46 protein-coding genes and 1 other RNA gene (1 of these 47 running past the window's edge) are annotated in these 57,671 nt (G+C 58.7%); 12 read left to right on the top strand and 35 right to left on the bottom strand.

The features are described from left to right. The 3 genes from AC2CF9_RS16675 to lysA all read right to left on the bottom strand — a co-directional run. On the bottom strand, positions 1–211 hold a 211-nt coding region (locus tag AC2CF9_RS16675), incomplete at its 3' end, for a hypothetical protein (protein WP_484557507.1). Positions 212–275: 64 nt separating this feature from the next. Beyond that, positions 276–728 carry a GNAT family N-acetyltransferase gene (locus tag AC2CF9_RS16680; protein ID WP_190315047.1) on the bottom strand — a complete coding sequence of 151 codons (453 nt, stop codon included), beginning with the start codon at positions 726–728 and terminating at the stop codon, positions 276–278. Next, positions 728–1,981 (bottom strand): diaminopimelate decarboxylase, encoded by a 1,254-nt coding sequence (lysA, locus tag AC2CF9_RS16685; RefSeq protein ID WP_484557508.1) that lies wholly within the window; start codon positions 1,979–1,981, stop codon positions 728–730. The genes AC2CF9_RS16680 and lysA overlap by 1 nt, the downstream gene beginning before the upstream one ends. A 109-nt stretch (positions 1,982–2,090) precedes the next feature. On the opposite strand from lysA, the gene AC2CF9_RS16690 reads away from it, so the two are divergent. Then, a complete protein-coding gene (locus AC2CF9_RS16690) occupies positions 2,091–3,032 on the top strand; it encodes a LysR family transcriptional regulator (protein ID WP_484557509.1) in 942 nt (313 codons plus the stop codon). On the opposite strand, the gene AC2CF9_RS16695 is transcribed toward AC2CF9_RS16690, so the two are convergent. Continuing rightward, positions 3,008–4,171 carry an MFS transporter gene (locus AC2CF9_RS16695; protein WP_150018543.1) on the bottom strand — a complete coding sequence of 388 codons (1,164 nt, stop codon included), beginning with the start codon at positions 4,169–4,171 and terminating at the stop codon, positions 3,008–3,010. The two genes, AC2CF9_RS16690 and AC2CF9_RS16695, sit on opposite strands and share 25 nt — an antisense overlap. Positions 4,172–4,462: 291 nt before the next feature. Between AC2CF9_RS16695 and AC2CF9_RS16700 the strand changes: the two genes are divergently transcribed. Further along, positions 4,463–5,089, top strand: a complete 627-nt coding sequence (locus AC2CF9_RS16700; protein WP_484557510.1) for a serine protease — start codon at positions 4,463–4,465, stop codon at positions 5,087–5,089. Between the two features lie 51 nt (positions 5,090–5,140). On the opposite strand, the gene lysS is transcribed toward AC2CF9_RS16700, so the two are convergent. The 5 genes from lysS to xerD all read right to left on the bottom strand — a co-directional run bounded on the left by lysS (position 5,141) and on the right by xerD (position 11,260). After that, complete coding sequence (lysS, locus tag AC2CF9_RS16705; RefSeq protein ID WP_484557511.1) at positions 5,141–6,661, bottom strand: lysine--tRNA ligase; 1,521 nt, start codon at positions 6,659–6,661, stop codon at positions 5,141–5,143. A 9-nt stretch (positions 6,662–6,670) separates the two neighbouring features. Further along, positions 6,671–7,769 (bottom strand): peptide chain release factor 2 gene (gene prfB, locus AC2CF9_RS16710; protein WP_104085475.1). Its coding sequence is split into 2 segments (ribosomal slippage): positions 6,671–7,693 and positions 7,695–7,769, totalling 1,098 coding nucleotides; the frame shifts between segments, so codons are not numbered across the junction. Between the two features lie 94 nt (positions 7,770–7,863). After that, positions 7,864–9,588, bottom strand: a complete 1,725-nt coding sequence (recJ, locus tag AC2CF9_RS16715; protein ID WP_145339637.1) for a single-stranded-DNA-specific exonuclease RecJ — start codon at positions 9,586–9,588, stop codon at positions 7,864–7,866. A gap of 9 nt (positions 9,589–9,597) precedes the next feature. After that, a complete protein-coding gene (gene dsbC / locus AC2CF9_RS16720; RefSeq protein WP_150018550.1) occupies positions 9,598–10,311 on the bottom strand; it encodes a bifunctional protein-disulfide isomerase/oxidoreductase DsbC in 714 nt (237 codons plus the stop codon). A 22-nt stretch (positions 10,312–10,333) separates the two neighbouring features. After that, complete coding sequence (gene xerD / locus AC2CF9_RS16725) at positions 10,334–11,260, bottom strand: site-specific tyrosine recombinase XerD (RefSeq protein WP_104085473.1); 927 nt, start codon at positions 11,258–11,260, stop codon at positions 10,334–10,336. Positions 11,261–11,328: 68 nt separating this feature from the next. Between xerD and fldB the strand changes: the two genes are divergently transcribed. Next, complete coding sequence (fldB, locus tag AC2CF9_RS16730; protein WP_150018542.1) at positions 11,329–11,847, top strand: flavodoxin FldB; 519 nt, start codon at positions 11,329–11,331, stop codon at positions 11,845–11,847. Here the strand turns inward: fldB and AC2CF9_RS16735 are convergent. Both AC2CF9_RS16735 and sdhE read right to left on the bottom strand, forming a co-directional pair. Beyond that, entirely contained in the window at positions 11,844–12,263 is a 420-nt protein-coding gene (locus AC2CF9_RS16735; RefSeq protein WP_484557512.1) for a protein YgfX, read from the bottom strand. The two genes, fldB and AC2CF9_RS16735, sit on opposite strands and share 4 nt — an antisense overlap. Further along, positions 12,238–12,504: an FAD assembly factor SdhE gene (sdhE, locus tag AC2CF9_RS16740; protein WP_039380010.1), complete on the bottom strand. Its 267-nt coding sequence runs from the start codon at positions 12,502–12,504 to the stop codon at positions 12,238–12,240. The genes AC2CF9_RS16735 and sdhE overlap by 26 nt, the downstream gene beginning before the upstream one ends. Before the next feature lie 226 nt (positions 12,505–12,730). Between sdhE and ygfZ the strand changes: the two genes are divergently transcribed. Beyond that, positions 12,731–13,714, top strand: a complete 984-nt coding sequence (gene ygfZ, locus AC2CF9_RS16745) for a tRNA-modifying protein YgfZ (protein WP_150018540.1) — start codon at positions 12,731–12,733, stop codon at positions 13,712–13,714. Positions 13,715–13,768: 54 nt separating this feature from the next. Here the strand turns inward: ygfZ and trhA are convergent, their stop codons facing one another. After that, positions 13,769–14,422 carry a PAQR family membrane homeostasis protein TrhA gene (trhA, locus tag AC2CF9_RS16750; RefSeq protein WP_484557513.1) on the bottom strand — a complete coding sequence of 218 codons (654 nt, stop codon included), beginning with the start codon at positions 14,420–14,422 and terminating at the stop codon, positions 13,769–13,771. A gap of 174 nt (positions 14,423–14,596) precedes the next feature. On the opposite strand from trhA, the gene AC2CF9_RS16755 reads away from it, so the two are divergent. Together AC2CF9_RS16755 and AC2CF9_RS16760 are read left to right on the top strand one after the other, a co-directional pair. Continuing rightward, positions 14,597–15,328 (top strand): MurR/RpiR family transcriptional regulator, encoded by a 732-nt coding sequence (locus tag AC2CF9_RS16755; protein ID WP_484557514.1) that lies wholly within the window; start codon positions 14,597–14,599, stop codon positions 15,326–15,328. A 125-nt stretch (positions 15,329–15,453) separates the two neighbouring features. Continuing rightward, a complete protein-coding gene (locus AC2CF9_RS16760) occupies positions 15,454–16,893 on the top strand; it encodes a 6-phospho-beta-glucosidase (protein WP_484557515.1) in 1,440 nt (479 codons plus the stop codon). 19 nt (positions 16,894–16,912) lie between these two features. Here the strand turns inward: AC2CF9_RS16760 and AC2CF9_RS16765 are convergent, their stop codons facing one another. From AC2CF9_RS16765 to AC2CF9_RS16800, 8 genes are all read right to left on the bottom strand, one after another. Next, positions 16,913–17,656, bottom strand: a complete 744-nt coding sequence (locus AC2CF9_RS16765) for an SDR family oxidoreductase (RefSeq protein ID WP_150018536.1) — start codon at positions 17,654–17,656, stop codon at positions 16,913–16,915. 59 nt (positions 17,657–17,715) lie between these two features. Next, entirely contained in the window at positions 17,716–20,589 is a 2,874-nt protein-coding gene (gcvP, locus tag AC2CF9_RS16770; protein ID WP_484557516.1) for an aminomethyl-transferring glycine dehydrogenase, read from the bottom strand. A gap of 96 nt (positions 20,590–20,685) precedes the next feature. Then, positions 20,686–21,072 carry a glycine cleavage system protein GcvH gene (gene gcvH / locus AC2CF9_RS16775; protein ID WP_150018534.1) on the bottom strand — a complete coding sequence of 129 codons (387 nt, stop codon included), beginning with the start codon at positions 21,070–21,072 and terminating at the stop codon, positions 20,686–20,688. 20 nt (positions 21,073–21,092) lie between these two features. Beyond that, positions 21,093–22,190 carry a glycine cleavage system aminomethyltransferase GcvT gene (gcvT, locus tag AC2CF9_RS16780; RefSeq protein WP_484557517.1) on the bottom strand — a complete coding sequence of 366 codons (1,098 nt, stop codon included), beginning with the start codon at positions 22,188–22,190 and terminating at the stop codon, positions 21,093–21,095. Between the two features lie 977 nt (positions 22,191–23,167). Next, positions 23,168–24,370 (bottom strand): FAD-dependent 2-octaprenylphenol hydroxylase, encoded by a 1,203-nt coding sequence (gene ubiI / locus AC2CF9_RS16785; protein WP_150018532.1) that lies wholly within the window; start codon positions 24,368–24,370, stop codon positions 23,168–23,170. 13 nt (positions 24,371–24,383) lie between these two features. Next, positions 24,384–25,562, bottom strand: a complete 1,179-nt coding sequence (gene ubiH, locus AC2CF9_RS16790; RefSeq protein WP_484557518.1) for a 2-octaprenyl-6-methoxyphenyl hydroxylase — start codon at positions 25,560–25,562, stop codon at positions 24,384–24,386. Then, positions 25,559–26,881 carry a Xaa-Pro aminopeptidase gene (gene pepP, locus AC2CF9_RS16795; protein WP_082032641.1) on the bottom strand — a complete coding sequence of 441 codons (1,323 nt, stop codon included), beginning with the start codon at positions 26,879–26,881 and terminating at the stop codon, positions 25,559–25,561. The genes ubiH and pepP overlap by 4 nt, the downstream gene beginning before the upstream one ends. Before the next feature lie 51 nt (positions 26,882–26,932). Further along, a complete protein-coding gene (locus tag AC2CF9_RS16800; protein ID WP_150018530.1) occupies positions 26,933–27,514 on the bottom strand; it encodes a YecA/YgfB family protein in 582 nt (193 codons plus the stop codon). Between the two features lie 169 nt (positions 27,515–27,683). Between AC2CF9_RS16800 and zapA the strand changes: the two genes are divergently transcribed. The 3 genes from zapA to AC2CF9_RS16815 all read left to right on the top strand — a co-directional run bounded on the left by zapA (position 27,684) and on the right by AC2CF9_RS16815 (position 28,973). Further along, a complete protein-coding gene (gene zapA, locus AC2CF9_RS16805) occupies positions 27,684–28,013 on the top strand; it encodes a cell division protein ZapA (RefSeq protein WP_034823204.1) in 330 nt (109 codons plus the stop codon). A gap of 39 nt (positions 28,014–28,052) precedes the next feature. Next, positions 28,053–28,236, top strand: a non-coding RNA gene (gene ssrS / locus AC2CF9_RS16810) — 6S RNA. Between the two features lie 134 nt (positions 28,237–28,370). Next, entirely contained in the window at positions 28,371–28,973 is a 603-nt protein-coding gene (locus AC2CF9_RS16815) for a 5-formyltetrahydrofolate cyclo-ligase (protein WP_150018529.1), read from the top strand. Between the two features lie 21 nt (positions 28,974–28,994). On the opposite strand, the gene serA is transcribed toward AC2CF9_RS16815, so the two are convergent. Together serA and rpiA are read right to left on the bottom strand one after the other, a co-directional pair. Continuing rightward, positions 28,995–30,233, bottom strand: coding sequence for a phosphoglycerate dehydrogenase (gene serA / locus AC2CF9_RS16820; RefSeq protein ID WP_150018528.1), 1,239 nt, complete (start codon positions 30,231–30,233; stop codon positions 28,995–28,997). 278 nt (positions 30,234–30,511) lie between these two features. Then, positions 30,512–31,171 carry a ribose-5-phosphate isomerase RpiA gene (gene rpiA, locus AC2CF9_RS16825; protein ID WP_039380041.1) on the bottom strand — a complete coding sequence of 220 codons (660 nt, stop codon included), beginning with the start codon at positions 31,169–31,171 and terminating at the stop codon, positions 30,512–30,514. A 182-nt stretch (positions 31,172–31,353) separates the two neighbouring features. Here rpiA and AC2CF9_RS16830 point away from each other — a divergent pair, with 182 nt between their 5' ends. Next, positions 31,354–32,259, top strand: a complete 906-nt coding sequence (locus AC2CF9_RS16830; protein WP_108570046.1) for a LysR family transcriptional regulator ArgP — start codon at positions 31,354–31,356, stop codon at positions 32,257–32,259. A gap of 39 nt (positions 32,260–32,298) precedes the next feature. Here the strand turns inward: AC2CF9_RS16830 and AC2CF9_RS16835 are convergent, their stop codons facing one another. Continuing rightward, the gene (locus AC2CF9_RS16835; RefSeq protein WP_484557519.1) at positions 32,299–33,033 is read right to left on the bottom strand and encodes an oxidative stress defense protein; all 735 of its coding nucleotides are present in this window, start codon (positions 33,031–33,033) and stop codon (positions 32,299–32,301) included. A gap of 214 nt (positions 33,034–33,247) precedes the next feature. Between AC2CF9_RS16835 and AC2CF9_RS16840 the strand changes: the two genes are divergently transcribed. After that, positions 33,248–34,561: an MFS transporter gene (locus AC2CF9_RS16840; RefSeq protein WP_484557520.1), complete on the top strand. Its 1,314-nt coding sequence runs from the start codon at positions 33,248–33,250 to the stop codon at positions 34,559–34,561. On the opposite strand, the gene AC2CF9_RS16845 is transcribed toward AC2CF9_RS16840, so the two are convergent. The 7 genes from AC2CF9_RS16845 to tkt form a co-directional block, all read right to left on the bottom strand. Further along, on the bottom strand, positions 34,545–35,243 hold the full coding sequence (locus AC2CF9_RS16845) for an IclR family transcriptional regulator (protein WP_484557521.1): 699 nt from the start codon (positions 35,241–35,243) through the stop codon (positions 34,545–34,547). The genes AC2CF9_RS16840 and AC2CF9_RS16845 overlap by 17 nt on opposite strands. A 76-nt stretch (positions 35,244–35,319) precedes the next feature. Then, positions 35,320–35,940: an arginine exporter ArgO gene (gene argO, locus AC2CF9_RS16850; RefSeq protein ID WP_484557522.1), complete on the bottom strand. Its 621-nt coding sequence runs from the start codon at positions 35,938–35,940 to the stop codon at positions 35,320–35,322. A 131-nt stretch (positions 35,941–36,071) separates the two neighbouring features. Continuing rightward, the gene (gene mscS, locus AC2CF9_RS16855; protein ID WP_150018524.1) at positions 36,072–36,953 is read right to left on the bottom strand and encodes a small-conductance mechanosensitive channel MscS; all 882 of its coding nucleotides are present in this window, start codon (positions 36,951–36,953) and stop codon (positions 36,072–36,074) included. A gap of 308 nt (positions 36,954–37,261) precedes the next feature. Beyond that, a complete protein-coding gene (gene fbaA / locus AC2CF9_RS16860; RefSeq protein WP_039380055.1) occupies positions 37,262–38,341 on the bottom strand; it encodes a class II fructose-bisphosphate aldolase in 1,080 nt (359 codons plus the stop codon). Positions 38,342–38,443: 102 nt separating this feature from the next. Continuing rightward, positions 38,444–39,607 (bottom strand): phosphoglycerate kinase, encoded by a 1,164-nt coding sequence (gene pgk, locus AC2CF9_RS16865; RefSeq protein ID WP_094111522.1) that lies wholly within the window; start codon positions 39,605–39,607, stop codon positions 38,444–38,446. A 51-nt stretch (positions 39,608–39,658) separates the two neighbouring features. Beyond that, complete coding sequence (gene epd / locus AC2CF9_RS16870; RefSeq protein ID WP_039380059.1) at positions 39,659–40,678, bottom strand: erythrose-4-phosphate dehydrogenase; 1,020 nt, start codon at positions 40,676–40,678, stop codon at positions 39,659–39,661. A 353-nt stretch (positions 40,679–41,031) separates the two neighbouring features. Continuing rightward, entirely contained in the window at positions 41,032–43,023 is a 1,992-nt protein-coding gene (tkt, locus tag AC2CF9_RS16875; protein ID WP_150018523.1) for a transketolase, read from the bottom strand. Between the two features lie 272 nt (positions 43,024–43,295). On the opposite strand from tkt, the gene loiP reads away from it, so the two are divergent. After that, the gene (gene loiP, locus AC2CF9_RS16880) at positions 43,296–44,051 is read left to right on the top strand and encodes a metalloprotease LoiP (protein WP_150018522.1); all 756 of its coding nucleotides are present in this window, start codon (positions 43,296–43,298) and stop codon (positions 44,049–44,051) included. Between the two features lie 45 nt (positions 44,052–44,096). On the opposite strand, the gene speB is transcribed toward loiP, so the two are convergent. From speB to AC2CF9_RS16905, 5 genes are all read right to left on the bottom strand, one after another. Beyond that, positions 44,097–45,017 (bottom strand): agmatinase, encoded by a 921-nt coding sequence (gene speB, locus AC2CF9_RS16885; RefSeq protein WP_039380065.1) that lies wholly within the window; start codon positions 45,015–45,017, stop codon positions 44,097–44,099. A 144-nt stretch (positions 45,018–45,161) separates the two neighbouring features. Further along, positions 45,162–46,358: an HlyD family type I secretion periplasmic adaptor subunit gene (locus AC2CF9_RS16890; RefSeq protein WP_370513348.1), complete on the bottom strand. Its 1,197-nt coding sequence runs from the start codon at positions 46,356–46,358 to the stop codon at positions 45,162–45,164. A 23-nt stretch (positions 46,359–46,381) separates the two neighbouring features. After that, on the bottom strand, positions 46,382–48,559 hold the full coding sequence (locus AC2CF9_RS16895) for a type I secretion system permease/ATPase (RefSeq protein WP_150018521.1): 2,178 nt from the start codon (positions 48,557–48,559) through the stop codon (positions 46,382–46,384). Then, positions 48,556–50,007 carry a TolC family outer membrane protein gene (locus AC2CF9_RS16900; RefSeq protein ID WP_150018520.1) on the bottom strand — a complete coding sequence of 484 codons (1,452 nt, stop codon included), beginning with the start codon at positions 50,005–50,007 and terminating at the stop codon, positions 48,556–48,558. Before AC2CF9_RS16900 ends, AC2CF9_RS16895 begins: the two co-directional genes overlap by 4 nt. Before the next feature lie 71 nt (positions 50,008–50,078). Beyond that, positions 50,079–57,671, bottom strand: partial view of an Ig-like domain-containing protein gene (locus AC2CF9_RS16905; protein ID WP_484557523.1) — the 3' portion only. 7,005 nt of this gene lie beyond the right edge of the window; only the last 7,593 of its 14,598 coding nucleotides appear in the window; its start codon lies beyond the right edge, outside the window; the stop codon is at positions 50,079–50,081.

Genomic DNA, 57,671 nt, shown 5'->3' on the forward strand with positions numbered 1-57,671 from the left:
CGCGCAGCGGCGGACGGGGCTGGCGCAGGGCCGGGGAGTGCAGAGGGCGCGGCCAGGCGTCCTCTGCCCGGTCGCCGTGCCGGGGCACAGGCTGCCGCCGCAGCTGACGGCGAACGGAACCGGCGCTTAACATTACCCGCAGCTGACGGCGAACGGAACCGGCGCTTAACATTACCCGCAGCTGACGGCGAACGGAACCGGCGCTTAACATGCGCCCCGCAGCGAACGGAACCGGCGCCCGCGCCCGCGCCCGTGGCGAACGAAACCAGCTCCCGTCACAGATCCTGCTTATACACCCTCACCTGCTCGGCGGGAAACTCCAGCGCTTCGCAGACATACTCCCAGCCGTGCCGCTCGTAGTAACCGGCAAACGTTGACCAGAGCCAGATACGTGCGTGGCCGCGCTCGCGGGCAAAATCGATCACGTGCTGCTGCAGCGCCTCACTCACGCCCTGCCCGCGTGAGGCGGGATCGACATAGAGCGCTGCCGCCCACGGCCAGAGATCCTGGCGGCTGATCAGATCGCAGCGCCAGAAACCGATAGTGCCCAGCGGAATATCGTGCGCGTCCAGTGCGACAAACGTCACCGGCAGATCGGCACCGTTCAGGCTGCTGCGCACGACACTGTGATAGAACTCACGCGTCGTGCCATCGCCAAACGCCTGCCATAGCCAGTCGGTTATCTGACTGGCGTGATGCGGCACGCTGCTGAGCGGCATAATACGCATCAGTTCAGCTCCAGCGCCAGCAGCTCCTGAATCGTCTGCGCGCGGCGGATCTCACGCACGCTGCCGTTTTCAAACAGCACTTCCGGGATCAGCGGGCGGCTATTGTAGTTAGAGGACATGGACGCGCCGTAAGCACCGGTGTCGTGAAAGACCAGATAGTCGCCCGGCTGCACGGCAGGCAGCGCGCGGGTCTCCACCTTGCCGCCCTCCTGCTGGGTAAACACATCGCCTGATTCGCACAGCGGCCCGGCCACCACGCTCTCCTGCGTGGCTGCCTCCGGCGTACGGCCATCGGCTGGCAGCACTGAAATATGGTGATAGCTGCCATACATAGCCGGACGCATCAGATCGCTAAAGCCTGCATCAACCAGCACAAAGTGGCGACTGCCCATCGCTTTAACCGCCCGTACCTGTGAAACCAGTACGCCCGATTCAGCCACCAGGAAACGTCCCGGCTCAATTTCCAGCTTTACCGGATGCCCGAGGTGGTCAGCAATGCGATCGCGCGCGCGGCTCCAGAGGCCAAAATAGTGGTCGGTATCGATCGCCTCTTCACCAAAATGATAGGGAACAGAGAGACCGCCGCCGGCTGAGATGGCGCTGAGATCCTGACCAAACGCAATCACCTGATCGACCATGGCGTCACACACCTGCTGCAGATGCGCATAATCCACGCCGGAGCCGATATGCATGTGCAGCCCTACCAGCTGCAGACCGTGCTGCTGAATCGCAGCCAGCGCCAGCGGCAGATCGCCATACCAGATGCCGTGCTTGCTGTTTTCGCCACCGGTGTTGGTTTTCTGGCTGTGACCGTGTCCAAAGCCAGGATTGATACGCAGCCACACTTTATGACCCGGCGAACGCGCGCCCAGCTGGTGCAGCATATCTACCGAACCGGCGTTTACCGGTACCTGCAGCTCAGCCACGCGCTCAAGCGTCGGCAGATCCAGCAGGTCCGCCGTAAACACAATGTCCTCACCGCCCGGCTCAAATCCCGCCGCCAGCGCGCGTTCAATTTCACCCAGCGAGACAGAGTCGACTTTTACCCCGGCCTGACGCATCAGGCGCAGAATATGGATGTTTGAGCAGGCTTTCTGCGCAAAGCGCACCACATCAAACTGGCTGAGCTGCGTAATACGCTGCTGAATAATGGCGGCGTCATAGGCCCAGAACGGACCGCTGTAGCGCTGCGCCAGCGGCAGCAGATGGGTAGCGTTAAGTGCAGATTCGGTGGTGTCTAACGGACGTGGCATAACAATTCTCCTGTACTGTTGCCCCCATTTAGCCACACCACATCGATTCACAGAAATATCTGTTTTAGCGGCAGCTATGCAAATATGATATGCCTTTGGCGGAGGAGCGATGGCGAACATCAACTGGCGACATATCGAAATTTTTCATGCGGTGATGACCAGCGGCAATCTGACGCAGGCCGCCGCGCTGCTGCACACTTCGCAGCCCACCGTCAGCCGTGAGCTGGCGCGTCTGGAGCAGCAGCTGGGGCTGACGCTGTTTGAGCGGGTGCGCGGTCGTCTGCAGCCCACGATGCAGGCGCTGAGCCTGTTTGAAGAAGTGCAGCGCTCCTGGTACGGACTGGACCGGATTCTGGATGCGGCAGAAGGATTACGGCAGTTCCGGCATGGCGAGCTGTCGGTGGCCTGCCTGCCGGTATTTTCCCAGTCGCTGCTGCCGCCTCTGCTGCAGCCCTTTATGCAGCGCTATCCGCAGGTGAATCTGAACATCATTCCGCAGGAGTCGCCGCTGCTGGAGGAGTGGCTGTCGGCGCAGCGCTACGATCTCGGCCTGACCGAGACACAGCACGCGCCATCCGGCACGGAACGCCTCACTCTGCTGACCTGCGATGAAGTGTGCGTTTTGCCGCCGCAGCATCCGCTCTGTCAGCGCGATGTGCTGACACCTGCCGATTTCCATCAGCAGAATTTTGTCAGCCTGTCGCGGCATGACAGCTATCGTCAGCTGCTGGATGCGCTGTTTCTTGAACAGAGGGTTGAGCGACGGCTGGTGCTGGAGACGCACAGCGCCGCATCGGTATGCGCGATGGTGCGCGCCGGGGTTGGTTTATCGATTGTGAATCCGCTCACCGCGCTGGATTACGCGGCGAGCGGCGTGGTAATGCGGCGTTTCAGTATCAGCGTGCCGTTTACCGTGAGCCTGATCCGCCCGCAGCACCGGCCCGCCTCTGCGCTGGTTGAGCGCTTCTGCCACCACCTGCAGCAGCAGGTGGCGGCATTTCCGGGGCTTATCGCCGCGCAGCTTGCTCAGACGCGAACCGTAGCGCCCTGACCGTTAGCGTTGCGAAAGGTGATGACACACACCACCAGACCGACAGCGGCGATGGCGGCGGCCGCAACCGGCACTGCCGTCAGGCCGTAGCCGCGCGCGATAACGGCGCCGCCCACCCATGCACCCAGCGCGTTGCCCACGTTAAAAGCAGCGATGTTCAGCGTGGAAACCAGATTCGGTGCCTCTTTGCCGTGGCGCACCACGTTGATCTGCAGGCCAGGTACGGTGGCAAACGTCGCCATGGCCCACAGGAACAGCGTAATTTCAGCCAGCCAGAGCGCATGGCTGGTCCAGCTGAAGAGCAGCGAAAACAGCGCAATCAGTGAGAAGCTGAGGATCAGGCTGAAAGAGACTTTCCAGTCCGCCAGCTTGCCGCCAATGATATTACCTGCCGTCAGACCGGCGCCAATCAGGAACAGCGTCCAGCTCACGCCGCGGTCGCTGATGCCGGTGACCTGAAGCAGCAGCGGCGCAATATAGCTGAACAGCGCAAACATCGCTGCGGCAAAGCAGACCGTCATCAGCAGCGACAGCCAGAGTCGTCCGTTGGCCAGCGCACCAATCTCACTGGCCAGATGAACCGGCTTCTCTTCTTTATTTGCCGGCAGGCTGACAATCAGGGCGATAAACGCCAGAATGCCGATAATCGCCACGCCCCAGAAGGTGGCACGCCAGCCAAACAGCTGACCAAACCAGGTGCCAAGCGGTACGCCAAGCACGTTTGCCAGCGTCAGTCCGGTAAACATCAGCGCCACCGCTGACGCCTGACGGCCGGGCGCCACCAGGCTTGCGGCCACTACCGATCCAATGCCAAAGAACGCGCCGTGGCAAAGTGCGGTGACCACCCGCGCCAGCATCAGCAGGTTATAGCTATAGGCCAGCGCGCAGAGCACGTTACCGATAATAAAGATCACCATCAGCAGGCTCAGCGTGCGCTTGCGTGGCAGGCTGGCGGTCAGCAGCGCCATAATCGGCGCGCCAATCGCCACGCCGAGCGCGTAACCGCTGATCAGCCAGCCGGCTGAAGGAATCGACACCTGCAGATCGCCTGCCACTTCCGGCAGTAACCCCATGATGACAAACTCCGTGGTGCCAATGGCGAACGCACTCAGCGCCAGCGCCAGTAATGCAACAGGCATAACACACTCTCCCAAGATAATTTTGCAGGCGGGCCGTACTGCGAACACAGCACGGTAAAACAGAACGCTTATTAATATTTGAACTGCGTCACGCTGCATTAAAGCACAGCCCTGGCAGCGCAACCACCCTGTGCGCCGCAAGGCTATGTTGCCGGCGCGGCAATAATCAGCGCCGGTCCGGCTTGTGGCGCGGTGGCGGATAGTGATAGCGTTGCCCGGTTTTCAGCCGGCGGAAGCGGGTAACGGTCAGGACGCAGCGCGCAGGTGAGCGCTCCACAGGAGAAAAAAGAGATGCGCTGGATAATTGCGCTGGCGGCGTGCTGCCTCAGCGGCTGCTCGGTCGGACACTATGAATACAGTAAAGAAGCTGCGCGCCGGGTGGATATGACCGTTACCGGTATTCCCACTATTTTTGGCGTCGGCACGCTGGGCACGACTATCCCGCTGACCGCCGACTACAGCCTGACGGCGGCACACGTGGCGAAATACTCACTCTACCGGGTAAAAGCCTGGCACCCCGACTGCGATCTCGCCGTGGTTTACCATAAAAACCGGGCGGGCAACCTGCCGCCGGCGTTCCGCAACGGCCACATTGGCGATCGCGTGAATCTTTATGGCTATAGCTTTATCTCTGCCCTGCCGGTCGCCTCCAGCGGAGAGAACCTGGTGAATACCACGCTGGTAAACAGCTGGAACAAAGCAAACTGTGTGGTGGTGGCGGCCAGTGCTGGCGTAGTGAAAGGCATGTCGGGCGGCGCAGTCTATAACGCCAGTGATGACACGCTGGCTGGGGTGATCACCGGATACAGCCGGCGGATCGATGATAACCAAAGCGGAAAAACGCTGTATAGCGATGTGGCACTCTACATACCCTATGCGCGCTTTCAGGCGTGGCTGGCAGAGGCGATCGCGCCGTGATAATTGCTGCCCGACTCTCGCCTGCGGGAGAGAGACGGGCAGCGCCTGCCGTTACTTCGCCGTCGGGCGCAGCGCCGGGAACAGGATCACATCGCGAATGGTGTGGCTGTTGGTAAACAGCATTACCATACGGTCGATACCGATACCGAGGCCAGCCGTTGGCGGCAGTCCGTGCTCCAGCGCGGTTACGTAATCTTCATCGTAGAACATCGCTTCATCATCGCCGGCATCTTTTGCATTGACCTGCTGCAGGAAACGCTCTGCCTGATCTTCAGCGTCGTTCAGCTCTGAGAAGCCGTTACCGATCTCGCGACCACCAATAAAGAACTCAAAGCGGTCAGTGATTTCCGGGTTCTCATCATTACGGCGCGCCAGCGGTGAAACCTCTGCCGGGTATTCGGTAATGAAGGTAGGCTGAATCAGATGGGCTTCCGCCGTCTCTTCAAAGATCTCCGTTACCACGCGGCCCAGACCCCAGCTTTTTTCCACTTTGATATGCAGCGCACTGGCGATCGCTACCGCTTTATCAAAGTCTTCCAGGTCAGCCAGGTCCGTTTCCGGGCGATATTTTTTGATCGCTTCACGCATTGTGAGCTTCTCAAAAGGCTTACCGAAGTCAAAGGTATGTTCGCCATAGGCCACTTCAGTGGTGCCCAGTACGTCCTGCGCCAGCGTGCGGAACAGGCTTTCGGTCAGCTCAATCAGATCTTTGTAATCTGCATACGCCATATAGAGTTCCATCATGGTGAACTCAGGATTATGGCGCGGCGAGATGCCTTCGTTACGGAAGTTACGGTTGATCTCAAACACGCGATCGAAGCCGCCCACCACCAGACGCTTCAGATAAAGCTCCGGCGCAATACGCAGATACATATCGATATCCAGCGCATTGTGATGGGTGATGAAAGGACGCGCAGAAGCGCCGCCCGGGATCACCTGCATCATTGGCGTTTCCACTTCCATAAAGTCGCGATTTACCATGAACTGGCGAATACCCGCCATGATTTTTGAACGCACCTGGAAGGTGTGGCGCGATTCATCATTGGAGATGAGATCAAGATAGCGCTGACGATAGCGCGTCTCCTGATCAGCCAGGCCGTGGAACTTGTCCGGCAGCGGACGCAGCGCTTTGGTCAGCAGGCGCAGTTCTGAGATATGGATTGAAAGCTCGCCGGTTTTGGTTTTGAACAGCTTACCGCGTGCACCCAGAATATCGCCCAGATCCCACTTCTTGAACTGCTCGTTGTAGACGCCTTCCGGCAGATCGTCACGGGAAACGTAGATCTGGATCTGACCGCCAACATCCTGCAGCGTGGCAAACGACGCTTTACCCATGATGCGGCGCGTCATCATACGACCGGCAACGCTCACTTCCACGCCCAGCGCTTCCAGCTCTTCGTTGCTCTTGTCGCCATAGCTGGCGTGCAGCCGATCGGAGGTGGTGTCACGACGGAAATCGTTGGGAAACGCCACGCCCTTTTCACGCAGCGCGCTGAGTTTTTCGCGACGCGCTTTCAGTTCATTATTTAACTCAAGTGCGGCGTCAGCGTTCTGCGGTTGTTGTTCAGACATGTCGGTTCCTTATAGCCCTGCTTTTAAACTTGCTTCAATAAAACGATCCAGATCGCCATCCAGCACCGCCTGAGTATTGCGGGTCTCTACGCTGGTACGCAGATCTTTGATGCGGGAATCATCCAGCACGTAAGAACGAATCTGGCTGCCCCAGCCGATATCTGATTTGTTCTCTTCTGCGGCCTGCTTGTCAGCATTTTTCTTCTGCATCTCATACTCATAGAGCTTGGCGCGCAGCTGTTTGAAGGCCTGGTCTTTGTTCTTGTGCTGTGAACGGTCGTTCTGGCACTGCACCACAATGTTGGTCGGCAGGTGGGTAATACGCACCGCAGACTCCGTTTTGTTAACGTGCTGACCGCCCGCACCCGATGCGCGATAGACGTCAATGCGCAGATCGGCCGGGTTGATATCGATATCGATATTGTCATCCACTTCCGGATAGATAAACACCGAACTGAATGAGGTGTGACGACGGCCGCCGGAGTCAAACGGACTCTTGCGCACCAGGCGATGGACGCCGGTTTCCGTACGCAGCCAGCCGTAGGCGTAGTCACCAATCACCTTGATGGTGGCGGATTTAGTGCCCGCAACTTCGCCTTCCGACTCTTCAATGATCTCGGTTTTAAACCCTTTGGCTTCTGCCCAGCGCAGATACATACGCAGCAGCATGCTGGCCCAGTCCTGCGCTTCCGTACCGCCAGAACCTGCCTGAATATCCATATAGCAGTCGGCGCTGTCATACTCGCCTGAGAACATGCGGCGGAATTCCAGCTCACCCAGCTTGACTTCCAGCGCGTCGAGCTCAACCACAGCTTCGTTGAAGGTTTCTTCATCGTCCGCTTCAACCGCCAGCTCCAGCAGGCCCTGCACATCTTCCAGACCCTGGTGCATCTGATCGAGGGTTTCAACAACGGCTTCGAGCGACGCGCGCTCTTTGCCGAGCGCCTGCGCGCGTTCAGGTTCATTCCAGACGTCCGGCTGCTCCAGCTCGGCGTTTACTTCTTCGAGACGTTCTTTCTTGGCATCGTAGTCAAAGATACCCCCTAAGAACGCCGCTGCGCTCGCTGAGGTCCTGGATACGATTTTTGACCGGATTAATTTCAAACATGGCTTTTCAGTCTTTTTTGGCGATACGGTGAGAAAAGATAAAGTAACGCATGAGTTTACCCGAAAGTGCGCGCGGTTTGTAGCGGCGCGCGCGGTCAGAGCGGCCAGATATGATCGATTATCAGCTGCACAGAACGGTTACCGCGATACTCGTTGATATCCAGCTTATAGGCCAGCTCAACCTGCCGCACGCTGGTATCCGGCCAGAGCCGGGTATCAACATTAAACGCGATCCCGTCCAGCAGCGGTCCGCCGCCGAGCGGTTCCACCATCACCTTCAGGTGACGCTCGCCCACCAGCCGCTGCTGCAGCAGTTTAAATTTGCCGTCAAACACCGGTTCCGGAAACGCCTGTCCCCACGGCCCCGCCTCGCGCAGCATTTCAGCGGTATGCAGGCTGAACTCCTGCGCGTGCAGCTCCCCGTCTGACCAGACCACGCCCTGCAGCGCTTCCCCATCCAGCCACTCATCAATCAGCGCGGCAAAGCGCTCGCGAAACGCATCATATTTATCCGTTTCCAGCGAGAGGCCTGCCGCCATCGCATGGCCGCCGAACTTGATAATCAGCCCCGGATAGAGCGTATCCAGCCGCTCCAGCGCGTCACGCAGGTGCAGTCCGGCGATTGAGCGACCCGATCCTTTTAGCGTGCCATCGCCCGCGGGCGCAAACGCAATGACCGGCCGGTGAAAACGCTCTTTCAGACGCGATGCGAGGATCCCGACCACCCCCTGATGCCATTCGGGGTGATAAAATGCCAGGCCCAGCGGCAGGTCGCTATGCTGACGCTCCAGCGCATCGCACAGCGCCAGCGCTTCGCTTTTCATGCCCTGTTCAATTTCTTTGCGCGTCTGGTTCAGCGCATCCAGCTCGCTGGCCAGCATGCGCGCCTGCGCAATGTCCTCGGTCAGCAAGAGCGCCACGCCAACCGACATATCGTCAAGCCGCCCCGCCGCGTTAAGACGCGGGCCGACGGCAAAGCCGAGATCGCTGGCGGCCAGCTGACGCGCATCGCGGTTTGCGATCTCCAGCAGCGCCCGGATACCGGCGCGGCATTTACCGGCGCGAATGCGGCTCAGCCCCTGCCACACCAGAATGCGGTTGTTCGCATCCAGCGGCACCACGTCCGCTACGGTGCCGAGCGCGACCAGATCGAGCCACGCGGCCAGATTGGGTTCGCTGCGCTGGGGGGTAAACCAGCCCTGCTCGCGCAGATGCGCGCGCAGGGCCAGCATCAGGTAGAACGCCACGCCGACGCCTGCCAGCGCGCGCGACGGAAAAGCGCTGTCGCTGAGGTTGGGGTTAACAATAGCGTCGGCGGCCGGCAGCGTTTCGCCCGGCAGATGGTGATCGGTGATCAGGACCGGGATGCCGTGTGCTGACGCCGTTTCGACGCCCGCGTGCGAGGAGATGCCGTTATCCACGGTGAGGATCATCTCCGCGCCGCGCGCGCGCGCCTGCTCCACCACTTCCGGACTCAGGCCATAGCCATCGTCAAAGCGGTTAGGCACCAGATAATCCACGTTGCCGCCCATGCTGCGCAGCGCCAGCACGGTCAGTGCGGTGCTGGTCGCGCCGTCGGCGTCAAAATCGCCGACGACCATAATGCGCTGACCGCCCGTAAGCATCCGGTGCAGCAGCGCAACCGCAGCCTCTATACCGCCGAGGCTCTGCCACGGCAGCAGATATTTTGCCCCGCGCTCCAGCTCTGCTGCGGTTTTAACGCCGCGATGCAGATAGAGACGGCGCAGCAGAGGCGGCAGGTCGTCAGGCAGGCTGGCATCAGCCGGCAGCGTGCGCCGACGCAGTTCTGTAGTGTGCATCACTGTGAATCAACCGCCCCGCTTCTGACCATCAAGCACCTGTTTCAGCTCCTGCGGGCCCTGATAGCCCGGGATCATCATACCGCTGTCGGTAAGAATGGCAGGCGTACCCTGAATGCCGAACAGAATGCCGAGTTTGTAGTGCTTATCGAGATTGAGGCTGCAGGTCGCTGGCGCATCCATCTGCGGCGTATCGCCTTTCATCGCCTGATCGAACGCTTTGTTGCGATCGGCACTGCACCAGATCGCCCTCATCGCTTTCTCAACCTGACCGTTCAGCCCTTCGCGCGGGAAAGCGAGATAGCGCACCGTGATACCCAGCGCGTTGTAGTCCGCCATCTGCTCATGCAGCTTACGGCAGTAACCGCAGGTGATATCAGTAAACACCGTAATGACGTGCTGCTCTTTCGGCGCTTTATAGACAATCATTTCCGGCGCCAGCGCGGCGACTTTTTTGTCCAGCAGCTGGTTGGTGACATTAACCGGCTGTGCGCCGCTGACGTCATACAGCGGGCCCTGAATCATATGTTTGCCATCTTCAGTAATGTAAATCACGCCGCTTTCTGTCAGCACGGTTTTCATGCCCGGCAGCGGCGAAGGCTGGATCTCAGCCTGCTGCAGACCCACTTTTTTCAGCGTCTGCTGAATGGCGCTGTCATCAGCCTGTGCCAGAGCGGAAAAGGCGCTGACCAGCAGTGCCAGAACGGTAAACTGTTTTTTCATCATAAGTCCTTGTTGCCGCTGCTCAGGCGCGCGGATGGTGCTGTTGATGTAACTGACGCAGCCGCTCGGTGGCAACATGCGTATAAATCTGGGTAGTCGACAGGTCACTGTGTCCCAGTAGCATCTGTACGACGCGCAAATCAGCGCCGTGGTTCAGTAAATGTGTGGCAAATGCATGCCGCAGCACGTGCGGTGACAGTTTATCGCTGTCGATACCTGCCAGCGTCGCGTAGTGCTTGATGCGGTGCCAGAAGGTCTGACGCGTCATCTGCTGCGCGCGCTGGCTGGGAAACAGAACGTCCAGCGTCTGTCCGTTTAGCAGCCACGGCCGGCCATATTCCATATAGTGCTCTAACCAGTGGATCGCTTCTTCACCTAATGGCACCAGCCGCTCTTTGTTACCTTTACCGATAACGCGCACCACTCCCTGTCGCAGGCTGACATCGCTGATAGTCAGCCCGACCAGCTCTGAGACGCGCAGGCCGGTGGCATACAGCACCTCCAGCATCGCTTTATCGCGCAGCTCCAGCGGAATATCTGTGGCCGGCGCCTGCAGCAGCCGATCTACCTGACTCTCGCTGAGATCTTTCGGCAGCCGCTGCGGCAGCTTAGGGGCGGAGAGCAGCGCGCTGGGATCGTCACTGCGCAGCTTTTCACGATAGAGGTACTGAAACAGCCGGCGCATGGCGCTTAGCGTGCGGGCTGAACTGGTGGCTTTATAGCCACCTTCAATACGCTCGGCAAGAAACTGCTGCAGATCCAGCGCCTGCAGCGTCAGCAGCGTCAGATTGTGATGCTGCAGCCATGCGGTGAGGGTTTGCAGATCCTGGCGATAAGAGGCCAGCGTATTTTGCGCCAGATTACGCTCCAGCCAGAGCGCATCAAGAAACTGTTCAATCAGATCGCTATCCTGCACGTTATCCTCTCGCCAGTGTGAAATCGTGCTCATTATGCCTTAAAGCAGAGGGGTTCTGGTACAATTGCGCCAGAGTGAGTTTCATACAGAGCATTAACCGCATGAATATCGGACTTTTTTACGGTTCAAGTACCTGTTACACCGAGATGGCAGCGGAAAAAATCCGCGACTTTATTGGTGAAGAGCTGGTGACGCTGCACAACCTCAAAGATGATGATCCCTCGCTGATGGAGCAGTATGACCTGCTGATCCTCGGTATTCCGACCTGGGATTTTGGCGAGCTGCAGGAGGACTGGGAAGCGGTATGGCCGCAGCTGCCGGGACTTAACCTGCAGGGGAAAATTGTGGCGCTGTACGGTATGGGCGACCAGATTGAGTACAGCGAGTGGTTTCTTGATGCGCTTGGCATGCTGCACGAACTGCTGCAGCCGATGGGCGTGCAGTTTGTCGGCTACTGGCCGCTGGAGGGGTACACCTTTACCAGCCGCAAGCCGCTGACTGCTGACGGCACACAATTTGTGGGCCTGGCGCTGGATGATGTTAACCAGTTTGAGCAGAGCGACGAGCGTATTGAGCAGTGGTGCGAACAGGTGCTCACGGAAACAGCTGACCGGCTTTAACGCCGGTCTGCAGCGCTACTGACCGCGTCCTGCGCGCGCAGCTGCCGCCAGCTGCGCGTCGTCATGGCGTCCTGCATCAGCCAGAAACGCCAGCGCTCTCCCTGCGCATTCTGCAGGGTCAGCAGCACGCCCCACGGCAGCCACTGCGCCGTCCGGGCGGTATGCCAGCGGGTTCCCCGCCAGCCCCAGCTTCCCTGCGCATCCCGCGTCAGCTCGCCGCAGCGTTGTCGTAAGCGCCGCTCCGTGCGCCAGCTTTCCGCCAGCACCGCCACGGAAAGCAGCGCCTGCAGCGCATACCACTTCGCAGGCCAGACGAGCCACAGCAGCAGCGTCACGCAGCTAAAACCCGCTGCCAGATTCGCCAGCCGGGCGCTGCGTGAAGGGCGCAGGCTACATTGCCACCGGACCGCGTTCACGGTTGCGCTGCTGGATCAGTTTTACCATGCGCTTAAACTCGGGATCCGCAGGCTCGCCGTGGTCCATCATCCAGTTAAACAGATCCGGATCGTCACTCTTCAGTAAAGCAACAAACACCCGCTTATCTTCATCACTCAGCGAATCATACTCATAGTGAAAAAAAGGCATAATGGAGACATCAAGCTCAAGCATGCCCCGACGGCAGGCCCACTTAACGCGTGATTTATCATGAATATCCATGTGTCGTGTTCCACGGCTGTAAACAGTAGGGTCAGTGTACCTGCTTTTTTTGCCTGCTGCAGGCTGAGTGCTGTTTCCTGCGCAGGATTACGCAAAGTGGCAGGCTGCGTTGCCGCCTCATCACGCGATTTGTGCGCCCGGTTCCGTAAACAGGTTGCATTGCCCGGCCGCTCTTTTAACATTGAACAAACAACTCCGGACAAATTTGATTAATCAGGATGGACACATGCCGATTTTTACCCTCCCTCCCCGCCAGCCTGTCGCTGCGGCACGCCTGCCCCTGACGCTGATGTCGCTTGATGAGTGGGCGCTGGTGTCGGTACAGGGCAAAGACAGCACCAGCTACCTGCAGGGACAGCTGACGCTGGATGTCGCGACGCTGACCAGTGAGCAGCATCGTCAGGCTGCCCACTGCGACGCCAAAGGCAAAATGTGGAGCAATCTGCGTCTGTTTCATCGCGGCGAGGGATACGCTTATCTGGTGCGCCGCAGCCTGCGTGACCAGCAGATTGCTGAACTGAAAAAATATGCGGTGTTTGCCAAAGTGACCATCGAAGCTGACGATGACGCCGTCGTACTGGGCGTTGCCGGCTTTCAGGCGCGTGCGGCACTGACGAATCTGTTTGCCACGCTGCCGGATGCCGCGCATGCGGTAGTGCAGCAGGATGAGAGCACGCTGCTGTGGCTGGATCAGCCCGCTGAGCGTTTTGTCGTGGTCACCACCCCTGCCAAAGCGGAAGCGATTAAAGCAGCTCTCGAGGGCGAGGCGCAGTTCAACGACAGCAGGCAGTGGCTGGCGCTGGATATCGAAGCGGGTATTCCGGTTATCGATAGCGCTACCAGCGCCCAGCTGATCCCGCAGGCAACCAACCTGCAGGCGCTGGATGCAATCAGCTTTAAGAAAGGTTGCTATACCGGTCAGGAGATGGTCGCGCGGGCGAAGTTCCGCGGTGCCAACAAGCGCGCCCTGTTCTGGCTGGCGGGCAGCGCCGGTAAAGTACCGGAAGCGGGGAGTTCGATGGAGCTGCAGATGGGCGATCGCTGGCGGCGCACCGGCACGGTACTGTGTGCGGTACAGCTTGAGGATGGCAGCGTCTGGGTGCAGATGGTGATGAATAACGATCCGGAACCAGACGCTATCCTGCGTGCTGAAGGCGATGAAGGCGGTGAACTTACCATTCAGCCACTGCCTTACGCGCTGGACGCGTAAGAGGCGCAGAGCGGGAGGCCGTCCGGCGTCCCGCTGCAATACGCATAAAGCCGTTTACTTCACATAAAAGTAGATGGCACAGAAGTGCAGTACGCTGCCGCCGAGTACGAAGCCGTGCCAGATCGCATGGCTGAAGGGTATCCGGCGCGACACGTAAAAAATCACGCCCAGGGAGTAGACCACGCCCCCCGCCGCCAGTAGCCAGACGCCACCGGCGGAAAGCCGCATCGCCAGCTGATAAATCACCACCAGCGACAGCCACCCCATGCTGAGATAGGTCACCAGCGACAGCACTTTAAAACGGTGCGCTATCGTCAGCTTAAAAATAATGCCCGCCAGCGCCAGACTCCAGATCACCACCATCAGTCCGTGTGCCAGCGGTGATTTCAGCCCGACCAGCAAAAACGGCGTATAGGTGCCGGCGATCAGCAGATAGATAGCGCAGTGATCAAATTTTTTCAGCCACGGCCGGGCGCGCTGATGCGGAATAGCGTGATAGAGCGTAGAGGCGAGGTAGAGCAGAATCATGCTGCCGCCATAGAGGCTGTAGCTGGTGATAGCAGTGATGCTCGCCTGCGTTTCCACTGCCTGCGTCAGCAGCAGCACCAGACCGATAATACCAAACAGGCAGCCAACGCCATGGCTGATGCTATTGGCTATCTCTTCGGCCAGCGAATAACCGGGCGTAATGAGTACGGATTTTACCATGGTGCGGGATCCCTGAAGATAAAGGAGCGTCTTTTTTAACCCCTTCAGCCTAACCAGGAATATTTTCAGTGTACACATGTACGCTCAATTATTTCTGTGTCGGGGTGTGTCACCCGGCACGCGGTGCAATCTGGTACACTGCAGGCTCCTTTTGCTGCCTGAGCGATGCTCCGCATGTTTGCACACCGCGATCTCTCCAGCCTGAACGATCTTGAGATGCAGGTTTACCATTTCATCATCAAACATCCGCAAAGCGTCAGCTATATGACCATTCGCGATCTGGCGGCGCAGGCGGGCGTCTCTACCACCACCGTACTGCGCTTTTGCCGCAAGCTGCACTGTGACGGCTGGTCAGAGTTTCGCATCCGCTTTCGCCTGGCCCAGGAGCAGACCCCGCCTGCGATCCCCTCATCGGGCGCTGGCGAAATGCTGAGCTTTTTTAAAAGTATTCACAATGCCGAATTTGAGCAGCAGATTGCGCAGGCCGCGCAGATGATCCTGCAGGCCGGGCATATTTTCTTTATTGGTGCCGGCACGTCGGGCAGCCTCGGTAAATATGGCGCGCGCTTCTTTTCCAACGTCGGCAAATTCAGCCACCATATTGATGATCCTTACTATCCGGTTATGCCTGGAGTCAGTGAAAGCGCGCTGGCGATTATTCTCTCCGTTTCCGGCGAGACCGAAGAGATTCTGCGCTTCGCCAGTCAGTTCAGCCTTAACCGCTGCAAAATCATCGCCATCACCAATCACGACACCAGCTCGCTGGCAAAAATGGCGGATTTTACCCTCTCCTATCACGTGCCGCAGATCACGCTGGCCGGGCAGCACGACATCACCACGCAGGTGCCGGTCATGTACATTATCGAAACGCTGGGGCGCACGCTGGCGCATATGCTATCCCCCTGAAAACACCCTGTTTTTTAGCTGTGACAGGTTACATTCTGCACGCGGTGTTATAGCGTGACATTCACCGGCTGCTTGTTACACTGCGGGAAATTCTGTTTTCACCCGACGTATGATGAGGCTGAACAATGCGTGATGATTTGCAGTTACCACAAGGGTTTCTCTGGGGCGGCGCAGTAGCCGCGCATCAGGTTGAAGGCGGCTGGGATCAGGGCGGCAAAGGCGTCAGTATCGCTGACGTGCTGACCGGTGGCGCACACGGCGTTGACCGCGTGATCACCGACGGCGTACAGCCGGGCAAACACTATCCCAATCACCAGGCGGTAGAGTTTTACTCACACTACAAACAGGATGTCGCGCTGTTTGCTGAGATGGGCTTTAAATGCTTCCGCACCTCTATCGCCTGGACGCGCATCTTCCCTAACGGCGATGAAGCGCAGCCCAACGAAGCGGGCCTGCAGTTTTATGATGACCTGTTCGATGAGCTGCTGAAATATGGTATCGAACCGGTGATCACCCTCTCTCACTTTGAGATGCCTTATCATCTGGTAAAAGAGTATGGCGGCTGGGCTGACCGCCGGGTAGTCGATTTCTTTGTGCGCTTCAGCGACGTAGTGATGACGCGCTATCAGCACAAAGTGAAGTACTGGATGACCTTTAACGAGATCAACAACCAGCGCAACTGGCAATATCCGCTGTTTGGCTACTGCTGTTCCGGCGTGGTGTTTACTGAGCATGAGAAGCCAGAGCAGACGATGTATCAGGTTATGCATCACCAGTTTGTCGCCAGTGCAAAGGTGGTGAAGCGCGGTCATGAGATCAATCCCGGTTTCCAGATCGGCTGCATGATCGCCATGGTGCCGGTCTATCCCTTCTCCTGCCATCCGAATGATGTTATGCGGGCGCAGGAGGCGATGCATCAGCGTTACGTTTTCAGCGACGTGCAGATGCGCGGCGCTTACCCCGCTTACACGCTGAAAGAGTGGGCGCGCAAAGGCTACCACATCGAGATGGCAGCAGATGATGCCGAAACCCTGCAGCAGGGCTGCTGCGACTACATCGGTTTCAGCTATTACATGAGCAACGCGGTCGATACCCGCGCCAGCGGCGTGGATGATCCGATCACCGGCTTTGACGGCGTGGTACCCAATCCGCACGTTAAAGCGTCAGACTGGGGCTGGCAGATCGATCCGGTGGGCCTGCGCTATGTGCTGAATTCACTCTATGAGCGCTATCAGAAGCCGCTGTTTATTGTGGAAAATGGCTTCGGCGCGATCGATAAGCCTGATGCAGAGGGCTTTATCGCCGATGACTACCGCATTGACTACCTGCGGGCGCATATCGAAGAGATGAAAAAAGCGGTGGCGCTGGATGGTGTTGAGCTGCTGGGTTACACGCCGTGGGGCTGCATCGACTGCGTCTCGTTCACCACCGGTCAGTACAGCAAGCGCTATGGCTTTATTCACGTCGACAAAAACGACGACGGCAGCGGCACCTTTGCGCGTTCAAAGAAAAAGAGCTTCAGCTGGTATCAGCAGGTGATCGCCAGCAACGGCGCCACGCTTTGACCGGCGATGCGGGCGGATGTCAGAGTCCGCCCGTCACGTCCAGCATGCTGCCGGTGACATACGCGGCGGCATCGCTGCTCAGCCAGAGGATCGCGCGGGCAATCTCTTCCGGCTGGGCGCCGCGCCCCAGCGGAATACGCTGCGCCACCCGATCCACCCGCTCCGGCTCGCCGCCATCCGCATGCATGTCGGTATACGTGGAGCCGGGACGCACACCGGTTACCCGGATCCCCTGGGCGGCCACTTCGCGCGCCAGCCCGCGGGTCAGCGTGTCCACCGCCGCTTTTGACGCCGCATAATCCACATATTCATCCGGCGCGCCGCTGTGTACGGCACCTGATGAAACATTCACGATCACACCACCCTCTCCGCCGTGCGCCCTGCTCATGCGTTTCACCGCTTCCCGGCAGCAGATAAAAGTCCCGGTGACGTTTGTCGCCAGCACGCGCTGGATCCGCTCAGCGCTCAGCGCCTCCACCCGGCACTGCGTAAACAGAATTCCGGCGTTGTTCACCACTATCCGTAGTGCGCCCGGCAGCTCATCCAGCTGCGCAAACAGCCTCACGACCTGCGCCTCATCAGCAATATCCGCCTGCAGCGCGCAGGCGCTGCCGCCCTGGCTGATAATCTCCCCGACCAGCTGCTCTGCATCCGCAGCCCGCTGACGGTAGTTGATTACCACGCGGTAACCCGCCTGCGCCAGCAGCAGCGAGGTGGCGCGTCCGATGCCCCGGCTGCCGCCGGTAACCAGTGCCAGATCCATAGGTGCCTCCAAAAGAAAAAGGACCGGCAGCCGGTCCTTAAGGGTTCAGTTCACCGCGCTTACTGATATTCGCTCATCGGCACGCAGGCGCAGAAGACGTTGCGATCGCCGAAGACGTCATCAAGACGTTTTACCGTTGGCCAGTACTTATTCGCACTGCCTGCCGGGAATACCGCCAGCTCTCGGGTATAGGGATGCTGCCACTCGCCCACGATTTCCATTTGCGTATGCGGTGCGTTGACCAGCGGATTGTCATCAGCAGGCCACTCACCGGCGGTGACGCGGTCAATCTCCATGCGGATCGCCAGCATCGCGTCGATAAAGCGATCCAGCTCTGCTTTGCCCTCTGATTCGGTCGGCTCCACCATCAGCGTACCCGCTACCGGGAAAGACATGGTCGGAGCGTGAAAACCGTAATCGATCAGACGTTTGGCAATATCCAGCTCGCTGATGCCGCTCTGCTCTTTGAGCGGACGAATATCGAGAATACATTCGTGCGCCACGCGACCATCGCGTCCGGTGTAGAGGATCGGATAGGCCGACTGCAGACGACGCGCAATGTAGTTGGCGTTGAGGATCGCCACCGAGCTCGCCTGTTTCAGTCCTTCTGCGCCCATCATACGGATATACATCCAGCTGATAGGCAGAATGGAGGCGCTGCCAAACGGCGCAGCCGAAACGGCGCCCTGCAGCGTCAGTACGCCATCAATCTGCACCACGCTGTGCCCCGGCACAAACGGGGCCAGATGCGCTTTTACGCCAATCGGCCCCATGCCCGGTCCGCCGCCGCCGTGCGGAATGCAGAAGGTTTTATGCAGATTGAGATGTGAGACGTCGGCACCGATATAGCCAGGCGTAGTAATGCCCACCTGGGCGTTCATGTTGGCGCCATCCAGATACACCTGACCGCCATACTGATGCACAATCTGGCACACCTCGCGGATGGTTTCTTCATAGACGCCGTGAGTGGAGGGATAGGTCACCATGATACAGGAGAGCGCATCGCCCGCCTGAGCCGCTTTCTCACGCAGATCGCCGAGATCGATGTTGCCCTGTTTATCGCAGGCAACCACAACAACCGACATGCCCGCCATTTGCGCCGAGGCTGGATTGGTGCCGTGTGCCGAACCCGGGATGAGGCAGATGTTGCGCCGGCCTTCATTGCGGCTTTCGTGATAGCGGCGGATCGCCAGCAGGCCGGCATACTCTCCCTGCGCCCCGGAGTTAGGCTGCATGCAGAGCGCGTCATAGCCGGTGAGCTGTACCAGCCACTGCGACAGCTGCCCAATCATCTGCAGATAGCCGGTAGCCTGTTCAGCGGGGCAGAATGGGTGCAGTTCAGAGAACTCCGGCCAGGTGATCGGGATCATCTCTGCGGCGGCATTCAGCTTCATGGTGCAGGAGCCGAGGGGGATCATTGCCTGATTCAGCGCCAGATCTTTTTTCTCCAGGCTGTGCATGTAGCGCATCATTTCTGTTTCGCTGTGGTAGCGGTTAAATACCGGATGCGTCAGATAATCACTGCGGCGCTGCTGGCCTGCCGGAATAGCCGCACTCTCCGCCGATACGGCGGCATCAAGCGTATCGATATCCAGCCCGTGCGCGTCGCCCAGAAAAATAGCAAACAGCGCCTGTACATCTTCACGGCTGGTGGTTTCATCCAGCGTGATACCCACGGCGTCAGGCATATCGCTGCGCAGGTTTACGCCAAAACTCAGCGCGCGATTAAGCACGGCAGCCTTGTCAGCAACCTCAACGGTCAGCGTGTCAAACCAGCTGGCGTGGCGCAGCGTCAATCCGCCTTTCTGCAGGCCGGTTGCCAGAATGCTGGTCAGGCGATGAATGCGCGAGGCGATGCGCTGCAAACCCTGCGGACCGTGCCAGACCGCATAGAGGCCGGCGATATTGGCCAGCAGGACCTGCGAGGTACAGATATTGGAGTTCGCCTTTTCACGACGGATATGCTGCTCGCGCGTCTGCATCGCCATGCGCAGCGCGGTGTTGCCCGCCGCATCGCGTGAGACGCCGATAATCCGGCCCGGCATTGAGCGTTTGTGCTCATCGCGGCTGGCAAAAAAGGCCGCGTGCGGTCCGCCATAGCCCATTGGCACGCCAAAGCGCTGAGCGGAGCCAAACACAATGTCAGCGCCCTGTTTGCCGGGCGCCTCCAGCAGCAGCAGCGCCATGAAATCAGCGGCCACGCTCACGACAACTTTGCGGCTGTTCAGCTCTGCTATCAGGTCGCGATAATCATGTACTTCACCACTGGTGCCCACCTGCTGCAGAAGAACACCAAACAGATCCTGATGATCGCGCGCTTTCTCTGCCCGATCGATAATCAGATCAAAGCCAAACGTTTCGGCGCGGGTGCGTACGACATCCAGCGTCTGCGGATGAATATCATCGGCGATAAAGAAGCGCGTGGCGCTCTTCAGCTTGCTGACGCGTTTCGCCATCGCCATCGCTTCAGCTGCCGCGGTGGCTTCATCCAGCAGCGACGCGGAGGCGATATCCATACCGGTAAGATCCAGCGTCAGCGTCTGGAAATTCAGCAGCGCCTCCAGACGCCCCTGCGACACCTCGGGCTGATACGGCGTATAGGCGGTGTACCAGCCAGGATTTTCCAGCATATTACGCAGGATCACCGGCGGAGTGATCGCTGCACTGTAGCCCATGCCGATCCAGGATTTGTAGCGCTGATTCTGACTGGCCATCGCTTTCAGCTCTGCCAGCGCCTGCTGCTCGGTCGCGGCTTCACCCGTGGCCGGCGGCCCGGGCAGCTGAATATCCGCCGGTACGATGGTGCTGATGAGTTCGTTTAGCGAACCGGCACCAATCGCTTCCAGCATGCTGGCCTGCTGGGCGGCGGTGGGACCAATATGGCGCTCGATAAATGCACCGTTATGTTCAAGCTGGCTGAGAGTCTGGGTCATTACAGTCAATCCTGCATCGGGCTGGGTTACACAAAGGACTTACAACAGGCAGATAAAGAAGAGGTGCCGCACTGCGACACCGTCAGAGGCTACCGGTTACTCGTCGATACTGGCTTTATAGGCGTCAGCATCAAGCATGCTGTCGAGTTCAGCTTCATCGCTGGCTTTCAGGCGGAACAACCAGCCCTCGCCATAAGGCGCGCTGTTCACCAGCTCAGGGGAGTCGGTCAGCGCTTCATTTACCGCAACAATTTCACCGCTCAGCGGTGCATAGATATCGGAAGCCGCTTTAACCGACTCCGCGACGGCGCAGTCGTCGCCCGCGCTAAACGTAGCGCCGACCTCTGGCAGATCGACAAACACCATATCACCGAGCAGCTCCTGGGCATGCTCGGTGATCCCCACGGTCCAGGAGCCATCTTCTTCTTTACGCACCCACTCGTGGCTGTCACGGTATTTCAACGTATTTGGCACATTACTCATCGCCATTTCTCCTGAAAAATTTACTGAGCGACCGGCTTACCGGCGCGTACAAAAACGGGTTTAGTCACTTTTACCGGCATTTCGCGATTGCGGATCTCCACAATGGCCTGCTCGCCAATACCGGCAGGCACGCGCGCCAGGGCGATGCTGCAGCCCAGCGTCGGCGAGAAGGAACCACTGGTAATCATACCCTGCTGCGGTACGCCCTGCTCATCGGTGAAGCGCACCGTCTGGCCACTGCGCAGTACGCCTTTTTCCGTCATGACCAGCCCCACCAGTTTCTCACTGCCCTGTTCGCGCTGCGCTTCCAGCGCTTCACGTCCAATAAAATCGCGATCGGCTGGTTCCAGGCTGATAGTCCAGCCCATATTCGCGGCCAGCGGCGAAACGCCTTCATCCATCTCCTGGCCATAAAGATTCATACCGGCTTCCAGACGCAGCGTGTCGCGGGCGCCTAAGCCTGCGGGTTTGACGCCGGCGGCCAGCAGCTGCTGCCAGAACGTTTCCGCCTGCTCAGCGGGCAGCGCAATTTCATAGCCCGCCTCGCCGGTGTAGCCGGTGGTGGCAATGAACAGGTCGCCTGACTGCACGCCATAAAAAGGTTTCATGCCGGCAACGGCAGCGCGCTGGCTCTCATCAAACAGCGTCTGTGCTTTCTGCTGCGCATTCGGGCCCTGCACGGCAATCAGCGCCAGATCATGACGTTCGGTCAGCGCCACGCCAAACGGTGCGGCGTGCTGCGTGATCCAGGCGAGATCTTTCTCTCGCGTGGCGGAGTTGACCACCAGGCGGAAAAAATCCTCCTGCATGAAGTAGACGATCAGATCGTCTATCACGCCGCCCGATGCGTTAAGCATGCCGCTGTAGAGCGCTTTGCCAGGCTGCGTCAGTTTTGCGACATCATTTGCCAGCAGATAGCGCAAAAACTCGCGAGTCCGTGCGCCGTGCAGATCAACGATGGTCATGTGCGATACATCAAACATGCCGGCGTCACTGCGCACTGCGTGGTGCTCATCGATTTGCGAGCCGTAGTGCAGCGGCATCATCCAGCCATGGAAGTCCACCATACGTGCACCATCCTGCTGGTGCTGCTTAAACAGAGGCGTTTGCTGAGTCATAACCATCCTGTGAAAACCAATAAGCGGGGCTCGTCTGCGCGATGATAAATCGTCCACGCAAACGTTCTCTTTCAGCTGACGTTACCACTGAAAAACAGATTTAACCATAAGCAAAACGAGGTCGAAGCCGGGTCTCATCTTTGCGGTGCCTTCCATAGCATGCAGCATAATCCGCTGTCTTTGTGTGATTAAACGCGCAGATTATGCAACTACGGGGCGATATCTCAGTAAATAAAACACGCTACCGCGGGTAAAGTAAGAAATGGCATAGTTGTGCGATTAATCCTGCATGAAAATAACTAATGCGAATCTTGCAGTGAAATTAGAATAAATCAAACGAGGCATCATTATGATGCAGAGCGCTCTGTTTTAGTGCGAACAGAGATTAAGGGGAGGTTTATGCCGGGGTGCATTAATGCGCCCCCTGCGGTAAGGCGGGGTGAAACCATGACGCCCGGTATTGAGCCACCGTAGGGGCGTCATTTATGGCGCCCGGGTTAACGCGGGTGCGAAATGTGACGTCCGGGAATGGATTCGAACCGGGGCGCATTCATGCGCCCCCTACGGTAAGGCGGGGGCGAAATAATAACGCCCTGTGTTGGGCCACCGTAGGGGCGCCATTTATGGCGCCCGGGTTGAGGCGGGTGCGAAATGTGACGTCCGGGGATGGATTTGAACCGGGGCGCATTAATGCGCCCCCTGCGGTGAGGCGGGTGCGAAACCATGACGCCCGGTATTGAGCCACCGCAGGGGCGTCATTTATGGCGCCCGGGTTAACGCGGGTGCGAAATGTAACGTCCGGGGATAGATTTGAACCGGGGCGCATTAATGCGCCCCCTGCGGTGATGCGGGTGTGAAATGTGACGTCCGGGGATGGGTTCAAACCGGGGCGCATTAATGCGCCCCCTACGGTGAGGCGGGAGCGAAATGATGGCGCCCGGGGTAAGGCGGATACGAAACGACAGCGTCCTGGTTAGCTAGCGGATCCACTCTGGCAGGTCGTTCAGCCCCATCGCCTGCTTCAGCAGACGCGGCTTTACGCCTGGCAGCGTATCGGCCAGCTTTAGCCCGACATCGCGCAGCAGCTTTTTCGCCGGATGCGTGCCGGCGAACAGCTCGCGGAATCCCTGCATGCCGGCCAGCATCAGCGCTGCGCTGTGCTTGCGGCTGCGTTCATAGCGGCGCAGTGAGAGGTGCTCGCCGATATCACGGCCCGCCTGATGCAGGCGGCGGATCTCACCAATCAGCTCAGCCGCATCCATAAAGCCTAAGTTCACGCCCTGCCCGGCCAGCGGATGAATGGTGTGCGCCGCATCGCCGACCAGCGCCAGACGATGAGCTGCAAAATTGCGCGCATAGCGTGCCGTCAGCGGGAACGTTTTGCGCTCGCTCTCAACGCTGCATAATCCCAGCCGCATATCAAAGGCTACAGAGAGCTGCTGATTAAACAGCGCTGCGGGCATCGACTGCATGCGCGCTGCTTCCTGTGGAGCCAGCGACCAGACGATTGAGCACAGGTGCGGATCCTGCATCGGCAGAAAAGCGAGAATGCCATCGCCGTGAAATACCTGACGCGCGATGGCATCATGCGGCATGTCAGTACGCACGTTCGCGACCAGCGCATGATGCTCATAATCCCAGAACGTCAGCGGGATATCCGCTTTTTCACGCAGCCAGGAGCTGGCGCCGTCGGCGGCTATCATCAGCCGGGCGCTCATCATGGTGCCATCTTCCAGCGTGATAAACGCTTCGTTATCACCAAACGCGACCTGCTGCAGACGGGCCGGTGCAAACAGCGTAACATCTTTGCACTGGCTGGCACGCTGCCACAGCGCACTGTGAATCACTTCATTTTCAACAATATAGCCAAGATGCGATAGCCCCTGCTGCTCATCATCGAAGCTGACAGAGCCAAAGCTATCCTGATCCCACACTTCCATACCGTGATACGCGCTGGCGCGCAGGGCGAGAATAGATGACCAGACGTCAAGTTTTTGTAGCAGCCGTTCGCTGGCTGCATTAATTGCTGATACCCGAATCGACGCTGCTGCTGCCGGATCAAACTGCGGTTCCGCCGCTTTCTCCAGTACTGCAACGCGCAGACCACTTCCCTGCAAACCGCAGGCCACTGCCAGACCGACCATGCCGCCACCGGCAATCACCACATCAAATGTTTGCATTGCTGCCTCTTTATTAACGCTTTACCCAGCCGAGCGTACGCGCGGCCAGCGGATGTTGCAGCCAGGGGAGGTGATCCATAGCCACCAGCCCGAGATTTCGTCCTGCAACCAGCGGTGCATAACGGTTAGCGAACAGGCGCACCAGGCCGTCAGTCACGCCGATTGTCGCCGCGCGGTCAGCCTGACGCCGGGCGGCAAAATGCTGCAGCACCGCATAACTGCCGGGATCCTGCTGCTGGCGCCAGGCGCCGGCCAGCGTTTCCGCCAGCGACATGACATCGCGCAGGCCAAGATTAAAGCCCTGTCCGGCGATCGGATGCAGCGTCTGGGCAGCATTGCCGACCAGCGCCAGCCGGTGCTTCACCTGACGATCGGCGGTTTGCAGCGCCAGCGGGTAAATTTCACGCTGACCGGCATGGGTAAAGCGCCCCAGCCGCCAGCCAAATGCGCGCTGCAGTTCGCGCCGGAATGTCTCTTCATCCCACGCCCGCACCCGGGATTCTGCGGCTGCCGGATGGCACCACACCAGCGACATACGATTGCCGGACATCGGCAGCAGCGCCAGCGGCCCGTGCGGCGTAAAACGCTCAAACGCCTGCCCCTGATGCGGCAGCTGAGTGGACACGTTGGCAATCACCGCCAGCTGCTGATAATCCTCGCGCTGCCACTGAATACCGCATGACGCCGCCAGCGATGAGCGCGACCCATCTGCAGCCACCAGCAGCGTACCCTCCAGCGTTTCGCCGCTGTTAAGCGTCACCTGCGCATGCGCTTTATCACGCGTGACCTGCGTGACGTAATCGGGGCAGCGCAGCGTAACGCCGGGCGCCTGCCGGAGACGCTCAAACAGGCGCTGTCCGACATCGAACAGTTCCACCACCTGCCCGAGCGCAGCCAGCTGATACGCCTCTGCGCTGAGCTGTACAAAGCCACTGTGGCCGCGATCGGAGACGTGAATGCGGGTGATCGGCGTGGCGCACTCCGCCAGCGAACGCCAGAGGTTGATCGCCGCCAGCTGCTGGCAGGTGCCGGCGGCCAGCGCAATCGCCCGGCCATCAAAACCGGGGTGCGCACGGCTAGCCGGCTCGCTGCGCTCAATAAGCGTGACCGGTAACCTGCCCTGCGTCAGATGCGATATCGCCAGCGCCAGCGTGGCGCCGGTCATGCCCCCGCCTGCAATCAGAATGGTCATACGCCGCGCGCCGCTGCCATCAGGGCTTCAATCGCATCCGGATCTTTCACCACGCTATCGGTAAGATTCTCATGGCCTGTCGCCGTGATCACAATATCATCCTCAATGCGCACGCCGATGCCGCGGTACTGCGGCGGCACGCTGGCATCAGGTGCAATATAGAGGCCCGGCTCTACCGTAAGCACCATGCCTGGCTCCAGCACGCGGTCGCGGCTCGGCGTACCGTAATCGCCGACGTCATGCACATCCAGGCCCAGCCAGTGGCCGAGGCCGTGCATAAAGAAAGGACGATGCGCCTGCGCTTCAAATAGTTCGTCGATATTGCCGTCAAGAATACCGAGATCAACGAGGCCGGTGATCATGATGTGCACAACTTCATCATTCACTTCATGAATGCTGACGCCGGGCCGGAACATCGACAGCGCTTTATGCAGCGAAGCCAGCACAATGTCGTAGATTTCCCGCTGCGGCGGCGTGAACCTGCCGTTTACCGGAAAGGTACGGGTAATATCACCCGCATAACCGTGAAACTCACAGCCGGCGTCGATTAGCACCAAATCGCCGTCGCGCATTGCGCTTTCATTTTCGGTGTAGTGCAAAATGCAGCCGTTTTCGCCACTTCCGACAATGGTGTTATAGGAGGGAAAGCGCGCGCCGTGGCGGGAGAATTCGTGGTGGATCTCCCCTTCAAGCTGATACTCATACATGCCGGGGCGGCACTGCTGCATGGCGCGGGTATGCGCCAGCGCGCTGATTTTTCCCGCCTGACGCAGGATCTCAATCTCTTCTGCGCTTTTAAACAGCCGCATCTCATGCACCCAGGGACGCCAGTCGGTCACGCTGGCGGGTGCGCTGAGATTCTGCCGGAAACCGCGACGTAATTTTTCCAGTGCGCTAAACAGCAGCTGGTCAGCGTAACCATATTCGCCCTGCGCGTGATACACCACGTCAAGGCCGTTCAGCAGCAAGTGCAGCTGTTCGCCAATATCATCCCACGGCAGTGCACGATCAACCCCCAGCTTCGCTGGCGCAGCCTCCTGCCCGAGGCGACGGCCAGACCACACCTCGGCAGTGAGATCGCGTATGCGGTTAAACAGCACGCTGTGATTATGATGTTCATCGCTTTTGATCAGCACCAGCAGCGCCTGCGGCTCGTTAAACCCGGTGAAATACCAGAAGTCACTGTTTTGCCGGTAGCTATATTCGGTGTCGTTGCTGCGCGTGACTTCAGGTGCTGCAAAAATCAGCGCCGCGCTGCCGGGGGCCATCTGCGTAATCAGCGCCTGACGACGCTGCCGGAACTGTTCCAGTGTGATCATAGTTGCACTCCCTGTTGATAACGGGCAGCAGCGCTGCCCGCAATGACGCGCTTAGTGTAGCGTAGGTTTCTGCACTTCCGGTGCGGTTGGCGTATGCGGGCGTGTGAAGGTGTCGTGGCACAGCAGCGCCGCGACGCGCACATACTCAATCACCTCTTCCAGCGACTGCTCCAGCTCTTCCTGATCTTCATCTTCTTCATAGCCAAGCTGAGCAATCGTACGCAGATCGTCAATCGCCTCGCCGGTTTCACCGGTGACTTTATCCAGTTTAGGCTGCGTGACGCCCAGGCCAAGCAGGAAATGATTGACCCAGCCCGCCAGCGCATCAGCCCGGTCAAACACGGTAATATCCTCTTCATCCGGCAGCATCAGCTGAAACAGAAAACCATCTTCTTCCAGGGTCGTGGTCAGGCTGTCATGCAGCGCCTGCAGCGGCTGTGCCAGGCTCTGCGAGAAAGCCATGCCTTCGTTGGCCAGATCGTGCACCAGCGTCTTCCAGCTGGCGTCCTGATTACCGCCACACAGGATGCCACACAGCAGTCCGTGCATTTCGGCAGGCGTCATGCCCACACCCTGCTGAGAGAGGGCTGCGGCCAGCGCGTTGTAAGTGGGTGTTGCGTTCTGTAAAGACATAAGCTTTGGTCGTCGTTGGCAGAATAAGTTCGTGATATGCTACCACCAGGTGCCTCAGGGTTTCCAGAAAAGGGGTTGTATCTTCTTACCCGCGTCTATATAGTTGCGCACCTTCCGGGCCAGTGGCGAGCCGGGTGGAGCGAACGAAGTAATCAGTCAGGATGGTGGCATGTCTGCACAACCGGTAGATATACAAATTTTTGGTCGTTCTTTGAGAGTAAATTGTCCGCCTGAACAGCAGGATGCGCTAAATCTTGCCGCAGAGGACCTCAATCAACGGTTGCAAGATTTAAAAGTTCGCACTAGAGTCACAAATACAGAGCAACTGGTGTTCATCGCCGCGTTAAATATCTGCCACGAGCTGGCGCAAGAGAAAGGTAAAACGCGTGACTATGCAGCAAACATGGAACAACGTATCCGCATGCTGCAGCAGACGATTGAACAGGCTTTAGTTGAGCAGGGTCGCATTACCGACCGCCAGGGCCCTAAATTCGAATAATACTTCATGGTTCTCATGCCAGAGCAACGATGAAGTCCTGTTTCTCTGAGATGTTTGCAAGCGGGCCAGTCCCCTGAGCCGATATTTCATACCAACAGAGTGTGACGCTCTGTAGCCTGTGAGCATGCTCGGTTCGTCCGAGAAGCCTGATGGTTGCGACGGCATACTCACCTTGAACCAAGGGTTCAAGGGTTACAGCCTGCGGCGGCATCTCGGAGATCTCTTTTCTGTTTTACCCGGCGTCATTTCAGGTAGTAGCGTCAGCTGCGACTGCGGCTACTGCCTGAAGCCAGTCCCCCTCCCCCTCTTTTGCATGTTATAGTCAGCGCAAGCTAATCCACTCGTCGGGGAGATCCTGTGTCAGCTATCGATTATTCCGAACGCCAGCTGCTGCGTCAGCATATCCGCCATCTGCGCCGGCATCTGACGCCTGAACAGCAGAGTGAAGCGGCCGAACAGCTGGCTGAGCACGCGATTAACCTGGCGCCTGTCTCAGCCGCGCAAAACATTGCGCTGTTTCTCTCCACCGACGGTGAAATCAATACCCGCCCGCTGATCGCCCGTCTCTGGCAGCAAAAAAAAGCGGTTTATCTGCCGGTACTGCATCCGTTTGCGCCAGGCAACCTGCTGTTTTTGCGTTACACCCCTGAGACACAGCTGGTCATGAATAAGCTGCGCATTCCGGAGCCGCCGCTGGATATTACGCAGATAGCGACGCTGGATCGGCTGGATGTCATGCTGGTTCCGCTGGTGGCGTTTGATGAGAGTGGACAACGGCTGGGGATGGGCGGCGGCTTTTACGATCGCACGCTGCAGAACTGGCAGCGCCACGGCTGTCTGCCGATTGGCATTGCCCACGACTGCCAGCGCGTTGAGGCGCTGCCGGCAGCCGCATGGGACATCCCGCTACCCGCCGTGCTGACGCCGGCAAAGCTGTGGCAGTGGGATGCTTCGTTCTGACGGGCATATGCCCGTCACCAGTCAGTAAAGCAGGCGGGCGCGCATGGTGCCCGGGATGGCGCGCATGAGCTGCAGCGCTTTATCCGCCACATCTTTTTCCGCATCGATATCAATTACCACGTAACCAAGCTGTGGCGAGGTCTGCAGGAACTGCGCCGCGATATTGATATTCTGCTCAGCGAAAATCTGGTTGATGGCAGTAAGAATGCCCGGACGGTTTTCGTGAATGTGCAGCAGACGGCTGGCGCTGGCACCGTGCATCGGCAGTGACACTTCCGGAAAATTAACCGCAGAGAGCGTCGAGCCGTTGTCGGAGTATTTTGCCAGCTTGCCCGAAACTTCCAGACCAATATTTTCCTGCGCTTCCTGCGTTGAACCGCCAATGTGCGGCGTCAGAATAACGTTATCAAACTCGCACAGCGGTGAATTAAACGGATCGCTGTTGGTTGCCGGTTCGGTCGGGAAGACGTCAATAGCTGCACCCGACAGATGTTTGCTGGAGAGCGCATGGCACAGCGCCGGAATATCGATAACGGTGCCGCGCGCGGCGTTAATCAGCAGCGCACCTGGCTTCATCAGCGCCAGCTCTTCTGCGCCAATCATGTTCTGGGTTGAAGCGGTCTCCGGCACATGCAGGCTGACCACATCACTCATATTGAGCAGATCCGACAGGTGGCGCACCTGCGTGGCATTCCCCAGCGGCAGCTTGTTTTCAATATCGTAAAAGAAAACGTGCATTCCCAAGCCTTCAGCCAGCACGCCGAGCTGCATGCCGATGTGACCATAACCAATGATACCCAGCTTTTTGCCGCGCGCTTCATAGGAGCCGGTTGCTACTTTGTTCCAGATACCGCGATGCGCTTTGGCGTTAGCTTCCGGAATGCCGCGCAGCATCAGCAGCATCTCGCCAATCACCAGCTCAGCAACGGAGCGGGTGTTAGAGAAAGGGGCGTTAAAGACCGGAATACCGCGCCGGGCAGCGGCGTTGAGATCGACCTGATTAGTGCCGATACAGAAGCAGCCTACCGCGACCAGTTTTTCTGCGGCGGCGAAGATCTCTTCCGTGAGCTGGGTGCGGGAGCGAATACCGATAAAGTGCGCATCACGGACAGAGGCTTTCAGCGACTCCGCATCCAGCGCCCCTTTGTGAAACTCAATGTTGGTATAGCCTGCCGCGCGCAGATTCTCCAGCGCGCTCTGATGCACGCCCTCCACCAGCAGAAATTTAATTTTGTCTTTATCCAGTGATACCTTTGCCATTTCCCGACCCTATTCAGAATTCAACGTGGAGTGCCATAAGATTACCTTCTGCCAAAATAACAAATTCTGGCAATGCGGCAATACAAACGATTGCGACCACGGCAGCACGCCCCGGCTTTCAGGCAGCACAAATCCATACAAAATCGCAGGAAGCCAGGAGCAGAAAGCAGGAATCGGCTCTCCATGCTCTGTTTGTGACATAAGTCACCAAATTCAGGCTGATAAAGAAAAGCAGAATTAGCCGGGGGAAAAACGGCGCGTCAGGCGCGCCGGAGAGATCATTTGAGAATGGTTTTGACGCCATCCGGTGTACCAATCAGCGCGACATCAGCGCCGCGCGTGGCAAACAGGCCGACCGTGACCACGCCCGCCAGCGCGTTGATGTTTTTTTCCATCGCGACAGGATCGAGGATCTGCAGATTGTGCACGTCGAGAATGATATTGCCATTATCGGTCACCACCTGCTGCCGATACTCCGGCTGGCCACCAAGCTTAACCAGCTCGCGCGCGACATAAGCACGCGCCATCGGGATCACCTCAACCGGAAGCGGGAAACGGCCAAGGATATCAACTTCTTTAGACGCATCCGCGATACAGATAAACTTCCGTGCGACCGCCGCCACAATTTTCTCGCGCGTCAGCGCCGCGCCACCGCCCTTGATCATCTGCATATGCGGATTGATCTCATCGGCACCATCGACATAGACCGCGATATCGTCCACGTCGTTAAGATCGAAAACCGGTATGCCCAGCGATTTCAGCTTCAGGGTGGAGGCTTCAGAGCTGGAGACCGCCCCCTCAATCTGGTGCTTCATGGTGGCCAGCGCGTCGATAAAATGCGCGGCCGTTGAGCCGGTGCCTACGCCAACAATGGTGCCTGGCTGCACATACTGCAGCGCCGCCCACCCTACCGCTTTTTTCAGTTCATCCTGGGTCATGGTATGTTTAAAACCTGTGCGACATCAAAGTGCGCGTAGTATAAAACAACGCGCTGTAAAAGTGCGCGGCTCACGCACCACCGATTTTTACCTTTGGAAGCCAGTCCGCAAAAATGCACCCGCCGCACAGCGCGGCCATTTTGTGGCATAGTACTTTCCACCCTGAACGAGAGAGAACAATAATGAAACGCCCGGATTACCGTACGCTTCAGGCGCTGGATGCAGTGATTCGCGAGCGCGGCTTTGAACGCGCCGCACAGAAGCTTTGTATTACCCAGTCAGCCGTATCGCAGCGTATCAAACAGCTGGAAAACCTGTTTGGGCAGCCGCTGCTGGTGCGCACCGTTCCGCCCCGCCCGACTGAGCAGGGGCAGAAGCTGCTGGCGCTACTGCACCAGGTTGAGCTGCTGGAAGAGGAGTGGCTGGGTGACGATCAGAGCGGAACCACGCCGCTGCTGCTCTCGCTGGCGGTGAACGCCGACAGTCTTGCTACCTGGCTGCTGCCGGCGCTGAAAGATGTGCTGGCGGACTCCCCGGTGCGGCTGAATCTGCAGGTAGAAGATGAAACGCGTACGCAGGAACGTCTGCGCCGCGGCGAAGTGGTGGGCGCCGTGAGTATCCAGCCGCAGCCGCTGCCGAGCTGCCTGGTCGATCAGCTGGGAGCGCTCGACTATCTGTTTTGCGCCTCACCCGATTTTGCCGCCCGCTATTTTCCCAACGGCGTGACGCGATCTGCTTTGCTGAAGGCGCCGGCGGTGGCGTTTGACCATCTGGATGATATGCATCAGGCGTTTTTGCAGCAGAATTTTGATCTGTCACCGGGCAGCGTACCCTGCCATATCGTTAACTCGTCAGAGGCGTTTGTGCAGCTGGCGCGGCAGGGATCGGTCTGCTGTATGATCCCGCATCTGCAGATTGAGCGCGAACTGGCGCAGGGTGAGCTGGTGGATCTGACGCCGGGACTCTATCAGCGCCGGATGCTCTACTGGCACCGCTTTGCGCCCGAGAGTCGCCTGATGCGCAGCGTCACCGACGCGCTGATTGCTCACGGGCATCGGGTGCTGCGTCAGGATGAGGTCACGGTCTGAGCATAGCGCAGCGGCAGATGCCGCTGCGGCTGTCAGCTATCAGGGCGTCGCGGCGTTCGGTTTGATTTCAAACACCACATCGACCTGATCGTCAAAGTGAATACTCTGCTGTTCGTACGTCTGCTGCGCGGTGGTATCCGCTGGCGCGGCAGCAGCTTTATACATGCGCGCCATCGGCATCGGCTGATAGTTGGCTACGTGATAGCGAACGCTGTAGACCGGGCCCAGCTTCGCGTTAAAGCCTTCTGCCAGCGCGCTGGCCTGCTGCGTCGCGTTAGCAATCGCGGCTTTACGCGCCTGCTCTTTATAGCTTTCTGCGTCTGCCACACCCAGCTCAACGGTGCGGATTTCGTTCAGGCCCGACTTCAGTGCGCCATCCAGCAGATCGTTCAGCTTGTCCAGCTGACGCAGCGTCACTTCCACCTGGCGTACCGCGCGGTAGCCTTTCAGTACCGACTTACCCTCTTTGGTGTAGTCATATTCTGGCTGGGTGCTCAGGTTAGCCGCATCGATATCTTTCTTTTCGATACCGCTCTTTTGCAGAAAATCAAAATATTGCGCCACGCGCGCGTCAGCCTGTTTTTTAGCATCGGCAGCTTCTTTGGAGGCGACGCTGACCATAATTGAGAGCGTCGCCATATCGGGACGCGCATCAACGCTCGCCTGGCCGGAAGTGACCACGTGCGGTCCCTCAGGCACTTCTCCGGCCTGTACTATGCCCGACAGTGCGCCAGTGCTCATTGCGGCGACCAGCGCCAGTGCTTTCAGTTTCACAAACTCCTCCTTGGAAATCGGGTTACCGGCTGCCACTATGGCGAAACCGCTATCGCTTTACTATGCGTGATGCTCTGAGTTTACGCAGACAGAAAAGTTCGTTCGCGCTGCGTTTTAACCTGCTGCCGGCTGCAAACTTATCACTACAGGGTTGCTAAAAACAGCATTGTGCGTTTCGCTTGATGGATACTCTCTGTTTCCAGGAACCCTGCCCATGGCGCACGATCCCTCAAGCCCTGGCGCGCCTGCTGCTGGCGTGCGCGTCGGGCGCACGCGTTTTCTGATGCTGGCGCTGGTGTTTGTGAACATCATTATCAACTATATGGATCGCGCTAATCTGGCCGTGGCAGCGCCCGCGCTGAGCGCTGAGTTACAGCTCACTCCGCTGCAGATGGGGCTGATTTTTTCTGCGTTTGGCTGGATCTACGCCGCACTGCAGATCCCGGGGGGCTGGCTGATTGATCGACTCGGTGCGCGTATGGTGTATGCCGTGGCGATGATCGGCTGGTCGCTAATCACCCTGCTGCACGTCTGCGCCAGCAGCGTGGCGGCGCTGGTCGGGCTGCGGCTTGGCGTCGGCGCATTTGAAGCGCCGGTAATGCCGGCGAATAACCGTATTATTTCAGGCTGGTTTCCTCTGCATGAGCGTGCCAGCGCCATTGGCATTTACTCCTCGGCGCAGTTCGCAGGTCTCGCCTGCGTTACGCCGCTGCTGTTTCATATTGAAGCGGCATTTGGCTGGCGCGGGCTGTTCGCTATCACCGGGCTGACCGGCATTCTGTGGGCGGGCGTCTGGTTTGCGCTCTATCGCGAGCCTGGCGAACATAAACGGGTATCAGCCGCAGAGCGCGCCTGGCTGCTGGAGAACGGCGCGCTGCCCGACAGCGCATCGGCCGGGCGCACACCGCTACGCCTGAGTGACGTGCAGCAGATGCTGTGCAACCGCAGACTGCTGGGCATCTGTCTGGGCCAGTTTTCTATTTCCGCCACGTTCTGGTTTTTTCTGACGTGGTTTCCGACCTATCTGGTCCGGTACCGGCATATGGATTTCATTAAAAGCGGCTATGTCGCCTCGCTGCCTTATCTGGCGGCGTTTTGTGGCGTACTGCTGGCGGGATTTATCTCCGATTATCTGCTGCGGCGCGGCGTTTCAGCCAGCGTAGCGCGCAAGCTGCCGATACTGCTCGGGCTGACGATGACCCTGTTTATCCTCGGAGCCAACTATACGGATAACACCACGCTGATCGTGTTATTTATGTCGCTGGCTTTTTTTGGCAACGGGCTGGCAACCATTACCTGGGTTTTTGTCACCACGCTGGCACCGCGTCATCTGGTCGGGCTGGCAGGCGGCATGTTTAACTTTACTGGTGCCCTCTCCGCAATCGTGGTGCCAATTGCGATTGGCGCGCTGATCGACGGCAGTGATTTTGCTCCGGCGCTGGTGTTTATCGCCGCCCTGGCGCTGGTGGGGATCGGCAGTTATCTGTTTATCGTTGGCCGCCCCGACGAGATTACTGCTCCCCGGTGATCTTCTGCGCCAGCGCTTTCAGCTGCGCCACCCGCTGCGCCAGATGTTCATCATCCCGCTGCCAGATTTTAGCGAACGCCAGCGCCGCGCGATTATGATTGATCGGCAGTGCCATACCAATCTCACCATCATCACGCTGCCAGATGAGATGATCGCTCTGGCGTTTGCGCGCCAGCAGAGGCGCCATCTGCGTCCACTGCGCTGCGGCAAAACGCGGCTGCAGCTGCACATCAGGCTCTGCGGCCAGCAGCGCTATGCCAATCACCGACTGCCACGCCGGCAGCATGCGAAATCCGGCCAGCGCCTGACTGGTACGGGTGCGTTCACCGGGCTCTGAGTGCCAGATATAGATGACCTGATCTTCCCACAGCACGCCCAGCGCCACCACGATATCGGGCGGTGCATAGAGCTCCAGCTGCGGCAGCGCCTGCGCAAACAGCGAGGAACCCCGAATCGCCTGCGCCGCCAGCGCGTGAACCCCCGGCCCTGGCAGGTAGCGACGCTGCTCATCCTGAACGGTGAGGCCGATCGACGCCATGGTCATCAGCAGACGGTTAACGCGCGTGCTGTTCATTCCCATCTGACGCGCCAGCTCACGCCCGCCAATGGCTCTGTCGCTGGAGACCAGATACTGCAGGCAGCGGATACCGTCAATCAGGCTCTGGTTAGGTTGAGAAGACATCGGTCACCTCCGGGCGCTAAAAACTCAATCTTAGCAGCCTCGTCGCGTCAATAATGCCCCCTGCGCGTTTTACTTTTTAATCCGTCAGCGCCTGATGCGCCAGCTGGAAAGCGATAAGCCACATGACGCTGCCGACCAGCAGGTTGATGATGCGCTGCGCGCGCGCGGTGCGCAGCCGGGGCGACAGCCAGGCCGCCAGCAGCGCCAGACCATAAAACCAGATTACAGAGGCGCTGACGGTGCCCAGCGCGAACCATCGGCGGGCATCGGCTGAGGGCAGCTGACCGCCGAGGCTGCCGAGCACCACAAACGTATCCAGATAAACATGCGGATTGAGCCAGGTCACCGCCAGCATCATGGCGATAATGCGCCAGCGTCCCTGTTTCAGCGTGCTGTCCTGCTCCAGCGCAATACCGCCGCGCCATGCGCTGCGTAACGCTCCCCAGCCATACCAGAGCAGAAACGCAACGCCTGCCCAGGTGATCAGCGTCAGCAGCAGCGGTGACTGATGCAGCAGCGCGCTGCCGCCAAATATGCCGCCGCAGATCAGCGCAATGTCGCTCAGGGTACAGAGCGTGGCGGTCATCAGATGATAGTGGCGCTTGATGCCCTGATTCATAACAAAGGCGTTTTGCGGGCCCAGCGGCAGGATCAGTGCAGCGCCCAGCGCCAGCCCCTGCAGATAAATTGATAACACGTTGAATAACCTGAAAAGAGAAGAGGATGGGCGCAGTATATCGGCCGGAGGGTATTAGCGGAAATTGAAAGATTTAATTGGTCATTAGCGCTGTTAATAAGTAAGGCACCCGCAGGTGCCTTACGCTAACGTTATTTGGTCAGGTTGACCGGCTGCTCCTGCGCCTCGCCTTTAACCTGGTGCAGATGCACATCCATCTGCGGATAAGGGATGCCGATGCCGTGCGCATCCAGAGTACGCTTAAAGTTTTTCATCAGATCCCAGTAAACGTTCTGCAGGTCGCCGCTTTTACTCCAGCAGCGCACGACAAAGTTCAGCGACGAAGCTGCCAGCTCGTTGAGGCCAATCTGAATACCCATATCTTTCAGCACGCGCTCATCCGCTTCCACCACCTCACGCAGCAGATCGATTACCTGATCGACATCCGCGTCGTAGGCCACGCCGATAATAAATTCGTTGCGGCGGATCGGCTCACGGGAGAAGTTAATGATATTGCTGGCGATGATTTTACCGTTAGGCACTACCACCATTTTACCGTCCGCGCTTTTCAGCGTGGTTGAGAAAATCTGCACATTCTGTACGGTTCCCATCACGCCACCGAGGTCAACAAATTCGCCGGTGCGGAATGGACGAAAAGTCACCAGCAGTACCCCTGCGGCAAGGTTAGAGAGCGAACCCTGCAGTGCCAGACCTACGGCCAGACCCGCCGCACCCAGTACGGCGATGACTGATGCGGTCTGTACACCCACCCGCCCCAGCGCTGCGATGATAGTAAATGCGATAACGCCATAGCGGACTAAGGCTGAAAGAAAATCTGCCACGGTCGCATCGATATGGCGTGCCACCAGCAGACGATTTACGCCGTTTGAAACAATACGCGCGATAATCATACCCACGATAATAATCGCGATTGCTGCCACGATATTGACCGCATAGCTCAGGATCAGTGCCTGATTACGCACCAGCCATCCACCTGCACTGTTAATGCCATTTACGACATTTAAGTCTTCCATTTGTCAGCCCTGTTGTTGAGTTTCCCGCAGGAAATTACAAAAACGGCCAGATTGACTCCGGCACTCCAGGCTTCAAGGTTAAACAAAAACAGCATGAAGCGCCAAAATTAAGCTGATTTAACATTGTATTGAGGGAAAAACGTACCGGAATTGATGCAGATTAGCGCAGCACAGACCTGCAGGCCGCTGGTTCGTTAGCGGCAACGTATGGCGGGCTGGTATGTGGTTTTGTCGGGCAGAAAGCGCACTATAACACCGTGAAAAACGCATAAAAAAGGCCCCAATGGGGCCTTTTTACTGCAGCGAACTTACAGTACGTCGACTGCGTTCAGCTCTTTAAACGCCTGCTCTAAGCGCACAACCATTGAGGATTGTGCCGCACGCAGCCAGACGCGTGGATCGTAATATTTCTTGTTCGGGCTGTCCGGGCCATTCGGGTTGCCCAGCTGCGACTGCAGGTACGCTTCGTTAGATTTGTAGTACTGCAGAATACCGTCCCAGGTTGCCCACTGGGTATCGGTATCGATGTTCATTTTGATCACACCGTAGCTGATTGACTCTTCGATCTCTGCTGCAGAAGAGCCGGAACCGCCGTGGAACACGAAGTCCAGCGCGTTATGTTCCAGACCATGCTTCTCGCACACATATTTCTGTGAGTCGCGCAGGATGGTTGGGGTCAGCTTCACGTTGCCTGGCTTGTAGACGCCGTGCACGTTGCCGAAAGAGGCGGCGATAGTGAAACGCGGGCTGATTTTGCTCAGCTCGGTGTAGGCGTAATCCACATCTTCAGGCTGGGTGTAGAGGGCTGAAGCGTCCATATGGCTGTTGTCCACGCCATCTTCTTCACCACCGGTGCAGCCGAGTTCGATTTCCAGCGTCATATCGATTTTCGCCATGCGCGCCAGATATTTGCTGGAGATTTCGATGTTCTCTTCCAGCGACTCTTCAGAGAGGTCGATCATGTGTGAAGAGAACAGCGGCTTACCGGTTTTTTTGAAGTGCTCTTCACCGGCATCCAGCAGACCGTCGATCCACGGCAGCAGTTTTTTCGCACAGTGGTCAGTGTGCAGAATGACCGGCACACCATACTGCTCAGCCATCAGATGCACATGGTGTGCACCGGCGATAGCGCCGAAAATTGCCGCGCCCTGTGGTTTGTCGGTTTTGAAACCTTTACCGGCGATAAATGCAGCACCGCCGTTAGAGAACTGAACGATGACCGGCGCTTTAACTTTGGCAGCAGCTTCCAGTACCGCGTTGATGGAGTCCGTGCCGACGCAGTTAACTGCAGGCAGAGCGAACTTGTGCTCCTTCGCTACCTTGAAGACTTTCTGAACGTCATCACCAGTGACAACGCCGGGTTTTACGAAATCAAAAATTTTAGACATGGTTGTGTCCCGTTTCGTTACCGTTCATTCCCGAAGGGAATGGGATTTATTTGCCCCGGTCGGGGCCAGTTTTAAGGCAGCGCCGGAGCGCTGCCCCCAGAATTACTGCTTAGCGCGCTCTTCCAGCATCGCCACCGCAGGCAGCTTTTTGCCTTCCACGAACTCCAGGAATGCGCCGCCACCGGTTGAGATATAAGAGATCTTCTCTTCAATACCGAACAGATCGATAGCCGCCAGAGTGTCGCCGCCGCCTGCTACAGAGAACGCATCGCTGTCAGCAATCGCATTGGCCACAATTTCGGTGCCTTTACGGAAGTTAGGGAACTCAAAAACGCCTACCGGGCCGTTCCACAGGATGGTTTTGGCCTCTTTCAGGATCTTCGCCATGTTCTGTGCGGTTTCATCACCGAAGTCCATAATCTCTTCGTTATCCTGCACTTCTGAAACCTTTTTCACGGTAGAAGGTGCAGTTTCAGAGAATTCCGTGCCTACGCGGGAATCGGTCGGCACCGGAATACCATACTGGTCACGCAGGCCTTTGGCTGCTTCAACGAAGTCCGGCTCATAGAGTGATTTACCGACCTTGTTGTCGATAGCCACAAAGGTGTTGGCGATGCCGCCGCCCACAATCACGGTATCCGCAATTTTGACCAGCGACTGCAGCACATCAAATTTAGTCGATACTTTTGACCCGCCGACTACGGCAACCAGCGGACGCTCCGGGTTGCTCATGACTTTACCCAGCGCTTCCAGCTCAGCAGAGAGCAGCGGGCCTGCGCAGGCGACTGGCGCAAACTTGCCCACGCCGTGAGTCGAAGCCTGCGCGCGGTGCGCGGTACCAAATGCATCCATTACAAAGACGTCACACAGCGCGGCATACTTCTTCGCCAGCGTCTCGTCATCTTTCTTTTCGCCTTTGTTAAAACGTACGTTTTCCAGCACGACCAGCTCGCCAGCACCCACTTCCACGCCGTCAAGATACTCTTTCGCCAGCGTAACCTGGGTACCGTTCAGTTTTTCTTTCAGGTAGTTAACAACCGGCAGCAGCGAGAACTCTTCGTTATATTCACCTTCAGTCGGGCGACCAAGGTGAGAGGTAACCATCACTTTCGCGCCCTGTTTCAGTGCCGCTTCGATGGTAGGCAGGGAAGCACGGATACGTGCGTCAGATGTCACTTTTCCTTCTTTCACTGGCACGTTCAGATCGGCACGGATCAGAACACGCTTACCAGCAAGGTCCAGATCGGTCATCTTAATTACAGACATGGTGAATCCTCTCGTTGATTCTCGTAAGTTTTGCCAGACGCCATCCGCGTCTTACCTGAAACCGCTTGCGGCCATTGCTAACGTAGTATCGATCATCCGGTTAGCAAAGCCCCATTCGTTGTCACACCAGACCAGCGTCTTGATCAGGTGATGACCGCTGACCCGCGTCTGCGTACCATCAACGATGGCACTGTGCGGATCGTGGTTAAAATCTACTGAGACTAACGGTAATTCCGTATAGTCAACTATACCACGAAATGCCCCTGCTGATGCGTTTTGCAGCAGCGCATTGACCTCACACGCCTTTACCGCCGCCCGCACCGAGACGCTCAGATCAATCGCCGTCACGTTGATAGTGGGTACGCGCACCGCTATCGCTTCGAAGCGATCGTTAAATTTCGGAAAAATGCGGGTGATGCCGGCAGCCAGCCGCGTATCGACCGGAATGATCGACTGACTCGCTGCCCGGGTGCGGCGCAGATCGCTGTGATAGGCGTCGATCACCTGCTGATCGTGCATGGCTGAGTGGATCGTGGTCACGGTGCCGGACTCGATCCCAAAGGCATCATCCAGCAGCTTGATCACCGGAATAATGCAGTTGGTGGTACAGGATGCGTTAGACACAATGCGGTCAGTTTGTTTAAGAGCCTGTTCGTTTACGCCGAACACCACGGTTGCATCCAGATCGTTGCCGCCCGGATGCGAAAACAGGACTTTTCTGGCACCCGCCTGCAGATGCGCCTCGCCGTCGGCGCGGCTGCCGTAAACGCCGGTGCAATCCAGCACTACATCCACGTCCAGCTGCTGCCACGGCAGCGTGCCGATCTCAGCCTGATGCAGGATGCGGATAGTGTCCTCCCCTACCCACAGCAGATCGCGCTCCTGCCGCACGTCGAAGGCGAAGCGACCGTGGCTGGTATCGTACTTCAGCAGATGTGCCATGCCGGCGGCATCTGCCAGCTCGTTAATCGCCACAACCGTAATTTCCGCCCGGCGTCCCGTTTCATAGAGCGCACGCAACACATTGCGTCCGATACGACCAAAGCCATTGATAGCAATACGAATGGTCATCGCTTTTCCTGCAACTGCACCTCTGAAATGTGCCAGATACCTTGAGCGTTTCACGCCATTTTGTACAGGAAATTCTTGCGCAGCGCCTGGGGCACTGCTGCGAGATAACCTGCCAACTGAAACGGTTCAGCCAGAATAATGCATGCGAGGAATAACCGGAATGATTGCGATCAAGGATGGTGATGATTATTGGATCTGCGTCACAAAAATGAGGCGACTAATCGATTACTGCAGGAATAATTGAAACGTTTCAGGTGGAGAAGGAGGAGAAAATAAAACAGGGCGCGCATCAATGCGCACCCTGTGGTTCACGATATCCGGTCTGGTAAGCCGCCGCTAAAGGCGACCCCGGATTACAGAATAGATTTTGCGGTTTCTACCACATTCTCAACGGTAAAGCCGAACTCTTTAAACAGCAGCTCTGCCGGCGCAGATTCACCAAAGGTGGTCATGCCAACGACCGCACCGTGCAGGCCGGTGTATTTGAACCAGTAATCGGCAATACCCGCTTCAATGGCAACGCGCGCGCTAACCGCTTTCGGCAGCACCGCTTCACGGTAGGCGGCATCCTGCTTATCAAACGCATCCGTTGATGGCATAGAAACCACGCGTACATTACGACCTTCGCTGCTGAGTTTGTCAGCGGCAGCTACCGCCAGCTCAACTTCAGAGCCGGTAGCGATCAGGATCAGTTCCGGCGTGCCGTTGCAATCTTTCAGCACATAGCCGCCACGTACCACGTTTGCCAGCTGCTCAGCGGTACGATCCTGCTGCGCCAGGTTCTGGCGGGAGAAGATCAGCGCTGACGGGCCATCCACACGCTCAATGGCATATTTCCACGCAACAGCAGACTCAACCTGGTCACAGGGACGCCACAGGCTCATGTTTGGCGTCGTACGCAGGCTGGCCATCTGCTCAACCGGCTGATGCGTCGGGCCATCTTCACCCAGACCGATAGAGTCGTGGGTATAAACCATGATCTGACGGATCTTCATCAGCGCCGCCATACGTGCTGCGTTACGCGCATATTCAACAAACATCAGGAAGGTCGCGGTATAAGGCAGGAAACCGCCGTGCAGCGCAAGGCCGTTGGCAATGGCGGTCATACCAAACTCACGCACGCCATAATGGATGTAGTTACCCGCTGCGTCTTCGTTGATCGGTTTAGAACCGGACCACATGGTCAGGTTGCTGGGTGCCAGATCGGCAGAACCACCGAGAAATTCCGGCAGCAGCTTGCCAAAGGCTTCAATCGCATTCTGCGACGCTTTACGGCTGGCGATTTTAGCCGGGTTCGCCTGCAGCTGCTCAATAAACTGCTGCGACTCCGCCTGCCAGTTAGCCGGCAGCTCATTGTTAACGCGACGCGTAAACTCTTCAGCCAGCGCCGGGAAAGCTGCCGCATAGGCTGCAAACTTCTCATTCCATGCTGACTCTTTCGCCTGGCCCGCCTCTCTGGCATCCCACTGCGCATAGATATCGGCCGGGATCTCAAACGGCGCGTGGCTCCAGCCCAGCTGCTTGCGCGTCAGCGCAATTTCATCGTCGCCCAGCGGCGCGCCGTGTGAATCGTGCGTGCCCGCTTTGTTAGGTGAGCCAAAACCGATAACGGTTTTACACATCAGCAGTGACGGCTTGTCAGAGACGCGCTTCGCCTCTTCCACCGCCTGTTTGATCGCTTCTGCATCGTGACCATCCACGCCGCGCACAACATGCCAGCCGTAGGCTTCAAAACGCGCTGCGGTGTCGTCGGAGAACCAGCCATCAACGTGACCATCAATGGAGATACCGTTGTCGTCATAGAACGCAACCAGTTTGCCCAGCTTGAGCGTACCGGCGATAGAGCAGACTTCGTGCGAAATCCCTTCCATCATGCAGCCGTCGCCCATGAAAACATAGGTATGGTGGTCTACGATATCATGACCCGGACGGTTGAACTGAGCAGCCAGCGTGCGCTCGGCGATCGCAAAGCCCACGGCGTTAGCGATGCCCTGACCCAGCGGGCCGGTTGTGGTTTCCACGCCTGGCGTATAGCCATATTCCGGGTGACCTGGGGTTTTAGAGTGCAGCTGGCGGAAGTTCTGCAGCTCGCTCATTGGCAGATCGTAGCCGGCAAGGTGCAGCAGGCTGTAGATCAGCATAGAGCCATGCCCGTTCGAGAGCACGAAGCGGTCGCGGTCAGCCCACTGCGGGTTAACCGGGTTGTGGTTCAGGAAATCGCGCCACAGCACTTCAGCGATATCCGCCATGCCCATCGGGGCACCCGGGTGTCCCGATTTAGCTTTCTGTACTGCGTCCATACTTAACGCACGAATGGCGTTGGCAAGCTCTTTACGAGAGGGCATGTTCTACTCCAGATCGGATTAAGGCTCCGCCGCACTTAACGTATTGTAATTAATCAGTTATAAGGCGAAGCGTGAAAGAAGTCGCCCATCAATGTACATGAAAATCGGCACAAAAGTACATGCATCCGCGTGCTAATTATCATGGCTGCGATTGCATTTTAAGCCGCGTCTGCTAGCAACCGCGAAACGGGCGCGCTATAAACATCGGGTTTATACATCTGGCCTGCTTTCAGGTGTCTGTTTTTACGACGAGTTACTTAAAGGATGATGATATGAAAATCCGGGCTACGGTTACGGCAATCGGAGTGGCAGCGCTACTGAGCGGCTGTCAGGGGTTTGATAACAACGCGCTGCTGCAGTCGGGCGCGCAGGCCTATCAGGCCTATTCGCTCAGTGATGCGCAGGTAAAACAGCTGAGTGACCAGTCCTGTACGCAAATGGACAAAGAGAATCAGGTTGCGGCGGCAAACAGCAGCTATCAGCAGCGTCTGAATAAGATCGCTGCCGCGCTGGGCGACAATATCAACGGCACGCCGGCGAACTATAAGGTGTACGTCACCAAAGATGTCAACGCCTGGGCGATGGCCAACGGCTGCATCCGCGTTTACAGCGGCCTGATGGATATGATGACCGATAATGAAGTGGAAGGCGTACTGGGCCATGAGATGGGGCACGTTGCGCTGGGCCACACGCGCAAAGCGATGCAGGTTGCCTTTGCCACCGAAGCCGCACGCGGTGCTGCCGCCTCGGTCGGCGGTATTATTGGTTCGCTGTCGCAGTCGCAGCTGGGCGATATCGGCGAGAAGCTGGTTAACGCGCAGTTCTCGCAGACTCAGGAGTCGCAGGCAGATGACTACTCATATGATCTGCTGAAAAAGCGCGGTATCAACCCGCTCGGTTTAGCCACCAGCTTTGAGAAGCTGGCGAAGATGGATCAGGGGCATCAGAGTTCGATGTTTGACTCCCATCCTGATTCCGAAGCGCGCGCGCAGCATATCCGCGATCGTATCGCGGCAGACGGCAAATAAGCACCTGCTGCAGCCCTTCTTCCGCCGGGAGAAGGGCTGCCACTATCAGCCTTTGTTCGCTGCCTGCACGTGCAGCATATCCAGCGCCAGCGTAGCCGCCGCCAGCGCGGTGAGATCGGCGTGATCGTAGCCCGGCGCCACCTCGACCAGATCCATGCCGACAATATTCATTCCCTGCAGGCCGCGCACCAGTTTGGTCGCTTTGTCGCTGCTCAGACCACCAATCACCGGCGTACCGGTGCCTGGCGCGTGCGCCGGATCGAGGCAGTCGATATCAAACGTCAGGTAGACCGGCAGGTCGCCCACGGTGCGCTTCACCTCCGCCAGAATATCATCCACGCTGCGATCGTTAACCTGCGCCGCGTCCAGCACGTTGAACCCCAGGCTCTTATCAAATTCAGTACGGATACCGATCTGCACCGAGTGCTGCGGATCGATCAGCCCCTCTTTTGGCGCAGTGAAAAACATGGTGCCGTGGTCAAACGTCGGGCCGTTAGAGTAGGTGTCGGTATGCGCATCAAAATGCACCAGCGCCATTTTACCGAAATGCTTCGCGTGGGCGCGCAGCAGCGGCAGCGTAATGTAGTGGTCACCGCCAAAGGTCAGCATGCGCTTGCCGCTGGCCAGCAGTTTTTCCGCATGCGCCTGCAGTTTGTCTGAGAGATCCTGCGAGTCGCCAAATGCGTAAACCAGGTCACCGCAGTCCACGACATTCAGGCGCTGACGCAGATCAAACTCCCACGGCCAGCGGCACCCTTCCCACGCCAGGTTAGTGGAGATCTGACGAATCGCGCCCGGCCCCAGACGGCTGCCCGGACGGCCCGACGTCGCGGCGTCAAACGGTACACCGGTAATCACCCACTCAGCATCGCTGTCATACGGCTGGAAGTTGAGCGGAAAACGCATGAAGCCAAAGGCGTTGGAAACCAGGGAGTTGTCATACTGATTGCCCAGGGTGTTATACATAATTCATCCTCTTTACGTCAGGCAGCACCGGCCTGGTTTTGGGTCAGATATAAAAAAATCCCTTCCGCGTCGTTAGGCCCGACGAGGAAGGGATTGATGGCGTGATTATCGCCGGGAATATACTCCCCTGCAATCCTCATCCGCTTAGCGCTCGCGCATCGCCTCTTCAGCTTTATTGAACGGCTTAACCAGATAATCCATCACGGTTTTCTCTCCGGTTTTGATATCCACCGTGGAGACCATGCCGGGCGTGATAGAAAAGCGCCGGCCCGCTTTATTCTGCACATAGTCGTTATCGGTGCGGATAAATACCCGATAGTAGTAGATCTCTGGTTTCACCTCATCCTGGATGGTATCCGGCGAAATGCTCTCTACTACGCCATTGAGACCGCCATAGATGGCGTAATCGTAGGCGGAGATCTTTACCACCGCGCGCTGCCCCGGATGGATAAAGGCGATATCGCGCGGCGACAGGCGCGCCTCCACCAGCAGCCGGTCGTTGAGCGGGACAATGTTCATCAGCTCGCCGTTGGGCGGCACCACGCCGCCGACCGTAGAGACTTTGATATTTTTAACGATACCGCGCATCGGGGCGCGGATCGTCAGTCGCGTCACCGTATCTTCGCGCCCTTTAATCACTTCAGCGAGGCTGTCCGCTTCCGCGCTCGCTTTGGCCAGCTCTTCACGCGCCTGAACATAATATTGCGAACGCATATCGGTCAGCTTCAGCTCCAGATCGGATTTTTCACGCTGCAGGCGCAGCACCTCCACATTGCTGGCAGCCCCACTCTTTGCCAGCCGCTGCGTAATCGCCAGCTCGCGGTTAGCCAGCGCCAGCGACGCCTTAAACTGCTTCGTCGCGTCGTTGAGCTGTGCCCGCTTAGTATTATAGAGACGGGTTTCTGCCGCGATCAGATCGGGCCAGCCGCTAAGCTCATCCGGAAAGGTCAGCCGGGTGTCGTTAACCTCTGCCCGCAGGCGTGACGCCGCCGCCAGCGCGGCGCGATAGCGTGCCGCGCTCTCACCCACGCTTGACTGGGAACGGGTCGGATCGAGACGCGCCACCACCTCACCCGCCTGCACCTGATCGCCCTCGTGCACGTACAGCTCCGTCAGAATGCCGCCCTCCAGCGACTGCAGCACCTGCTCGCGTGAGCTGGGGATCACCTTACCGGTCCCGGTTGAGACTTCATCCAGCACGCCAAACCACGCCCAGATCAGCGCGACCAGCATCAGCGCGGCGCTGATAACAATCAGCCGCACCGCCCCGCTATAGTGCGTTTCCGATTTCAGTTCACCCAGCAGATCGTCTGACGCATCTGTTTCAGCAGCCGTGACCAGCCGCAGTTTTGCCGGCAGCTGCTTCATGCGTTTACCTCCGGCAGATTTCCGCCGCTGCGCGCTGGCGGCAGCGCTTTCTCTTTCGGACTGTCCATGACCAGCTGTCCCTCTTTCAGCACCAGTATCCGATCCACCAGCGACAGAATCGCGGCACGATGCGTCGCCACGATCAGCGTGCGGCCGTTCAGCCACGCGCCGAGGCGCTCAATAAACTCTTTCTCCGTGTGATCGTCGAGCGCGGCGGTGGGTTCATCCAGCAGCACGATATTGGGATCGCGCAGCAGCATGCGCGCCAGCAGCAGCGACTGCCGCTGCCCGCCGGAGAGGCCGGTGCCCCCCTCCATGACCGGGTGATCCAGCCCCAGCGGCAGACGGCGAATAAATTCTGCTCCGCCGCTCACCGTCAGCGCAGAGAAGATGGCATCATCGGTAGCGTGTGCCGCGCCGAGCGTCAGGTTTTCGCGCAGCGTACCGTGAAACAGACGCGCGTTTTGCGTCAGCAGCCCGACGTTGCGCCGCACGTCGGCCACGTCAATATGCGGCAGGCTGAGGTTATCAAGCCGCAGCTCACCGCTCACCAGGTCCATACCGCCCGCCATCGCCTGCAGCAGCGTGGATTTACCGGAGCCGTTGCGGCCCAGCACCGCAATACGCTCCCCTGGCTGAATGGTCAGGGATTTGATACGCAGCGCCATGGTCAGCGAGTCGCTGTAGTAGCGGAACATGGCGTCGGTGAACTGATAGTGGCCAAACAGCACCGGACAGTGGATACGCGTCTCATCGCTGCTGTTCTCAACCGGCAGGTTCATCAGGCCGTCGAGGCTGGTTTTTGCCGCCCTGACCTGCTGCCAGCGCGCCAGCACGCCGCACAGCGTCGCCATCGGTGCAATCATGCGCGAGGAGAGCAGCGACGCCGCGACAATCGCGCCGGTAGTGATATCGCCGTTGATCACCATCGGCGCGCCCACCACAATGACGCTGGCGTAAACCAGTCCCTGCACCGTTACGCCCCAGCTAATGAGCGAGTGCATCACTTTACGCATCGCGACGCCCGACTGCGCGGTGATACGGATATAGCTGTTCCACTGCTGCAGAAAGCGATCCTCCGCCTGCATCAGCTTGATATCCTCCAGCCCCTGCACGCTCTCCACCAGCACTGCGTTACGCAGCGTGGACTCTTTCAGCGCCTGCTGCGCCAGCTTCGCCAGTTTTTTCTGACTGAGCAGGCCCGGCAGCACCATCAGCAGCACCGCCACCGGGGCGATCCACGCCAGCTGCGGCGCAATAATCGCCATAACCAGCAAAAACAGCAGGAAAAATGGCATATCGACAATCGCCGTCACGGTGGTTGACGTCACCATTTCCCGGATCGCCTCCAGCTCACGCAGCTGGGAGATAAAGGTGCCGGTAGAGCGCGGCACCACGCTGTTGCGCAGCCGCAGCGCATGACCAAACACCCGATCGGAGACGCGCATATCGGCGCGCTTGCCCAGCAGGTCGGTAACGTGATCGCGTCCCACGCGCAGAATATAGGTAAATACCACTGAAATGATCACGCCAGCATAGAGGACATAGAGCGTCGGATAGGATTGCGCCGGGATCACCCGGTCATAGACCTGCATCGAAAACACAATTCCTACCAGCGCCAGCAGATTGATCAAAAAGGACGCCAGCATCACGTAGCCGTAGGGACGCAGATCGTGCAGCACCAGCCGCCGCAGCCAGTCGGGGCGGACGGTAGCCAGGTAGCGGTCAACCCGGCTATCTTTCGCCGCCGCCACCGGTCGCAGCGCGGCCACCACGCGGAGGGCGGGCAGCAGATCGGTGAGCATCACCGGCGTCGGCTGTTCATCGCCGGAAAAGTGCACCCGAACGCGATCATCACCATCAAACGCCGTCACCACGCCGACCTGGCCATCATCCAGCTCAACCGCCAGCGGCAGGCGCCAGCGCGTGATCTCCCGGCTTTCTTCTGCAAACAGCTGCAGCGACAGCCCCGCCTGACGTGCCAGATGGCGCAGCGCTTTATCGCGCGTCTGTTTGCCCTGCCACTCCGCTGCCGCCATGATCATGCCTGGCGAACAGGGCAGCCGGTAGTGAGTGGCGATCTGAATAATGGCCGTGGCCCAGCCGTTAAGCGGCAGCTCGCCGCCGCTGGCGGGCTGGCTCTCAGGCGCGTCCGGAATTGGTAATTGGGTCATGGCTGGATCTCCACGGTCTGGATGCGCTGGTTATTGAGCGTAAAGGCTGAACGTATCTGTCCGGTGCTGTAAAGACAGTCGAGCTGCAGCGATCGCAGCTGGCTTACGGTCTGCTGTAGCGTAAAGCGGGTCTGCCACACCTCCTGTTCGGCATTGAGCACGTCCAGCAGCGGGCGTGTCCCGAGCTGCAGATACTGATCCTGATAGAGCTGGCGGGTTTTCTCGCCCAGCGCCTGCTGGCGCCCCATAATCGCCAGACTCTGCGACAGGCTGAGCGCCTCATTCTGCGACTCACTCAGCTGCTGACGCGCTTTCAGCCGTGCGGAATTTACCGCTGCGTTCGCCGCCTGCAGCGCACTGGCGGCGGCGTCGCGCGCGGCGGTAATCCCGCCGCCCTGATAAAGCGGCATTTCTACTTTGATAAAGGCAGAGTACTGCGTGCGGTCCAGCGACTGACTGCCGGCGTAGCGATCGTTGAGATAGTGGGTAACCTGCGGCTCCAGCGAGATAGTCGGCAGGTTCTGTGCGCTGGCGTTATCCAGTTTGGCCTGCGCCTGATTAGCCTGCGCCCACGCGGCCAGCACCGCCGGGTTGGTTTTGTCATCCGCTTTGCCACTGGCACAGCCGCGGGTCAGCGTCGCGGGAAACTGGTCGCTGACCTGCTTTACCAGCGGCCAGCCCAGATAGGTGGCTAAAGTTGCGCGCCAGCGGTTAAGGCTCGCCTGATACTGTGTCAGGGTGGTGCGCGCGCCTTCGATACGCGCATCCGTCTGGGTCGCGTCGGAGAGCGAGGCGGCGCCCTCTTCATTACGCTGCCGCGCCAGCACGCCAATCCGGCTTAAGGCGCTGAGCTGATCGCGGGCAATCTTTACCAGCTGCTGATAGCCCTGCACCTGAACCAGTGCCGCTGCGGTATCGTGCGCCACGCTGTCGATACTCACCAGCACGTTAGCCTGCTCCTGCGCCACGCCCGCCTCAGCAGAGCGAACCGAGCTGCTGACTTTGCCAAAGTCATAAAGCATCTGCGACACCGACAGCACAAATGAGGGGCTGAAACCGCTGCCGCTGTAACTGTTGCTATAGCCATTGTTCATGCCCGCACTGATTTGCGGATAATATTTTGCCTTTGCCACATCAACCTGATTCGCCTGCTCCAGCATGGTGCCGATCGCCTGCGCGATATCAGGATGCCACTGCACCGCACGCTGTACCGCCTGCTCAATCGTCAGGGTATCCGGTACGCTGCCCAGCGCCGGTTCGGCGACTTCGCCCGCGAGCGACGGCAGCTCCTGCTGCTGAACCAGCTCACTTTGTGTGATAGACCCAGCACGTATCAGCGTCTCACTGGCGGCACTAAGATGCGCACTGTAAAACAACAGAAAGCCCGCGCTTACTGCGGCGGGCAGAGAGGAACGGCGAAAAGGTGCGCCGGATTGCATCAGATCCATCGATTATCCACCAGTCAGAATAGAGAAAGGGCACCTCCTGTGCCCGTGATGCTTCCCTGCGTCACACACCACTATGCCGTGTGGTTTTGGTGCGGTTGCTGCAGCAGCTCCTCCAGTGACACGTTAACGCCTTCCAGCGTGATCAGCTGCGTAGTGCTGTAGCCCGTCCCGCTACCGTCACGATCGATTGAGAGCACGGTGCTGCCATCAGAAGTATGGTCCACTTTCACGAAATCATTAATATTACTTGTGGAATCATTCCAGCCAATCAGCAGTTCACTGATATCAATCTTGTCTCCCTGTGCGACGTTAAAGTCGGTCCAGGTGTCGTGACCGTTGCCGCCAGTGGCGTCAGCGCGATCCAGCAGATGGTAGACCAGCGTATCCGCGCCGGCGCCAGCGGTGATGGTGTCATCGTAGGCGCTGCTGGTCAGCGTATCGTTTCCGCCGGTACCGTTAATGGTCGGGTGCAGCTCAATGGTGAAGCTGTGGCTGGTCAGGGTGCCGTCCCGGCCCGCCAGGGTGTAACTGAATACCTCCTTATGCGTAATGTTCTGGACGTTAACATCCGCATTGAGTGAGTAGGTGTAGCTCCCGCTGGCGCTGACCTGCAGCACGCCGAACTCACCGGCTACCTGCGTCATACCGGCCGCTCCCACCGTGGTTTCTGCCCCCAGAGCATTAGTGATGGTTAAGGTTCCGCTGTGCGTACTGGCGCTGTCAGCCCAGATGCTGCCGCTCGCGTCATGCTCAGCGCTGCTGCTTTCCGCCAGCAGGCTGGTGGCGGCAAACAGCGTGGCCGCCGGACCGTTATGCAGCGTTACCGTCAGCGTGGCGGAGGTCACAGCACCATTGGCATCGCGCACCGAGTAGGTGAATGTGTCTGCCGCTGGCAGGGTATCGATGTTCAATCCCGCTTTCAGCGCATAGGTGTAGTTACCTCGCGCATCCAGGGTCAGCGTACCGTAGCTGCTGGTGATCACCGTATTACCCGTGCCGGCAACCGTTGCGCCGCCCGCCGTCGTGACCACCACGCCGGCCGGTACCGTACCGGCTATCGAACTGGTGTCGTTCGCCAGCAGATTACCGGTGACGGTGGCCGCCGTGGTTACCGCCAGCGTGGTGTAGTCTGACACCGTGCTGATGGTAGTAGTGGGCAGGAGGCCCACGCTCACATTGGAACCAATTACCACCGCATAGTTACCGGTGCCGAGGTTACTGTAGGTCACGTTGGCCCCGGTCTGGGTGCCCAGAGAAATCAACCCGGTGGAGAGATAGTTACCCCGCGTATTGATCAGCTGCCAGCTGCCATTCGCCTGCTGCTCATACAGGTAGAGGGAGTAGGTTGAGATCAGGCTAATACCGCCCACCGAGCCATTCAGCGTAATGGTGCGGGTGTCATCCGGACCGACGCTAAACACGAAGGCGTTGCCGTTAGACAGCACGCTGGCGTTCAGCACGTTACCCAGTCCGACGTTTGCCAGCGCAATATGGGAAACGCTGGTGGTGCCGTTGCTGATGGTCGCCTGCGTAGTGGTGTAATCCACCTCGTTGCTGTCGTTGGTCGCCACCACGCGAATCGCCCCGAGCACAGAGGTGCTGGCAGAGACGTTGCCAGCGCGGTCCGTCTGCACCACTGACAAAGTGGCCCCGGTGGTTTGCGGTGAGGTCAGCGTAATACTGAAGCTGCCGTTGGCCTGTACCACTCCGCTACCGATAGCGTTGCCGCCAGCATCTCGTATTGTGACAGTGGCATTTGCTTCACCGGTGCCGGTTAAGGTGGTGCCGGTTGCGTTAACCAGCAGCCCGCTCACCGCTGCCGGCGGCACGGTATCGACGTTCACCGTGGCGCTGGTGTTACCGGTACTGACGTTACCCGCCGTATCGGTCACCGTGGTGCTCAGCGGATGGGCACCGTTTGCCAGCGCGGCGGTGGTAAAGCTCCAGGTGCCGCCGCTGGTCACGGTAACCGAGCCGATCGCCGTTGAGCCGTCAAAAATGGTGACAATCGCCCCCGCTTCCGCCCTGCCGCTCAGGGTCGGCGTGGTATCACGCGTGAACGCGCCGTTAGCCAGCGTCACCGGCGTACCACTGGTGTCGTCGGTGATCGTCAGCGAACTGGCGGTCGGCAGCACCGTATCCACGGTCAGCGTAGTAGATACCTGCGGGCTGCTGTTGCCCGCGGCATCGGTCTGCACCACGTTCAGCGTGTGCAGACCATTGCTGAGCGTGCTGCTGATAAAGCTCCAGGTACCGTTCGCACCGACGGTGGTGGTACCCAGCGGCTGCGTGCCATCGTAAACGGTGATGCGTGCACCCGCCTCACCGTTACCGGAGAGCAGCGGCGTGCTGTCATTGGTAAAGCCGTTGTTCGGAATGGTGACGGCGGTACTGCCGTTGTTGTTGAACGCCGCCAGGCTGGTTACCGCTGCCGGGGCGACGGTGTCAATCACCACTGTCGCCGCCGTGCTGCCGCTGACATTACCCGCTAAATCCGTAACGGTCACCGTAAGCGGATGCGGACCATTGTTCAGCGCCGTCAGCGGTGTAAAGCTCCAGCTGCCATCCGCTTGCACAATCGCTGTACCCAGTAACTGCCCGTTATCCTGGATGGTCACGCGCGCGCCGGCTTCCGCAGCGCTCACCGTACCGCGCAGCGTTGGCGTGGTGTCGTTGGTAGAACCGCCGTTCGCCACTGTCGCCCCGGTGGCGTCATTAATGATGGTCAGGGTGGAGTTGGCTGGCGCCACGGTATCCACCGTTACGTTGATCACATCCGAACGCGGCCCGACGTTACCGGCGCTGTCCGTCACGGTAACGCTCAGCGCATGCGCACTGTTGCTCAGGGTAGGTGAGATAAAGCTCCACGCCCCCTGCGCATTAGCAATCGCCGTACCCAGCACCGTGTTGCCATCGTAGACCGTCACCCTGCCGTTCGCTTCTGCCGTACCACTCAGCGTTGGCGTGTTGTCATTGGTGATACCGTTATTAGCAACCGGCGCTCCCGTCACATCGTTGGTAAGCCGCAGTTCGGTCGCCGCCAGCGGCGCTGCGGTATCAATGGTCAGGCTGATGGCCGCGTTTGGACCGGTGTTGCCTGCCGCATCCGTTGCCGTGACGTTGAAGGTATGCAATCCGTCCGTACGCTCGCTGGTGACAAAACTCCAGCTGCCGTTGCTGCCTGCTGTGACCGAACCCAGAACCACATCACCATCGCGAATCGTGACCACGCTGCCGGCTTCTGCAGTCCCGCTCAGACGCGGCGTGTTGTCGTTGGTGACGCCACCCGCCGCAATCGCTACCGGCGTACTGCCGTTGTTATTGGCGGCAGCAAGCCCGGTGACCGCAGGCGGTGGCGTCACATCGATCACCACGCTGCTGCTGGTGGTGCCGCTGACGTTGCCTGCCGCATCCGTCACCGTAACGTTGAGCGTTACCGTGCCTTCACCCAGTGCCGTGGCCGGGGTAAAGGTCCAGTTGCCCGTTGCATCGGCAATCGCCGTACCCAGCAGGGCGTCGCCGTTGCGCAGTGTAATGGTGCTGTTGGCTTCGGCACTGCCGCTCAGGGTTGGCGTGCTGTCGTTAGTCACGCCACCGTTCGGGATCACCGTACCGTTACCGTCGTTGGTCACGACCAGCGTTGAAGTGCCTGGTGCGACCGTATCCACAATCACCGTCACCGGCGCAGTGCGTGCTCCGACGTTACCGGCCGCATCCGTTACCGTCACGCTCAGGCTATGCGCACCGTTCGCCAGCGTCGGCGAGGCGAAGATCCAGCCACCGTTGCCATCGACTGTTGCCGTCCCGAGCAGGGTATTGCCATCGTAAACGCTGACCGTAGTGTTGGCCTCCGCGCTACCGCGCAGCGTCGGCGTGGCGTCATTGGTGGCACCACCGGCTGGAATGCTCACGCCCGTGATGTCGTTCTGCACCACCACATTGGTGGCGATAGCCGGTGGTGTCGCGTCCACATTCAGCGTAAACGTTGCTGGTGTGCTGGTATTTCCTGCGGCATCTCTGGCCACCACACTGAAGGTGTGCTGACCATCGGACAAGGTATTGGTGGTAAAGCCCCAGGTGCCATTCGCCGCCGCAATAACCGAACCAATCGGCGACCCGTTTTCGCTAATGGTCACCAGCGTGCCCGCTTCTGCCGTGCCGCTCAGGCGCGGCGTATTGTCATTGGTGAGTCCACCTGCGGCGATCGCAACCGGCACGCTGCTGTTGTCGTTGCTGGCTGTAATGGTGACCGCAGCCGGTGCCACCGTATCAACATTGACAACGGCGCTGGTGATACCGCTGACGTTGCCCGCCGCATCGGTCACGGTCACCCTGATAGTATGCGCACCTTCGCTTAACGCGGCCGCTGGCGTGTAGTTCCATGCCCCGTTTTGCGGCACGATTAGCGTAGTGAGCGGTGTATTGTTATTGGTGATAGTGATAGTGCTGCCCGCTTCCGCCGTACCACTCAGCGTCGGCGTGCTGTCGGAGGAGAATCCGCCGTTGGGCACGGTTTGTGCCGTGTCGTCGTTAGTGATCACCAGCGTTGAGGCATTTGGCGCGATGGTATCGACCGTGAAGTCCACCGCTGCAGTACGCGGGCTTTCATTACCAGCCACATCGGTGACCGAGACGCTCAGCGCATGCAGGCCCTGACTCAGGATTGGCGTGGTGAAGCTCCAGTCACCATCACCGCTGGCAACCGCTGAACCGATGGCGATATTGCCATCGTATACGGTGACAACGCCGCCAGGTTCAGCGCTGCCGGTCAGAACCGGCGTGCTGTCGTTGATGGTGGAACCGGCGGTGATCGCTACCGGCGTGCCGCCGCTGTCGTTGCTGATAACCAAATCATCGACCACAGCAGGTACAACGGTATCTACCGTAATGTTGATGGTGTCCGAAGGCTCACCGATTACACCACCCGGATTCTGTGCAGTGACGTACCAGGCATACACGCCGTCCGCTAACGCCGTTGGGGTATAACTCCACTGCCCGTTCGCGCCCACCGTAAAGCTGGCGATGACCGTATCATCCGCGTCGTTGTAGATGCGAATAATCTCACCCGCCGTCGCCGCGCCGCTTAGCGTTGGCGTGTTGTCTTTGGTCACTGCGCCGTCTACCAGCGTCACCGGTGTGGTGCCGCTGCTGTCAGTGATCTGCAGCGAAGAGGTCGCCGGTGGCAGCTCCGCCTGCACGTTAACATCGAATGGCGCGGAAGGCGCACTGACGTTGCCCGCCGCATCCGTGACGGTCACGGTAAAGGTATGCACCCTGTTACTCAGCGCTTCGGTGGTAAAGGTCCAGCTGCCGTCCGTGCCCGCTGTTGCCGTACCCAGCAGCACGGTGCCGTCATAAATTGACACCGTGCTGCCCGCTTCTGCCGTGCCACTCAGCGCAGGCGTATTGTCATCCGTGGCATCGCCATTGCCCAGCTCACCGGTGTTGCCCACATTATCCGTTACTGTGAAACCAGCCACCGCTGCCGGTGCGACGGTATCGATGTTAACGGTAATCGGGCCGGTCGGCTCACTGACGTTGCCTGCGGCATCCACCACCTGCACCGAGAAAGCATAGGTACCGTCATCCAGTGCGCTGGTTTCAAAGCGCCACACGCCACTGGCATCCGCCTGCGCCGAGCCAATCACCGTGTCGCCCTGCAGCAGATTAACGAGGGCACCGGCTGCTGCGGTACCGCGCAGCACCGGCGTGCTGTCGTTGGTAAAGCCGTTATTGCTGACCAGCTCAGGCGTGGTGCCATTATTGTCATAAATATCAAACGTCAGCACCGGATCGGGTGCAATCGTATTCACCGTCAGGCTGACATTCACCGGTTCACTGCTGTTGCCTGCCGCATCGCTGACAATGACCGACAGGTTGTAGTTGCCATTAGGAAGCGGATTGGTGTTCAGGCTCCAGCTGCCATCGTTACCCACCACGGCCGAGCCAACCAGCACGGTTCCGTTATAGACATTCACCGTGGCACCCGGCTCACCGGTCCCGCTCAGCAGCGGCGTGTTGTCATTGGTCGCGCCGCCATTAGCGATGGTGGACGGATTATCTGCATCGTTATCGTTCTGCACCAGCAGCCCGCTTACCGGCTGCGGTGGCGTCGCGTCCACCCGCAGGGTAAAGCTGGAGGATGGCGTACTGACGTTGCCCAGCGCATCGGTCACGGTCGCGGTCAGCGTATGCTCGCCGTCGGTCAGCGCCGGTGACGGGAAGCTCCATGTGCCGTCAGGGGTGGCGGTGGCTGAGCCCAGAACAACGTCGCCATCATAGATGATGACCAGACTATCCGGCTCGGCCTCACCGCTCAGCAGTGGCGTGTTGTCATTAGTGAATGTGCCATTCTGCACAATGACCGGATCGGGACCGTTATCATTGGTCACCACCAGCGTGGCCTGCGCCGGTGCCTGGCTATCGACGGTAAACGTGAGCGGTGCAGTCGCCGGACCGGTATTACCGGCGGCATCGGTGACCGTCACCGTCAGGCTATGCCCGGCGTTGGTTAAGGTCGGTACACTAAAGCTCCACTCTCCGTTATCACTGACAATCGCGGTGCCAATCGGCACCCCGTTATCCAGGATATTCACCCGGCTACCTGGCTCGGCGGTGCCGGCCAGCAGCGGCGTGTTGTCGCTGGTGATTGAGCCAGAGGTAATCGGTACGGTTGTGGTGCCATTGTCATTCGACAAGGTGAGATCGGCCGCCTGCACAGGTGGCGTGGCGTCGATAGCCAGCTGCGCCGTAACAGGTGCGCTCAGGTTACCGGCGGCATCACGTGCCGTGACCGTCAGAGTGTAGTTACCGTCGGTCAGCGGATTTTGTGGCGTGAAGCTCCAGCGACCACTGTCGCCAACGGTGACTGTACCCAGCTCACCGTTCTGGCTGGCAATAACGATCACGCTGCCCGGATCGCCTGTGCCGCTGAACAGCGGCGTGCTGTCATTGGTCAATCCACCGTTCGGAATGATGACCGGTTCGCCGCCGCTGTTATTGGCAATAGAAAGTTCCGTCACCGCTGATGGCGCTACGGTATCGACATTAAACGCGATAACGTTGCCCGGCTCACTGACGTTGCCCGCCGCGTCCGTAACGGTGACGCTCAGGTTATGCTGACCGTCGGTAAGAATGGGTGAGAAGCTCCAGGCACCCTCTTCATCTGCCGTTGCGGTGCCAATTGGCGTCTGCCCGTCATACACAGTAATGGTGCTGTTGGCCTCGGCCGTACCGCTCAGCAGCGGCGTGTTGTCACTGGTGCTGCTGCCGGAAACGATCGGCGTAGCCGGATCGGCATCGTTATTTACCAGCTGCAGATCCGCTGCCGCGTCAGGTGCCTCAGTGTCCACGGTAAACGTAATCGGCTCCGATCGCTCGCTGACGTTACCGGCAGCATCTGTCTCGGTGACTGACAGGCTGTGCGGTCCGTCGCTCAGCTCACCGGTGACAAACAGCCATGAGCCATCTGCGCCCACGGTCACCGTTCCCAGCGGCGTGGTGCTGTCACCGTCATAGATGGTGATGATGCTGCCCGCGGTGGCCGTGCCGGTCAGTTCCGGCGTCGCGTCGTTGGTCGAGCCGCCTGACGGTATGGCTACCAGCGTATTGCCTTCGTTATTACTTAGCGCTACGTCTAGCGGCGCATCCGGCGCGGTGAGATC

The organism is Pantoea sp. SYBGC1, from assembly GCF_057197005.1.

Bases quoted from the DNA above. Each gene is read 5' to 3' on its own strand.
- AC2CF9_RS16695 (WP_150018543.1), bottom strand. From the start codon at position 4,171: ATGCCTGTTGCATTACTGGCGCTGGCGCTGAGTGCGTTCGCCATTGGC.
- AC2CF9_RS16895 (WP_150018521.1), bottom strand. From the start codon at position 48,559: ATGACCCAATTACCAATTCCGGACGCGCCTGAGAGCCAGCCCGCCAGC.
- fldB (WP_150018542.1), top strand. From the start codon at position 11,329: ATGAATATCGGACTTTTTTACGGTTCAAGTACCTGTTACACCGAGATG.
- gcvH (WP_150018534.1), bottom strand. From the start codon at position 21,072: ATGAGTAATGTGCCAAATACGTTGAAATACCGTGACAGCCACGAGTGG.
- AC2CF9_RS16760 (WP_484557515.1), top strand. From the start codon at position 15,454: ATGCGTGATGATTTGCAGTTACCACAAGGGTTTCTCTGGGGCGGCGCA.
- pepP (WP_082032641.1), bottom strand. From the start codon at position 26,881: ATGATCACACTGGAACAGTTCCGGCAGCGTCGTCAGGCGCTGATTACG.
- recJ (WP_145339637.1), bottom strand. From the start codon at position 9,588: ATGCACACTACAGAACTGCGTCGGCGCACGCTGCCGGCTGATGCCAGC.
- AC2CF9_RS16830 (WP_108570046.1), top strand. From the start codon at position 31,354: ATGAAACGCCCGGATTACCGTACGCTTCAGGCGCTGGATGCAGTGATT.
- gcvP (WP_484557516.1), bottom strand. From the start codon at position 20,589: ATGACCCAGACTCTCAGCCAGCTTGAACATAACGGTGCATTTATCGAG.
- pgk (WP_094111522.1), bottom strand. From the start codon at position 39,607: ATGTCTGTAATTAAGATGACCGATCTGGACCTTGCTGGTAAGCGTGTT.
- dsbC (WP_150018550.1), bottom strand. From the start codon at position 10,311: ATGAAAAAACAGTTTACCGTTCTGGCACTGCTGGTCAGCGCCTTTTCC.
- AC2CF9_RS16840 (WP_484557520.1), top strand. From the start codon at position 33,248: ATGGCGCACGATCCCTCAAGCCCTGGCGCGCCTGCTGCTGGCGTGCGC.
- AC2CF9_RS16900 (WP_150018520.1), bottom strand. From the start codon at position 50,007: ATGGATCTGATGCAATCCGGCGCACCTTTTCGCCGTTCCTCTCTGCCC.
- lysA (WP_484557508.1), bottom strand. From the start codon at position 1,981: ATGCCACGTCCGTTAGACACCACCGAATCTGCACTTAACGCTACCCAT.
- xerD (WP_104085473.1), bottom strand. From the start codon at position 11,260: ATGAGCACGATTTCACACTGGCGAGAGGATAACGTGCAGGATAGCGAT.
- serA (WP_150018528.1), bottom strand. From the start codon at position 30,233: ATGGCAAAGGTATCACTGGATAAAGACAAAATTAAATTTCTGCTGGTG.
- AC2CF9_RS16845 (WP_484557521.1), bottom strand. From the start codon at position 35,243: ATGTCTTCTCAACCTAACCAGAGCCTGATTGACGGTATCCGCTGCCTG.
- mscS (WP_150018524.1), bottom strand. From the start codon at position 36,953: ATGGAAGACTTAAATGTCGTAAATGGCATTAACAGTGCAGGTGGATGG.
- AC2CF9_RS16755 (WP_484557514.1), top strand. From the start codon at position 14,597: ATGTTTGCACACCGCGATCTCTCCAGCCTGAACGATCTTGAGATGCAG.
- trhA (WP_484557513.1), bottom strand. From the start codon at position 14,422: ATGGTAAAATCCGTACTCATTACGCCCGGTTATTCGCTGGCCGAAGAG.
- AC2CF9_RS16690 (WP_484557509.1), top strand. From the start codon at position 2,091: ATGGCGAACATCAACTGGCGACATATCGAAATTTTTCATGCGGTGATG.
- tkt (WP_150018523.1), bottom strand. From the start codon at position 43,023: ATGCCCTCTCGTAAAGAGCTTGCCAACGCCATTCGTGCGTTAAGTATG.
- sdhE (WP_039380010.1), bottom strand. From the start codon at position 12,504: ATGGATATTCATGATAAATCACGCGTTAAGTGGGCCTGCCGTCGGGGC.
- ygfZ (WP_150018540.1), top strand. From the start codon at position 12,731: ATGCCGATTTTTACCCTCCCTCCCCGCCAGCCTGTCGCTGCGGCACGC.
- loiP (WP_150018522.1), top strand. From the start codon at position 43,296: ATGAAAATCCGGGCTACGGTTACGGCAATCGGAGTGGCAGCGCTACTG.
- gcvT (WP_484557517.1), bottom strand. From the start codon at position 22,190: ATGACTCAGCAAACGCCTCTGTTTAAGCAGCACCAGCAGGATGGTGCA.
- fbaA (WP_039380055.1), bottom strand. From the start codon at position 38,341: ATGTCTAAAATTTTTGATTTCGTAAAACCCGGCGTTGTCACTGGTGAT.
- epd (WP_039380059.1), bottom strand. From the start codon at position 40,678: ATGACCATTCGTATTGCTATCAATGGCTTTGGTCGTATCGGACGCAAT.
- zapA (WP_034823204.1), top strand. From the start codon at position 27,684: ATGTCTGCACAACCGGTAGATATACAAATTTTTGGTCGTTCTTTGAGA.
- speB (WP_039380065.1), bottom strand. From the start codon at position 45,017: ATGTATAACACCCTGGGCAATCAGTATGACAACTCCCTGGTTTCCAAC.
- rpiA (WP_039380041.1), bottom strand. From the start codon at position 31,171: ATGACCCAGGATGAACTGAAAAAAGCGGTAGGGTGGGCGGCGCTGCAG.
- AC2CF9_RS16765 (WP_150018536.1), bottom strand. From the start codon at position 17,656: ATGGATCTGGCACTGGTTACCGGCGGCAGCCGGGGCATCGGACGCGCC.
- ubiI (WP_150018532.1), bottom strand. From the start codon at position 24,370: ATGCAAACATTTGATGTGGTGATTGCCGGTGGCGGCATGGTCGGTCTG.
- AC2CF9_RS16800 (WP_150018530.1), bottom strand. From the start codon at position 27,514: ATGTCTTTACAGAACGCAACACCCACTTACAACGCGCTGGCCGCAGCC.
- AC2CF9_RS16680 (WP_190315047.1), bottom strand. From the start codon at position 728: ATGCGTATTATGCCGCTCAGCAGCGTGCCGCATCACGCCAGTCAGATA.
- ubiH (WP_484557518.1), bottom strand. From the start codon at position 25,562: ATGACCATTCTGATTGCAGGCGGGGGCATGACCGGCGCCACGCTGGCG.
- AC2CF9_RS16700 (WP_484557510.1), top strand. From the start codon at position 4,463: ATGCGCTGGATAATTGCGCTGGCGGCGTGCTGCCTCAGCGGCTGCTCG.
- lysS (WP_484557511.1), bottom strand. From the start codon at position 6,661: ATGTCTGAACAACAACCGCAGAACGCTGACGCCGCACTTGAGTTAAAT.